41 protein-coding genes (1 of these 41 only partly in view) are annotated in these 46,703 nt (G+C 75.1%); 25 read left to right on the top strand and 16 right to left on the bottom strand.

The genetic code is table 11. The features are described 5' to 3' along the window. From OMK64_RS07675 to OMK64_RS07665, 3 genes are all read left to right on the top strand, one after another. Positions 1 to 1,147, top strand: a 1,147-nt coding sequence (locus OMK64_RS07675) for a SufS family cysteine desulfurase (protein ID WP_272727489.1), incomplete at its 5' end; no start/stop codon positions are given. Further along, positions 1,144 to 1,629, top strand: a complete 486-nt coding sequence (gene sufU / locus OMK64_RS07670; protein ID WP_272727488.1) for a Fe-S cluster assembly sulfur transfer protein SufU — start codon at positions 1,144 to 1,146, stop codon at positions 1,627 to 1,629. The genes OMK64_RS07675 and sufU, both read left to right, overlap by 4 nt. Next, complete coding sequence (locus OMK64_RS07665) at positions 1,626 to 1,952, top strand: metal-sulfur cluster assembly factor (protein WP_272727487.1); 327 nt, start codon at positions 1,626 to 1,628, stop codon at positions 1,950 to 1,952. Before sufU ends, OMK64_RS07665 begins: the two co-directional genes overlap by 4 nt. An 88-nt stretch (positions 1,953 to 2,040) precedes the next feature. Here OMK64_RS07665 and OMK64_RS07660 read toward each other — a convergent pair whose 3' ends face one another. Further along, positions 2,041 to 2,580, bottom strand: coding sequence for a GNAT family N-acetyltransferase (locus OMK64_RS07660; protein WP_272727486.1), 540 nt, complete (start codon positions 2,578 to 2,580; stop codon positions 2,041 to 2,043). A gap of 53 nt (positions 2,581 to 2,633) precedes the next feature. Continuing rightward, positions 2,634 to 3,617 (bottom strand): LacI family DNA-binding transcriptional regulator, encoded by a 984-nt coding sequence (locus tag OMK64_RS07655; protein WP_272727485.1) that lies wholly within the window; start codon positions 3,615 to 3,617, stop codon positions 2,634 to 2,636. Between the two features lie 385 nt (positions 3,618 to 4,002). Between OMK64_RS07655 and OMK64_RS07650 the strand changes: the two genes are divergently transcribed. Both OMK64_RS07650 and OMK64_RS07645 read left to right on the top strand, forming a co-directional pair. After that, complete coding sequence (locus OMK64_RS07650; RefSeq protein WP_272727484.1) at positions 4,003 to 7,317, top strand: glycoside hydrolase family 9 protein; 3,315 nt, start codon at positions 4,003 to 4,005, stop codon at positions 7,315 to 7,317. Between the two features lie 107 nt (positions 7,318 to 7,424). Next, on the top strand, positions 7,425 to 7,937 hold the full coding sequence (locus tag OMK64_RS07645) for a GNAT family N-acetyltransferase (protein ID WP_272727483.1): 513 nt from the start codon (positions 7,425 to 7,427) through the stop codon (positions 7,935 to 7,937). A 52-nt stretch (positions 7,938 to 7,989) separates the two neighbouring features. On the opposite strand, the gene ypfJ is transcribed toward OMK64_RS07645, so the two are convergent. From ypfJ to OMK64_RS07625, 4 genes are all read right to left on the bottom strand, one after another. Then, positions 7,990 to 8,877, bottom strand: a complete 888-nt coding sequence (gene ypfJ / locus OMK64_RS07640; RefSeq protein WP_272727482.1) for a KPN_02809 family neutral zinc metallopeptidase — start codon at positions 8,875 to 8,877, stop codon at positions 7,990 to 7,992. Positions 8,878 to 8,959: 82 nt separating this feature from the next. Beyond that, the gene (locus tag OMK64_RS07635) at positions 8,960 to 9,604 is read right to left on the bottom strand and encodes an energy-coupling factor transporter transmembrane component T family protein (RefSeq protein WP_272727481.1); all 645 of its coding nucleotides are present in this window, start codon (positions 9,602 to 9,604) and stop codon (positions 8,960 to 8,962) included. Then, the gene (locus OMK64_RS07630) at positions 9,601 to 10,320 is read right to left on the bottom strand and encodes an energy-coupling factor ABC transporter ATP-binding protein (RefSeq protein WP_272727480.1); all 720 of its coding nucleotides are present in this window, start codon (positions 10,318 to 10,320) and stop codon (positions 9,601 to 9,603) included. Before OMK64_RS07630 ends, OMK64_RS07635 begins: the two co-directional genes overlap by 4 nt. A gap of 13 nt (positions 10,321 to 10,333) precedes the next feature. Then, positions 10,334 to 10,972: a biotin transporter BioY gene (locus tag OMK64_RS07625; protein WP_272727479.1), complete on the bottom strand. Its 639-nt coding sequence runs from the start codon at positions 10,970 to 10,972 to the stop codon at positions 10,334 to 10,336. Positions 10,973 to 11,105: 133 nt separating this feature from the next. Here OMK64_RS07625 and abc-f point away from each other — a divergent pair, with 133 nt between their 5' ends. Next, positions 11,106 to 12,704: a ribosomal protection-like ABC-F family protein gene (gene abc-f / locus OMK64_RS07620; protein ID WP_272727478.1), complete on the top strand. Its 1,599-nt coding sequence runs from the start codon at positions 11,106 to 11,108 to the stop codon at positions 12,702 to 12,704. On the opposite strand, the gene OMK64_RS07615 is transcribed toward abc-f, so the two are convergent. Genes OMK64_RS07615 through OMK64_RS07605 form a run of 3 tightly spaced genes read right to left on the bottom strand, consistent with a single transcriptional unit; the run spans position 12,688 to position 14,308 of the window. Beyond that, a complete protein-coding gene (locus OMK64_RS07615) occupies positions 12,688 to 13,725 on the bottom strand; it encodes an SURF1 family cytochrome oxidase biogenesis protein (protein ID WP_272727477.1) in 1,038 nt (345 codons plus the stop codon). The two genes, abc-f and OMK64_RS07615, sit on opposite strands and share 17 nt — an antisense overlap. Next, positions 13,722 to 13,964, bottom strand: coding sequence for a hypothetical protein (locus tag OMK64_RS07610; RefSeq protein WP_272727476.1), 243 nt, complete (start codon positions 13,962 to 13,964; stop codon positions 13,722 to 13,724). The genes OMK64_RS07615 and OMK64_RS07610 overlap by 4 nt, the downstream gene beginning before the upstream one ends. After that, positions 13,961 to 14,308 carry a DUF3099 domain-containing protein gene (locus tag OMK64_RS07605; RefSeq protein WP_272727475.1) on the bottom strand — a complete coding sequence of 116 codons (348 nt, stop codon included), beginning with the start codon at positions 14,306 to 14,308 and terminating at the stop codon, positions 13,961 to 13,963. The genes OMK64_RS07610 and OMK64_RS07605 overlap by 4 nt, the downstream gene beginning before the upstream one ends. A 134-nt stretch (positions 14,309 to 14,442) precedes the next feature. On the opposite strand from OMK64_RS07605, the gene OMK64_RS07600 reads away from it, so the two are divergent. The 3 genes from OMK64_RS07600 to OMK64_RS07590 are packed head-to-tail and all read left to right on the top strand — an operon-like array spanning position 14,443 to position 16,547. Beyond that, positions 14,443 to 15,195 (top strand): beta-ketoacyl-ACP reductase, encoded by a 753-nt coding sequence (locus OMK64_RS07600; protein WP_272727474.1) that lies wholly within the window; start codon positions 14,443 to 14,445, stop codon positions 15,193 to 15,195. A 47-nt stretch (positions 15,196 to 15,242) separates the two neighbouring features. Continuing rightward, positions 15,243 to 16,013, top strand: coding sequence for an enoyl-ACP reductase FabI (gene fabI, locus OMK64_RS07595; RefSeq protein ID WP_272727473.1), 771 nt, complete (start codon positions 15,243 to 15,245; stop codon positions 16,011 to 16,013). Between the two features lie 15 nt (positions 16,014 to 16,028). Beyond that, positions 16,029 to 16,547 carry a SixA phosphatase family protein gene (locus OMK64_RS07590; protein ID WP_272727472.1) on the top strand — a complete coding sequence of 173 codons (519 nt, stop codon included), beginning with the start codon at positions 16,029 to 16,031 and terminating at the stop codon, positions 16,545 to 16,547. 40 nt (positions 16,548 to 16,587) lie between these two features. On the opposite strand, the gene OMK64_RS21055 is transcribed toward OMK64_RS07590, so the two are convergent. From OMK64_RS21055 to glgC, 3 genes are all read right to left on the bottom strand, one after another. After that, positions 16,588 to 17,673: a DUF4037 domain-containing protein gene (locus OMK64_RS21055; RefSeq protein ID WP_272727471.1), complete on the bottom strand. Its 1,086-nt coding sequence runs from the start codon at positions 17,671 to 17,673 to the stop codon at positions 16,588 to 16,590. Then, positions 17,670 to 18,380 (bottom strand): phosphoserine phosphatase SerB, encoded by a 711-nt coding sequence (gene serB, locus OMK64_RS07580; RefSeq protein WP_374694071.1) that lies wholly within the window; start codon positions 18,378 to 18,380, stop codon positions 17,670 to 17,672. Before serB ends, OMK64_RS21055 begins: the two co-directional genes overlap by 4 nt. Before the next feature lie 92 nt (positions 18,381 to 18,472). Beyond that, entirely contained in the window at positions 18,473 to 19,714 is a 1,242-nt protein-coding gene (gene glgC / locus OMK64_RS07575; RefSeq protein ID WP_272727470.1) for a glucose-1-phosphate adenylyltransferase, read from the bottom strand. A gap of 111 nt (positions 19,715 to 19,825) precedes the next feature. On the opposite strand from glgC, the gene glgA reads away from it, so the two are divergent. After that, entirely contained in the window at positions 19,826 to 21,049 is a 1,224-nt protein-coding gene (gene glgA / locus OMK64_RS07570) for a glycogen synthase (protein WP_272727469.1), read from the top strand. 3 nt (positions 21,050 to 21,052) lie between these two features. On the opposite strand, the gene OMK64_RS07565 is transcribed toward glgA, so the two are convergent. Further along, positions 21,053 to 21,823, bottom strand: coding sequence for an Rv1486c family protein (locus OMK64_RS07565; protein WP_272727468.1), 771 nt, complete (start codon positions 21,821 to 21,823; stop codon positions 21,053 to 21,055). A 112-nt stretch (positions 21,824 to 21,935) separates the two neighbouring features. Here OMK64_RS07565 and OMK64_RS07560 point away from each other — a divergent pair, with 112 nt between their 5' ends. From OMK64_RS07560 to OMK64_RS07510, 11 genes are all read left to right on the top strand, one after another. After that, the gene (locus OMK64_RS07560; RefSeq protein WP_272727467.1) at positions 21,936 to 22,721 is read left to right on the top strand and encodes an ABC transporter ATP-binding protein; all 786 of its coding nucleotides are present in this window, start codon (positions 21,936 to 21,938) and stop codon (positions 22,719 to 22,721) included. A 120-nt stretch (positions 22,722 to 22,841) separates the two neighbouring features. Next, positions 22,842 to 23,312 carry an NfeD family protein gene (locus tag OMK64_RS07555; protein ID WP_272727466.1) on the top strand — a complete coding sequence of 157 codons (471 nt, stop codon included), beginning with the start codon at positions 22,842 to 22,844 and terminating at the stop codon, positions 23,310 to 23,312. A gap of 49 nt (positions 23,313 to 23,361) precedes the next feature. Further along, positions 23,362 to 24,525, top strand: a complete 1,164-nt coding sequence (locus tag OMK64_RS07550) for an SPFH domain-containing protein (RefSeq protein ID WP_272727465.1) — start codon at positions 23,362 to 23,364, stop codon at positions 24,523 to 24,525. 214 nt (positions 24,526 to 24,739) lie between these two features. Continuing rightward, entirely contained in the window at positions 24,740 to 26,485 is a 1,746-nt protein-coding gene (locus OMK64_RS07545) for an ABC transporter ATP-binding protein (protein ID WP_272727464.1), read from the top strand. Between the two features lie 107 nt (positions 26,486 to 26,592). Next, positions 26,593 to 28,500 (top strand): ABC transporter ATP-binding protein, encoded by a 1,908-nt coding sequence (locus tag OMK64_RS07540; protein WP_272727463.1) that lies wholly within the window; start codon positions 26,593 to 26,595, stop codon positions 28,498 to 28,500. A gap of 89 nt (positions 28,501 to 28,589) precedes the next feature. Beyond that, positions 28,590 to 29,483, top strand: coding sequence for an SDR family oxidoreductase (locus OMK64_RS07535; protein ID WP_272727462.1), 894 nt, complete (start codon positions 28,590 to 28,592; stop codon positions 29,481 to 29,483). Between the two features lie 103 nt (positions 29,484 to 29,586). After that, positions 29,587 to 30,846 (top strand): MFS transporter, encoded by a 1,260-nt coding sequence (locus OMK64_RS07530; RefSeq protein ID WP_272727461.1) that lies wholly within the window; start codon positions 29,587 to 29,589, stop codon positions 30,844 to 30,846. Positions 30,847 to 30,908: 62 nt separating this feature from the next. After that, on the top strand, positions 30,909 to 32,225 hold the full coding sequence (locus OMK64_RS07525) for an endo-1,4-beta-xylanase (RefSeq protein ID WP_272727460.1): 1,317 nt from the start codon (positions 30,909 to 30,911) through the stop codon (positions 32,223 to 32,225). Between the two features lie 48 nt (positions 32,226 to 32,273). Beyond that, positions 32,274 to 33,128, top strand: coding sequence for a TrmH family RNA methyltransferase (locus OMK64_RS07520; protein WP_272727459.1), 855 nt, complete (start codon positions 32,274 to 32,276; stop codon positions 33,126 to 33,128). Positions 33,129 to 33,316: 188 nt separating this feature from the next. Next, the gene (locus OMK64_RS07515; protein ID WP_272727458.1) at positions 33,317 to 33,874 is read left to right on the top strand and encodes a hypothetical protein; all 558 of its coding nucleotides are present in this window, start codon (positions 33,317 to 33,319) and stop codon (positions 33,872 to 33,874) included. Between the two features lie 132 nt (positions 33,875 to 34,006). Then, a complete protein-coding gene (locus OMK64_RS07510; protein WP_272727457.1) occupies positions 34,007 to 35,128 on the top strand; it encodes a class I SAM-dependent methyltransferase in 1,122 nt (373 codons plus the stop codon). Here OMK64_RS07510 and OMK64_RS07505 read toward each other — a convergent pair. The 3 genes from OMK64_RS07505 to OMK64_RS07495 all read right to left on the bottom strand — a co-directional run bounded on the left by OMK64_RS07505 (position 35,125) and on the right by OMK64_RS07495 (position 39,188). After that, a complete protein-coding gene (locus tag OMK64_RS07505; protein ID WP_272727456.1) occupies positions 35,125 to 37,992 on the bottom strand; it encodes an AfsR/SARP family transcriptional regulator in 2,868 nt (955 codons plus the stop codon). The two genes, OMK64_RS07510 and OMK64_RS07505, sit on opposite strands and share 4 nt — an antisense overlap. 78 nt (positions 37,993 to 38,070) lie before the next feature. Continuing rightward, positions 38,071 to 38,652 (bottom strand): YbaK/EbsC family protein, encoded by a 582-nt coding sequence (locus OMK64_RS07500; RefSeq protein ID WP_272727455.1) that lies wholly within the window; start codon positions 38,650 to 38,652, stop codon positions 38,071 to 38,073. Next, positions 38,649 to 39,188 (bottom strand): YbhB/YbcL family Raf kinase inhibitor-like protein, encoded by a 540-nt coding sequence (locus OMK64_RS07495; protein WP_272727454.1) that lies wholly within the window; start codon positions 39,186 to 39,188, stop codon positions 38,649 to 38,651. Before OMK64_RS07495 ends, OMK64_RS07500 begins: the two co-directional genes overlap by 4 nt. A 688-nt stretch (positions 39,189 to 39,876) precedes the next feature. Here OMK64_RS07495 and imuA' point away from each other — a divergent pair. The 4 genes from imuA' to OMK64_RS07475 all read left to right on the top strand — a co-directional run. Then, the gene (imuA', locus tag OMK64_RS07490) at positions 39,877 to 40,710 is read left to right on the top strand and encodes a DnaE2-dependent mutagenesis accessory factor ImuA' (protein WP_272727453.1); all 834 of its coding nucleotides are present in this window, start codon (positions 39,877 to 39,879) and stop codon (positions 40,708 to 40,710) included. Positions 40,711 to 40,720: 10 nt separating this feature from the next. Then, entirely contained in the window at positions 40,721 to 42,631 is a 1,911-nt protein-coding gene (locus OMK64_RS07485) for a DNA polymerase Y family protein (protein WP_272727452.1), read from the top strand. After that, positions 42,624 to 46,454 carry a PHP domain-containing protein gene (locus OMK64_RS07480; protein ID WP_272727451.1) on the top strand — a complete coding sequence of 1,277 codons (3,831 nt, stop codon included), beginning with the start codon at positions 42,624 to 42,626 and terminating at the stop codon, positions 46,452 to 46,454. The genes OMK64_RS07485 and OMK64_RS07480 overlap by 8 nt, the downstream gene beginning before the upstream one ends. Positions 46,455 to 46,655: 201 nt before the next feature. Further along, a protein-coding gene (locus tag OMK64_RS07475; RefSeq protein WP_272727450.1) for a dihydrodipicolinate synthase family protein crosses the window boundary here: on the top strand, positions 46,656 to 46,703 show its 5' end (the start). Its footprint extends 837 nt past the window's final position; only the first 48 of its 885 coding nucleotides appear in the window; its start codon is at positions 46,656 to 46,658; the stop codon falls past the right edge of the window.

Here is a 46,703-nt window from a genome sequence, read left to right as displayed (position 1 = left end):
CTTCTACGTGCAGCGCAACGCGGCCGTGCACCGCGGCGCGCACCAGCTCGCGGAGGAGGCCACCGAGGCGTTCGAGGACGCGCGCGCACGCGTCGCGTCGTTCGTCGGAGTTTCGCCCGGCGAGCTCGTCTGGACGTCGAACGCGACAGCCGCGATCAACCTCGTCGCGTACGCGATGTCCAACGCGTCGCTCGGCCGCGGGGGAGAGGCGTCGGCGCGGTTCGCGCTGCGGCCCGGCGACGAGATCGTCGTGACCGAGGCGGAGCACCACGCGAACCTCGTGCCGTGGCAGGAGCTCGCCGCCCGCACGGGCGCGACGCTGCGCTGGATCGGCGTCGACGACGACGGGCGCCTGCGCCTCGACGACCTCGCGACGGTCGTGGGGGAGCGCACGCGCGTGCTCGCGTTCTCGCACGCGTCGAACGTGACGGGGGCGATCACGCCCGTGCGGGCGTTCGTCGACCGTGCGCGGGCCGTCGGGGCGCTCACCGTCCTCGACGCGTGCCAGTCGGTCCCGCACCTGCCGGTCGACCTGGACGACCTCGGCGTCGACTTCGCGGCGTTCTCCGGCCACAAGATGCTCGGCCCGACCGGTGTCGGCGCGCTCTACGGGCGCCGCGAGCTGCTCGAGGCCATGCCGCCCGTGACGACCGGCGGGTCGATGGTCGAGGTCGTCACCATGGAGCGCACGACCTACGCCCCGCCGCCGCAGCGGTTCGAGGCCGGCACGCAGATGGTGTCCCAGGCCGTCGGCATGGGCGCCGCCGCGTCCTACCTGGCCGAGCTCGGGATGGACGCCGTCGCCGCGCACGAGGCGCATCTCACGCAGCTCCTGCTCGACGCCGTCGCGTCCGTGCCGGGCGTCCGCGTGATCGGGCCGACCGACGCGCGCGACAGGCTCGCGAACGTGTCCTTCGTCGTCGACGGCGTGCACGCGCACGACGTCGGCCAGGTGCTCGACGACGCGGGCGTCGCCGTGCGCGTGGGCCACCACTGCGCGCAGCCGCTGCACCGCCGGTTCGGCGTCGCCGCGACCGCGCGCGCGTCGGCCGCGGTCTACACGACCGACGAGGAGATCGAGGTGTTCCGGGAAGCACTCGCAGGGGTGCGGACGTTCTTCGGTCTGGAGGAGGGGAGCAACGCATGAGCACCTCGATGGAGCAGCTGTACCAGCAGGTCATCCTCGACCACGCGAAGTACCCGCACGGGCGGGGCCTCGGGTCGCCGGTCGTGGGCGACGCCCGCACGGCCGAGTCGCACCAGGTCAACCCGACCTGCGGCGACGAGGTGACCCTGCAGGTCGACGTCGACACCGCCGGCGTCGTCCGGGACGTGCGCTGGGAGGGTCAGGGGTGCTCGATCTCCCAGGCCTCGGTGTCCGTCCTGCACGACCTGGTGGTCGACCAGGACCTCGGCGCGGTCGACGACCTCGCCGGGACCTTCCGCGCGCTCATGCAGTCCAAGGGCGCCGGCCTCGGCGACGAGGCGGAGGACAAGCTCGGCGACGCCGCCGCCTTCACGGGCGTCGGCCGTTACTCGGCCCGCGTCAAGTGCGCCCTGCTCGGCTGGGTCGCCCTGAACGACGCACTCATCAAGACCGGCGCGACGCGCACCAAGGAGGACGCATGAGCACCGAGACCAACCCGACCACGGTCGCCGACGTCGAGGAGGCCATGCGCGACGTCATCGACCCCGAGCTCGGCATCAACGTCGTCGACCTCGGCCTCGTCTACGGGGTCGTCATCGACCAGACGAACACCGCGGTCATCGACATGACCCTCACCTCCGCGGCATGCCCGCTGACCGACGTCATCGAGGACCAGTCCGCGCAGGCGCTCGAAGGCATCGTCGACGGCTTCCGCATCAACTGGGTCTGGATGCCGCCGTGGGGCCCGGAGAAGATCACCGACGACGGCCGCGCCCAGATGCGCGCGCTCGGCTTCAACATCTGAGAAGCCGAGCAGCCCGTCGCGACGACGCCCGCCTCCCGCCGGAGGTCGGGCGTCGTCGTGCGTCCGCCCCCGGCCGCGCGCCGGCTGGTCACACCCGCGGGAGATCGTTGACGGCCCGCAGGGGAGCCGAGAGGGTCACCGGGCCCGTCATCCACGGCGCGTGCGTGGGGAGGAGCGCGACCTGCCAGGCTCCGGCGGGGATGAGGGACGAGGGCGACGGCAGTCCCAGCGGGTCGGCGGCGACGAATCCGCGTCGGCCGTAGTAGCGCGGGTCGCCCTCCAGCAGGACGAGCGGCCAGCCGGCCGCCGTCGCGGCGTCGAGCGCGGCGGTCACGAGCGCGGTGCCGATGCCACGGCCCTGGGCGGCGGGGGTCACGGCGAGCGGCGTGAGCGTCAGGGCGGGCACCGTACCGCGCGGGGAGTCCACGTCGACGCGCGTGAGGAGGACGTGCCCGACGACGTCGCCGTCGTCCCCGGCCGCGACGAGCGACAGGCCGTCGACCCACGCGGGATCGGCACGCAGGGCGTCGAGCATCGACAGGACGTGCTCGGCGTGCTCGCCGAACGCGGCGGTGACGACCTCCCCCACGGAGTCGACGTCGGCGGGGGTCTCGGGGCGGATCAGCACGCGCGCGACCGTAGCCCGCCGCCCGAGCGGTCGCAGCCTCTTTCGCCCCGCGGCTACGCCGGCAGCGGCGCCGTCTCGCGCACCACGAGCCGCGTGGGCAGGAGCAGCGAGCTCGGCGTCTCCCCGTCGACGACGGCGAGGAGGACGCGCGCCATCTCGTGGCCGAGCGAGCGGATCGGCTGCTGGACGGTCGTCAGCGGCGGGTACGCGAGCTCGGCGATGGGGAGGTCGTCGAAGCCGACGACCGCGACGTCCTCGGGCACGCGTCGTCCCTGCTGCGCGAGCGTGTGGAGCGCACCGACGGCCATGTTGTCGGACGCGACGGTGACGGCGTCGAGTTCGGGTGCACGCTCGAGCAGGCGCTCCATGGCGCGGGCGCCGCCCTCGCGCGTGAAGTCGGCACGCTCGACGAGCGTGGTGTCGAGGTCGGCGACGGAGAGCGCGTCGGTGACGCCCTCGAGTCGGGCGACCGCGGCGTGCGAGTCGTGGGGCCCGGCGATCGTCGCGATGCGGCGGCGACCCAGCCGGACGAGGTGCTCAGCCGCTGTCCGGCCGCCGCCCCTGTTGTCCACGTCCACGAACAGGTCCGGCTGCCCGTGCAGCGGCCGGCCGCCGTACACCGCAGGCAGGCCTGACTGCTCGACCATGCGCTGCAAGGGGTCGTCGCCGCGCAGCGCCATGACCATGACGCCGTCGGCGCGCGGGCGCCGCAGCATGCGCTGCACGCGGTCGTGACCGCGCTCGGGGTGGCACAGGAGGAGCTTGAGGTCGAGCTCGGTGTTCTCGAGCGCCGTCGTGACCCCGACGATCACCTGGCCCATGAACGGGTCGCCCAGGAGGTCGGGGTTGTCGTGGGACGCCGCGAGGACGACGGCGCCGACCTTCTGCCGCGCGAGCGCCTGCGCGGTGACGTTGGGGACGTACCCCAGCTCGCGGACCGCGCGCTCGACGGCCCGCCGTGTCGCGGGGCTGACGTGGACGGCGTTGTTGATGGCGCGCGACGCAGCGGACCGTGAGACTCCGGCGCGTTCGGCCACCTCGTCGAGGGTGGGAGGGCGTCCGGTCCGACCTGTCATGGTTCCCCTCACGCGCCTGCCGAATCGGCGCGAGGCTACCACCGTCGCGCCGCCGTGTGCAGCGCTCCCGGCGTGGCGGGCAGGCTCCCGCCATCACCCCTTAGAGCGATGACCAGCCCCGACGCCTTGACATCGCGTCGCGCCCCGCCGACCATCGAGCGCGGAACTGGAAGCGCGTCCAGTCCGTCGGAGGCTCTGACCGCAACGATGCGGAGCGACCCGCGCTCGACATCGACTTTCGTCCGGTCTGTCCGTCTCGGACGGTATGGAAGCGCTACCAGATCTGGATGCCATCGCAGCACCCGCCCCCGCGCCCCGAGCGCCCGCCCTCACCCTCGGAGACACCGTGGTCCCCACACACGCCCCGCGCCCACGCCGGCGCAGTCGGTGGCTGGCCGGCTCGACGTCGGCCGCCCTGCTCGTCGTCGCGGCCGTCGCGTCGACAGCGACCGCCGCCCCCCTGACGGACGAGCACGGCTTCGCCGGCGGCGACGCGCAGGGCTGGTTCACCTACGCCAACGCCGGGACCGTGTCGTCGACCGCGGCGAGCGGTGAGATGTGCGCGGTGGTCGACGGCGGCGTCAACCCGTGGGACATCGCGCTGCAGCACGACGACGTGACGTACGACCGCGACACCACCTACACGGTGTCGTTCGAGGCGCACGCGACCGCGCCCGTGACCGTGCCCGTCCAGGGCGGGCTCGGGTACCCGGCGGCGTTCGGCCACCAGGTCGTGCTCGACGGCACCGCGACGCCGCAGCACGTCGAGTTCACGTTCACGCCGGCCGACTGGCCGACGCGTCCGGGCACGCCCGGCTCGCCGGTCGCCGACGACTGGACGACCGGGACCGGCCAGGTCTCGTTCCAGCTCGGCGGGCAGGCCGCGCCGTACACGTTCTGCGTCGACGACTTCTCCATGACGTCGGGCGCGGGCGTCGACCACTCGTTCGCGGGCGGTGACCTCGGGGCGTTCTCGCTCTACGACGCCGCCGGCGGCGGGACGGCCCGCGCCGGCGCCGACGGGCTGAGCGCGTGCATCGACCTGCGCGGCGGCTACGCCAACCCGTACGAGGCGGGCCTCGAGCTCAAGCACGTCGAGGTCGTCGAGGGACGCAACTACGTGCTCGAGCTCACCGCCTACGCGAGCGAGCCTGCACCCGTCAACGTGCTCGTCGGCCAGTTCGGCGAGCCGTGGCACCGCGTGCTCGACGACGACGCCGCCCTGACGACGACGCCGACGACGTTCACGTACCCGTTCACGGCCGACGCGTCGTTCAGCGCCGACCCGTCGGCGGCGTACGGGCGGATCCAGCTCGAGCTCGGCCGTCGCACGGCGCCGTACACGTTCTGCATCACCGAGCTGTCGTTCGCCGAGACGACCGAGGCGCCGCCGGCGTACGAGCCCGACACGGGCTCGCGCGTGCGCGTCAACCAGGTCGGCTACCTGACCGACGGGCCCAAGCGCGCCACGCTCGTCACGACGCAGACCGACCCCGTCGACTGGGAGCTCGTCTCCGGCAGCACGGTGGTCGCGTCCGGCACGACGACGCCGCGCGGCGTCGACCCGACGGCCGGCGTCAACGTGCACGTCGTCGACTTCGGCGACGTCACCACGCCCGGCACCTACACGATGCGCGCGGACGGCGAGACGAGCCACCCGTTCGTGGTCGGCGACGACCTGTACGGGGACCTGCGGTACGACGCGCTCGACTACTTCTACCCGGTGCGCAGCGGCATCGCGATCGACGGCTCGATCATCGGCGACGCGCGCTACACGCGCCCCGCGGGGCACGTCGGCCGGCCGGGCGACGCGGGCGCCAACCAGGGCGACCACGCCGTGCCGTGCATCACGCCGGCCGAGGCGCAGAACCTCTACGGCGACTGGACCTGCGACTACACGCTCGACGTCGTCGGCGGCTGGTACGACGCGGGCGACCACGGCAAGTACGTCGTCAACGGCGGCATCGCCGTCGCGCAGGTGATGAGCACCTACGAGCGCGCGCTGTACGCGCCGACGGGCGACGTCGCCGCTCTCGGGGACGGCACGCTCGACATCCCGCTCGCCGAGCAGACCAACGGCGTCCCGGACGCGCTGGACGAGGCGCGCTGGGAGCTCGAGTGGATGCTGCGCATGCAGGTCCCGGCCGGGAAGCCGCTGGCCGGCATGGTCCACCACAAGGTGCACGACGTGGACTGGACGGGTCTCCCGCTGCTGCCGTCCGACGACCCGCAGGAGCGCCGGCTGCACCGCCCGTCCACCGCGGCCACGCTGAACCTCGCGGCCGTCGCCGCACAGGGCGCGCGACTGTGGGAGCCGTACGACGCCGACTTCGCCGCCGAGCTGCTCGCCGCCGCCCGCACGGCGTACGCCGCGGCGGTCGCCACGCCGGACCTGTACGCGCCGGCGCCGAACGCCGACCCGAGCCCCGGTGGCGGCCCGTACGACGACACGGACGTGACGGACGAGTTCTACTGGGCCGCGGCGGAGCTGTTCCTCACGACCGGTGAGCCGCAGTTCCGGGACGCGGTGCTCGCGAACGAGCTCCACACCGCGGACATCTTCACCGCGGGCGGCATGTACTGGGGCGAGACCGCGGCGCTCGGGCGCATGGACCTCGCCGTGGTGGAGTCCGACATCCCCGGGCGCACCGCGATCCGCCAGTCGGTGGTGGACGGTGCGGAGACGTACCTCGACCGGCAGGCCGCGGAGCCGTTCGGCACCGCGTACAGCGGGAACGACGACGGCGTCTACGAGTGGGGGTCGAACTCGGCGGTCCTCAACAACCAGGTCGTCCTCGGCACCGCGTTCGACCTCACGGGCGACCAGCGGTTCGCGGACGCCGTGCTCGAGTCGATGGACTACCTGCTGGGTCGCAACGGGCTCAACCTCTCCTACGTCACGGGCTACGGCGACGTGTTCTCCGACGACCAGCACTCCCGGTGGTTCGCGCACTCGCTCACCGACGCGCTGCCGAACCCGCCCGTCGGGTCGGTGTCGGGCGGCCCGAACTCGGACGTCGGCACGTGGGACCCGGTGATCAGCGGCCTCTACGGCCCCGACCACATGTGCGCCCCGCAGCTCTGCTACGTCGACGACATCCAGTCGTGGTCGACCAACGAGATCACGGTGAACTGGAACTCGGCGCTCTCCTGGGTCGCGTCGTTCGTCGCGGACCAGCAGGGCGGCGACGCGTCCGCCGCCGGGACCGTCGCGTGGGTGCGGACGGGCCCGACGGACGTCACGGCCGCCGACGGCGCCCAGGTCCGCTTCACGGTCGCCGCGTCGGGGTCGCCCACGCCGACCGTGCAGTGGCAGCGGCTCGTCGACGGCACGTGGACCGACGTCGCGGGGGAGACGGGGACCACGCTCGCGTTCACCGCGCGCACGGCCGACTCGGGCGCGCGGTTCCGGGCGTACGTCGCGAACTCCTTCGGCGGTGCCTACTCCGACGCGGCGGTCCTGACGGTGTCCGCCGCGGGCGTGACGGGCGCGCCGGGGACGGGTGGCTCGACGCCGGGCGCCGCTCCGGCGTCCGCCGGTGCGCGGCTCCTCGCGGTGACGGGTGCCGACCCGTGGGCGCTGCTCGGGCTGGGTCTCCTGCTCGTCGCCGCCGGCGGCGCGACGGTCGTGCTCACCCGGAGGGCGCGCGCGAACAGCTGACCGCGCACGCCCGCGCGGGGCGACCCGCACACCGCCGCTCCCGTGACCTGCCGGTCGCGGGAGCGGCGGTCGCCGTGGGGGGACCGCGATCCGCCACAATGCTCACCATGCCGCTCTCCCGCGTGGGGCCGTCCGAGGTCTCGCAGCTGCGCGACTTCCTGACCGAGGCCGACCTCACGATGGCCGGCCTCGACGAGCCCACGGTCCACCTGTGGGTCGACCGCGACCCCGACGGCGCCATCGTGGGCAGCACGGGCTTCGAGCTCAGCGCCGACGGCCGGCACGCGCTGATCCGCAGCGTGGCCGTCGCGCCCGGTCGCCGTGGATCGGGGGACGGGTCGCGCCTCGCGAGGCACGCGCTCGCGCGCGCCGCCGCGAGCGGAGCGGATCGCGCGTGGCTGTTCTCGCGTCGGTCGGGGCCGTTCTGGGAGAAGCTCGGCTTCCGCCCGGCCGACCGGGAGGCCCTGGCCGCATCGTTGCCCGACGCGCACCAGGTACGGCTCTTCGTCCGCAGCGGCCGGCTCGACGACGAAGTCGCGTGGTCCCGTCCGTTGCGCGGGGAGGCGGGCGACGTCGACCCTGTCCTCGTCGGTCGGACCGGTCGAGCGGGCCCGGGCTAGCGTCCGTCGGCGGCAACCCGCGCCGGGCGCGCCCCGGAGCCGGCGGGCGTGCTCAGAGGTCGTCGGTGGCGAAGGTGTCGCAGGCGGCGAGGGTGCCCTGCTCGTAGCCGGTGGTGAACCAGCGCTGGCGCTGCTCGGACGAACCGTGGGTCCACGAGTCGGGGTTCACGCCGCCGCCGGACTGCTGCTGGATGTGGTCGTCGCCGACGGCCTCCGCGGCGGACAGCGCCTGCTGGAGCTGGTCGGCGGTGATCGGCTCGAGGAACGTCACGCCGGTGTCGGGGTCGACCTCGGTGGCGGCGCTCCCGACCCACATGCCGGCGTAGCAGTCGGCCTGGAGCTCGACCCGCACGGAGTCGGACTCCGCCCCCGTGCCCTGGCGCTGTGCCCGGTCCATGACGCCGGTGAGGTTCTGGATGTGGTGCCCGTACTCGTGCGCCGTGACGTACATCTCTGCGAGGGGGCCGCCCTCGGCGCCGAACTGGCTCTGCAGGACGTCGTAGAAGCCGAGGTCGAGGTAGATCGTCTGGTCGGGCGGGCAGTAGAACGGCCCGGTCGACGCCGACGCGGCGCCGCAGCCCGTCGTCGTCTGGCCCTGGAACGCCTCCGCCGCGGGCTGCGCGAACTGCGCGCCCTGCGCGGGGAGCTCGTCCGCCCAGTACGCGTCGAGCGCCTGGAGCGTCGCGGACAGCCGGCAGTCGCGCTGCTCGTTGGCCTGCTCGGCGGTGCAGTCGCCCACCACGCCCTGCTCGGCCTGCTGGCCGCTGCCGCCGGCCACGCCCTGCAGCACGTTGGCGAGGTCGCCGTTGCCCGACTGGTTGAGGACGATCGCGAGCACCGCGACGACGAGCGCGCCGATCCCGCCGCCCACGGCGACCTTGCCGCCGCGGCTCGTGCGGACACGACCGCCCTCGAACTGACCACCCTCACCGAACGTCACGGACGGGAACTTAACCCCGCGTGCGGACGTCCGCCCGTCGGGACGGCGGCGCCACCCGTTCGTGCGCGCCGTACGCGCGGTGTCAGTCGTCGGCGAGGCCGCGGGCGGCGATCGCGTCGCCCGTCGCGCGCGCGTGCGCCACCATCCGCACCGCCGCGGGGACGACGAGGGCGCGCGGGTCGCGGTCCAGGCCACGGGCGCGTGCGGCCGCGCGGACCTCGAGCGACGACTGCGCGAGCACCGGGATCGTCCGCAGGAACAGCCCGACGGCGAGCACCGCGGTCTCGGGGTGCAGGCCCACGTGCCGCAGGGGTCGGGTCACGCGCGCGAGGACGTCGAGCAGCGCGTCCGAGCGGGTGGTCGCGGTGACGACCGTGCCGAGGACGACGAGCGCGAGGAGCTCGGCGGCGATCTCGACACCGACCTGCCATCCCCGCGACCACGTCTGGTAGAGCCCGACGACCAGTGCGAGGACGGTGACGGGGAGCAGGCCGCGCGTCGCGCGGTGCAGGGGGACGCGGGCCACGAGCAGGACGCCGACCGCGACGACGAGGGCGCCCACGGCCGGCAGCGGCCCGTCGAGCAGCAGCACCGCGACGCCGGCCATCGCGAGGCCGGCGAGCTTGGCGCCCGCGGGCAGGCGGTGCACGACGGTCGTGCCCGGGTGGTAGAGGCCGAGCGGGCCGGCCCACGGCGGGCGGATCGGGCCGCGTTCCCGCCGGGTCACGGCACGCCCGCCTGCCCCATGAGCGCCTCGTAGTGCGCGACCGACTCGTGCGGGTCGCCGTCGTGCACGACGAGCCCGTCGTCGACGACCAGCACGCGGTCGGCGCGGCGGGCGGCGTCGAGGTCGTGCGTGACGACGACGACCTGCTGGTCGAGGTCGGCGAGCAGGTCGTCGACGACGCGGCGCCAGCGCAGGTCGAGCAGCGTCGTGGGCTCGTCGCACACGAGCACGGCGGGCTCGACGGCGAGGACTGCGGCGATCGCGAGCAGCTGACGCTGGCCGCCCGACAGGGCGTGCACCGACACGTCGGCCCGCTCGCCGAGCCCGAACCGCCGCAGCGCGGCACGCGCGGCCTCCAGACGCTCCGCCTTGTCGGGGAACCGTCGGCGCAACGACAGCGCGACGTCCTCGAGCGGCGTCGGCAGGACGATCTGCGCGTTGGGGTCGGTGAACACGAACCCCACGCGCTGCCGGACGGCGGCACCGTCGGACGCGGTGTCGAGCCCGTCGACGCGTACCGTCCCGCTCGACGGCAGGACGAGCCCGTTGAGCAGCCGCGCGAGCGTCGACTTGCCCGAGCCGTTGGCGCCGATGACCGCGATCCGGCGCTCGGCGAGCCGCAGCGTCACCGGCCCGAGCAGCCGGACGACGCGGTCGGCACCGCCGGCCGGGTCCGGGCTCCAGGCGGTGACGACGACGTCGTCGAGCTCGATCACGCGGTGCCCGCCGTCAGCGGCGCGAGCGCAGCAGGTCGGGGAACGCGCGGAACACCGCGAGCGCGACCGCGGCGGCGAGCAGGTTCTTCACGACGTCGCCCGGCCAGTACACGACGTCGATCGCGAAAGCCTCGCCGAAGGACGCGCCCAGGCGCGCCATGAGCCCGACGATGCCCGCCGGGTGGATCGTGAGGAAGCTCGCACCGAGGCCCGCCCCCACGAGCGCGAGGTAGCGGAGTGCGCCCGTGAGGCGCAGCGCGCGTCCGGCGAGCAGCCCCGCGACGGCCGCGGCGAACGGGAAGGCGAGCAGGTAGCCGACGGACGGCTTGGTCAGCACGACGAGGCCGCCGGTGCCGTCGGCGAAGACGGGCACGCCCGCGAGGCCGACCGCGAGGTACAGGAGGACGGCGAGCGCACCACGCCGCCAGCCGAGCACGAGGCCGGCGAGCACGACGCCGAACGTCTGCAGCGTGATCGGCACGCCGGACGGCGTCGGGATGCCGGGGAGGATCGCGCACACCGCGATGAACGCCGCGAAGGTCGAGACCAGCGCGACGTCGGTCGCGACGCTCGAGCGCACGACGGGTGCGGGATGGACGGCCGCCGCGGCGGCGGAGTCGGTCGACAGGTGCTTCTCGGGCGCGTCGGTCATGGGTCCCCCAGGGGCCTCGTGGCGGCGTGGCGTCGGAAATCAGCGCGGACCGTCACGCTAGCGGCTAGGTAGAATCGGGGTCCTTCGCGTCCGTGGCCAACGCCGGGACGCTTTTCTCGGAGGAAACCACCACGTGATCACCGCCCAGGCCGTCGAGCTGCGCGTCGGCGCCCGTGTGCTGCTCGAGCCGACGACCTTCCGCATCGCCTCGGGCGACCGCATCGGTCTCGTCGGCCGCAACGGCGCCGGCAAGACGACCCTCACCCGCACGCTGTCGGGGGAGACCCAGCCGACGGGCGGCACGATCTCCCGCTCGGGAGACATCGGCTACCTGCCGCAGGACCCGAGCCACGGCGACCTCGCGCAGCTCGCGATGGACCGCGTGCTCTCGGCGCGCGGCCTCGACGAGATCGTCAGCGCGATGCGCGTCACGGAGGGCGCGATGGCGGCCGCGGACGACGACGTGCGCGAGACGGCGATGGCCCGGTACGCGCGGCTCGAGGCGCGCTTCACCGCGGCCGGCGGGTACGCCGCCGAGAGCGAGGCGCACCGCATCACGTCGAACCTCGGCCTCGACGAGCGCGTGCTCGGCCAGCCGATGGGCACGCTGTCCGGTGGTCAGCGCCGCCGCGTCGAGCTCGCGCGGATCCTGTTCTCGGGCGTCGACACCCTCCTGCTCGACGAGCCGACGAACCACCTCGACGCCGACTCGATCACGTGGCTGCGTGACTACCTCAAGCAGTACTCGGGCGGCTTCGTCGTCATCTCGCACGACGTCGAGCTGCTGCGCGCGACCGTCAACAAGGTGTTCCACCTGGACGCGAACCGGTCCCAGCTCGACCAGTACAACCTCGGCTGGGACGCGTACCTGCAGCAGCGCGAGACGGACGAGAAGCGCCGCCGTCGCGAGCGCGCGAACGCCGAGAAGAAGGCGTCGGTCCTGCTCGCGCAGGCGGACAAGATGCGCGCCAAGGCCACCAAGGCCGTCGCCGCGCAGAACATGGCGCGCCGCGCCGAGCGCATGCTGTCGGGGCTCGAGGAGGTGCGCGCCCAGGACAAGGTCGCACGCCTGCGGTTCCCGGACCCGGCGCCGTGCGGCCGCACGCCGATCACCGCCGAGGGGCTGTCGAAGTCGTACGGGTCGCTCGAGGTGTTCACCGACGTCGACCTCGCGATCGACCGCGGCTCGAAGGTCGTGGTCCTGGGCCTCAACGGCGCCGGCAAGACGACGCTGCTGCGCATCCTCGGCGGCATCGAGCAGTCGGACACGGGCGAGGTGAAGCCCGGGCACGGGCTCAAGCTCGGGTACTACGCGCAGGAGCACGAGACGCTCGACCTCGACCGCACGGTCGTCGAGAACCTCCGCACCGCGGCGCCGGACCTCACCGACACGCAGGTCCGCTCGGTGCTCGGCTCGTTCCTCTTCTCGGGCGACGACGCCGACAAGCCGGCGCGCGTCCTGTCGGGTGGGGAGAAGACGCGTCTGGCGCTCGCGACGCTCGTCGTGTCGTCGGCGAACGTGCTGCTGCTCGACGAGCCCACCAACAACCTGGACCCGGCGTCGCGCGAGGAGATCCTCGCGGCGCTGCGCACGTACAAGGGCGCGGTCGTCCTGGTCTCGCACGACGAGGGCGCCGTGGCCGCGCTCGACCCCGAGCGTGTGCTGCTGCTGCCGGACGGTGCCGAGGACCTGTGGGGTCCGGACTACCTGGACCTCATCGCCCTGGCCTGACCGACCCGTCCTGGTCGCTCCGGCCGCGCGCGGCGAGCTGCGCGTCGATCAGCGCGTCCTCCTCGTCCTCCGCGCGACCGCCGCGGCGGCGGGGAGCCGGCCGGGCGGGGGTGCGGTCAGCCGCTGCGGCACCGGTGCGGACGGGTCGTGCCCCGGGCGGGTCGGACGGGCCGCCGGCGACGCCCGACCCGGACCCGTCCGGCGTCGAGGGCGTCGCGGCCGCCCGGTCGTCGGACCGCGGGTGCCCGGTGGTCGCCACCCCGCTCAGCAGCGCCGCCTCGCGGCGGGCGACGAACACCGAGCCGCCGAGGATCAGCAGAGCGAACGCCCACCACTGGAACGCGTACGACAGGTGCGACCCCGGGTCGGTGCTCGGCGGGGGCAGCGTTCCGGGCACCTCGGCGGGTGCGGGGTCCTCGGCCAGGCGCTGCGCGTACGCCGCGTACGGGACCGCGTCGAGGCCGCCCGCGGCGAGGACCTGGGACGACGCGACGGCCTGGACCTGTCCGGGCGGGGCCGTGCGGGTCGTCTCGCGCTCGTCGAGCCGCAGCCGCGCGGTGAGCGTGACCGTCCCGGCCGGGGGAGCGGGCACGTCGACCGCGGCACTCGCGTCCTCGCCGGTCGGGACCCAGCCGCGGTCGACGACGAGGACCCCGCCGGCGCCGGTCGGGTCGTCGGCCGTCCCCGCGGAGGCGTCCTGCACGACGAACGGGACCAGCACGTGGTACGCCGGGTGGCCGTCGACCGGGCGGTTGCGCAGCAGGACGGTCGCGTCGGCGTCGTACCGCCCGACGACGTCGACCGTGCGCCACTCGTCGGCCTCGCCCAGCACCTCGTCCGTCGAGGCGAGCACGCCGTCCAGCGGCACCGGCTCGGCGGCGTAGTTCGTCTCGACGACCGCGATCGCCGCGTCGCGCCACACGTGCCGGTTCCACTGCCACCGGCCCAGGAACACGCACGCGGTCGCGAGCACGATCCCGACGCACACGATCCCGACGGCCCGGCGAGCGGCCGCACTCACGACGGCGCCACCCGGTCCAGGTCGCCGGCGGGGACGACGTCGCGCAGGAAGCCGCGCACGTCGAGGTACTGCGACAGGTGCTCGCGGTGCTCGTCGCACGCGAGCCACACCTTGCGCCGCTCGGGCGTGTGCAGCTTCGGGTTGTTCCACAGCAGGCCCCACGCGGCGTCGGCGCGGCAGCCACGCGCGGAGCACACGAGCTCGTCGACCGCGTCGGGCACGCCGCCCAGCAGGCTCACGAGCCGCCCCCGACCTGGTGGTGCGGACCCGAGCCGGGCCCGATCTCGCGGTACTGCATGAACGACGCGTCGTCGGTGTCGCGGCGCTCGCGGCCCGCGTTCGCGAACAGGACGGCGACGTAGGGGAGCACGACGGCCGCGACCAGGAGAAGGATCGGGACGACGACGGGCAGGTGGCCCCACGTGAAGAACGCGGCGGCGAAGCACACCATGCGGACGCCCATCTGGGCGAGATAGCGACGCTGCCGGCGGGCCATGTCGTCGGCCAGCGGCTCGGGTGCGGACGTGATGCGCTGGACGTCGTCCTCCGGCGCCCGGCGAGCTCTGGGTGTCCTCCTGCTCACCACCTGATGGTAGTCCGGTCGGCGGGCACCGACCGCCGGGGGCCGCCGTTGTCCGGATCCCACAACATGCCGGGGTGTTCCTGTGCCGGGCCGGAACCTCGACGTGCCGTGGACGTCGGATAGCGTCGGGTTCCGTGCCTGAGACTTCCGACAACGCCACGCCGCCCACGCGACCCGAGCACCGCCCGCGCAGCGTCCTCGTGACCGGCGCGAACCGGGGCATCGGCCGCTCCATCGCGGAGCGCTTCGTGGCCGCCGGCGACAAGGTCGCGACGATCTACCGCTCGGGCGACCTGCCCGACGGCGTGCTGGGTGCCGTGGCCGACGTGCGCGACACCGCCGCGGTCGACGTGGCGTTCACGGAGATCGAGGCCGCTCACGGCCCGGTCGAGGTCGTCGTCGCCAACGCGGGCGTGACCCGCGACCAGCTGCTGCTGCGCATGACCGACGAGGAGTTCACGGACGTCCTCGACGTCAACCTCACGGGTGCGTTCCGCGTCGTGCGCCGGGCGTCCAAGGGCATGATCCGGCTGCGTCGCGGGCGCATCGTGCTCATCTCGTCGGTCGTCGGCCTGTACGGCGGACCCGGCCAGGTGAACTACTCGGCCTCGAAGTCCGCGCTCGTCGGCATGGCACGGTCCATCACGCGCGAGCTCGGCGGGCGCGGCATCACCGCGAACGTCGTCGCGCCCGGCTTCATCGACACCGACATGACGCGCGCGCTGCCCGAGGACCGCCAGAAGGCCTACCTCGCGTCGATCCCCGCCGGGCGCTTCGCGCAGCCCGAGGAGGTCGCCGCGGCCGTCGAGTTCGTCGCCTCCGACGCCGCCGGCTACATCTCCGGCGCGGTGATCCCCGTCGACGGCGGCCTCGGCATGGGTCACTGACCCCTCCCACGACCTTTCCCCACGCACTGCAACAGGACGGAACTCCCATGGGTCTGCTCGACGGCAAGAAGCTCCTCGTCACCGGTGTCCTCACCGACGGCTCGATCGCGTTCCACGTCGCGCGCCTCGCGCAGGAGCAGGGCGCGCAGGTCGTGCTCACCTCCTTCGGCCGGCAGTTCCGGCTGACCCAGGCCATCGCCCGCCGCCTGCCCGTCGAGGCGCAGGTGCTGCAGCTCGACGCGACGTCGCAGGAGGACCTCGACGCGCTCGCGGACCGCGTGCGCGAGGCCGGGCTCGACAGCCTCGACGGCGTCGTGCACTCCATCGGCTTCGCGCCGCAGTCCGTCATGGGCGGCAACTTCCTCGCGGGCGAGTGGGACGACGTCGCGACCGCGCTGCACGTCAGCGCCTACTCGCTCAAGTCGCTCGCCGTCGCGGCCCAGCCGCTGCTGACCCGCGGCTCGGCCGTCGTCGGGCTCACGTTCGACGCGCGCTACGCCTGGCCGGTGTACGACTGGATGGGCGTCGCCAAGGCCGCGTTCGAGTCGACCGCCCGCTACCTCGCGCGCGACCTCGGCCCGCACGGCGTGCGCGTCAACCTGGTGTCGGCCGGTCCGATCCGCACCACCGCCGCGAAGTCGATCCCCGGCTTCGAGGCCATGGAGGGCGGCTGGCCCGACCGCGCGCCGCTCGGCTGGGACGTCTCCGACCCCGAGCCCACCGCCCGCGCCGTCGCCGCGCTCCTGTCCGACTGGTTCCCGGCCACGACCGGCGAGATCGTGCACGTCGACGGCGGCGTGCACGCGATGGGCCTGTGATGGGACGCTGAGCCGGTGACGTCCGACTCCACCCACCGACTGCTCCTGCTCCGGCACGCCAAGGCCGAGCACCCCGAGGGTCTCCCGGACCACCAGCGGCCGCTGTCGCTCGTGGGTCGCAAGCAGTCCGGCCAGGTCGGCGCGCAGCTCGCGGCCGCCGGGCTCGTCCCGGACCTCGTGCTCTGCTCGACCGCCCTGCGCACGCGGCAGACGTGGGACCTCGTGCGGGGCACGCTCGGCGCCGACCCCGCGCTCGAGCTGCGCGACGAGGTGTACGACGCGGGTGTCTCGACGCTGCTCGACGTCGTGCGCGCCGTGCGCGACGACGTCGCCACGGTGCTCGTCGTCGGGCACGAGCCGACCATGAGCCGCGCGGCCGCGACCCTCGCGGGCCCCGGCTCGGACACCGCCGCGCTCGCGCGCGTGCAGGTCGGCGTACCCACCGCGAGCTGGTCGGTCCTCGGGTTCACCGGCGCGTGGTCGGACCTCGCGCCGGCGGGCGCGACGCTCGAGCGCCTCGGCCTGCCGGGCTGACGCAGCAGTCGGGGGCCGGCGTCGTCGTGGCCGCCGCTCGTCAGGTGTAGAGGCCGCGGAGGGTCGACGTGAGCGCGACGTCCGTCGCGAGCGCCGCGCTCTGCGTGACCAGGTCGATCCCCCCGACGGGACGTCGTCGGGCGAGCGACCGCACGTCGGGGTCGGTGACGGACGCGAGGAGCAGGCGTGCGACGCCTTCCGCGTCGACGACCTCGAACGGGCGTGCGTGGAACGGCACCGTCTCTTCAGGGACCGGTGGCGTGATCGCGAGCGCGTTGTGCCCGCGCAGGAGGCCGACGAGCACCTGACCCAGCGCGCGCTGGCGGGTCTCCCAGTCGGCGGCCGCCAACGCGCGGTCGATCGGCGTGCGGAGGCCGTCCGACGCGGGCAGCCCGCGGAACGCGGTGCCGAGCCACTTGTCGTAGGGCGCGTACCGCCGCGCCTGGAGGAACGCGAGCAGGATCGCGGTCCTGCAGACGCGCGCCGTCACGAGCCGCGAGCCGAGGTCGTCGCCCGCCATGCCGGCACGCGGCGCGAGGTGCGCGTCCTCGGCGATCGCCCACCACGCCGACGCCTGCTGGTACAGCCAGACGTCACGCGGGTAGCCCGCCAGGTGCGCGCGGACGTCCTCGAGCCCGAGGTCGTCGTGGAGCACGACGCCCGCCGTGAGCGACAGCAGGCGCTGCTGGGGGACGACGAGCCAGTCGGCGACCGCCAGGGGCGGGCGGACGTCGCCGAGCACGCGCGTCAGCAGCGTGTCGAGCGTGAGGATCTCGACGCGGTGCTCGACGGGGGTGCCGGGGTCGCCGACCCCCTGACCGCGCGTGCCGTCGGCGGCTGGCGCCGCCGCACGCGTCGTCCAGCCGCCGACCTCGTCCGGGAGCACGTGCCGGAGCTCGTCGTGCAGTGCCGCGGCGTGCCGTGCGTGGTCGGCCGGCGAGAGCAGCACCTGCAGGCGCGGACCCCAGTCGTGGTCGGTCGACGTCGCGTCGTCGAGGCCCAGCACGTCCGACCCCGGGCCGACGAGCGCGGCCGTGTGCGGCAGACCGCGCGCCGCGAGCACGGGAGCGACGTGCCCGTACAGCAGGCGCGCGAGCTGCGCGCCCGGGACGAACGCGGGTGTCACGCGCCGACGGTGAACGGCGGCAGGTCGAGGACCGCGTCGAGGCGGTCGGTCACGACCGCGTCCGCCGACGCGGCGACGAGCGGCTTGGCGTTGAACGCGATGCCGAAGCCCGCGGCCGCGAGCATGTCGAGGTCGTTGGCGCCGTCGCCGATCGCGATCGTGCGCTCCATCGGGACGCCGACCCGCGCCGCGTACTCGCGCAGCGTCTGCGCCTTCACGGCGCGGTCGACCACGGGTCCCGCGACGCGGCCCGTGAGCCGCCCGTCGGCGACCTCCAGACGGTTGGCGTGGACGAGCCGGATGCCGACCCGCGCGGCGAGGGGCTCGACGATCTCGAGGAACCCGCCGGACACCAGCCCGACGGGCCACCCGCGCGCGTCCATCTCCGCGACGAGCTCGGTCGCGCCCGGCGAGAGCTCGACCTGCGCGAGCACCTCGTCGCACACGGACGCCGGCAGTCCCGCCAGGGTCGCGACGCGCTCGTGGAGGGACTCGGCGAAGTCGATCTCCCCGCGCATCGCGCGCTCGGTGATCTCGGTGACGAGGGCCTCCGCACCGGCGTGCGCGGCGAGCATCTCGACGACCTCGCCCGTGATGAACGTCGAGTCGACGTCCATGACGACGAGCCGGCGCGTGTCGTCGACGGCGGACGCGCCGGGCTCGGTGACGGCGGCGGGCACGGTGGTGCGGGGCGCGGGGGTGCTCACCTGCCGCAGGCTAGTGCGACGGCCGGCAGCGCCGTCGCCGGTGCCCGCCTGGTGTCCGGACGGCGCCGGACCGCGCTCACGTCGGCATGGCGTCAGTCGGAGACGACGGCGCCCTTCGGGACGACGGTGATGCCCGACTCCGTGATCGTGAAGCCGCGGGCCAGGTCGTGCTCGCGGTCGAGGCCGATGCGGGCGCGCTCCGGGACGACGACGTTCTTGTCGATGATCGCGCGGTGCACCTGCGCGTAGCGGTGCACGTGCACGTCGTCCATGAGCACGGAGTCCGTGACCTGCGCCCACGAGTGCAGCCGCACGCCGGGCGAGATGACCGACCCCGACACGGTGGCGCCGGACACGAGGACGCCGGGGGAGACGATCGAGTCGGCCGCGTGGCCGAGGCGACCGGCACCCGCGTGCACGAACTTGGCCGGCGGGAGCCCGGTGTAGCCGGTGTAGAGCGGCCACTCGTTGTTGTAGAGGTTGAACACCGGCTCGATCGAGATGAGGTCGGTGTTGGCCTCGTAGAAGGCGTCGATCGTCCCGACGTCCCGCCAGTAGTCGCGGTCCCGCGGCGTCGAGCCGGGCACGTCGTTGCGGATGAAGTCGTAGACCGCGGCCGTGCCGCGCGCCACGAACGCGGGGACGATGTCGCCGCCCATGTCGTGCCGCGACGTCGGGTTCTCGGCGTCCTCGGTGACCGCGCGGACGAGCGCGTCGGTGTCGGCGACGTAGTTGCCCATCGACGCGAGGATCTCGTTCGGCGAGTCCGGCAGGCCGACGGGGTCGGTCGGCTTCTCGCGGAACGCGGCGATCTTCGTCGGGTCGCTCGGGTGCGTCTCGATGACGCCGAACTGGTCGGCCTCGTGGATCGGCTGGCGGATCGCCGCGACGGTGAGCTCGGCGCCGGACTCCCGGTGCGCGTCGACCATCTGCGAGAAGTCCATCCGGTACACGTGGTCGGCGCCGACCACGACCACGATGTCGGGGCGCTCGTCCTCGATGATGTTGAGGCACTGGTAGATCGCGTCGGCGGACCCCAGGTACCAGTGCTTGCCGACGCGCTGCTGCGCGGGGACCGCGGCCACGTAGTTGCCGAGCAGCGGCGACATCCGCCACGTCTTCGACACGTGCCGGTCGAGGCTGTGCGACTTGTACTGCGTGAGCACGATGACGTGCAGGTACCGCGAGTTGATCACGTTCGACAGCGCGAAGTCGACGAGCCGGTAGATGCCCCCGAACGGGACGGCGGGCTTCGCGCGGTGCGCCGTCAGCGGCATGAGTCGTTTGCCCTCTCCACCTGCGAGGACGATTGCGAGGACGCGCGGCGCTGCCATGCGACGACCCTAGGCCCACGGGGCGTCCTCCGGCGAGGCGAGCGGGCCGTCACGCGCTAGCGTGTCGCGAAGAGAGCCGGTCGCCGACCGGACCCGACAGTGGAGGTCCCGGTGCGTGTCGACCTGCTGACCCGCGAGTACCCGCCGCACGTCTACGGCGGTGCCGGGGTCCACGTCGCGGGGCTCACCCGCGTGCTGCGCGACAAGATCGACGTGCGCGTGCACGCCTTCGACGGACCGCGTGACGAGACGGGTGTCCAGGGGTACACCGTCCCCGGGGGCCTGGAGGACGCGAACGCCGCGCTCCAGACCCTCGGCGTCGACCTCGAGATGGCGGACGCGGTCGGGCGGGTCGGCGACGACGGCGTCGCGAGCTCGCTCGTGCACTCGCACACGTGGTACGCCAACCTCGCGGGGCACCTCGCGTCGCTGCTGCACGGCGTCCCGCACGTCGTCACCGCGCACAGCCTCGAGCCGCTGCGGCCCTGGAAGGCGGAGCAGCTCGGCGGCGGGTACGCGATCTCCTCGTGGGCCGAGCGCACGGCGTACGAGGCCGCGGCCGCGGTGATCGCGGTGTCCGGCGGCATGCGGGAGGACATCCTGCGGTCCTACCCGACCGTCGACCCGTCGCGCGTGCACGTCGTCCACAACGGCATCGACCTCGACGGCTGGCGCCGCCCGACCGGCGAGGACGCCGAGCGTGCCGAGGCCACCGTGCGGGCGCTGGGCATCGACCCGACGCGACCGGCCGTCGTGTTCGTCGGGCGGATCACGCGCCAGAAGGGCCTGCCGTACTTCCTGCGCGCCGCCGAGCGGCTGCCCGCCGACGTGCAGCTCGTGCTGTGCGCGGGCGCGCCCGACACGCCGCAGATCGCCGCCGAGGTCGAGGGGCTCGTCGCGCAGCTGCGGGAGAAGCGCTCGGGCGTCGTCTGGATCGACCGGATGCTCCCGCGTGCCGACGTGGTCGCGATCCTGGCCCACGGCACGGTGTTCGTGTGCCCGTCGGTCTACGAGCCGCTCGGCATCGTCAACCTCGAGGCGATGGCCGTCGGCCTGCCGGTCGTCGGCACCGCCACCGGCGGCATCCCCGAGGTCATCGTCGACGGCGTCACCGGCACGCTCGTGCCGATCGACCAGGTCCAGGACGGCACCGGCACGCCCGTGGACCCCGACCGGTTCGTCGGCGACCTCGCGGACGCGCTCACCGCGCTCGTCCAGGACCCCGACCGCGCCGCCGCCTGGGGCCGCGCCGCCCGCACGCGCGTCGAGGACCACTTCTCGTGGGAGGCGATCGGCGAGCGCACGCTCGCCGTCTACCGCGACGTCCTCGGCTGAGCGTCAGGGCGCGATCGACGTCGCGGCGGCCGCCATCGCGCGGCGTGCGACGCGGTCGACCTCGCGCAGCGCCGTCGAGCGCTGGTCGGCCTGCCACAGGTTGACCGCGCCGCCGTCGTCCTGGGTCGCGAGCGCGACGATCCCGCGCAGGCGCGCCGCCGACGCGAGCACACGGACGCGGCGGCCGTCGATGCCCGACGGAAGCCGCCACGCCGGCAGGTCGAGGTCGCGCAGGCCCGCGATCTGCTCGGCCGCGTCGGGCCGCCACCGGGCGACGTCGAGGCGGACGAGCGCCTCCGTCGCGTCGATCAGGCCCTGCCGCAGCGCGCGCTCGGCGTCGGCGAGCGAGCCCGCGGCGCCGAGGACCGCGGTGCGCCAGTCCGCGACCCCGTGCACGTCCCACGTGACGAGGTGGCCGGGCTCCAGGGCCGACCCGAACCGCTCGACGCCCGGTACGGCGGCGACGCACGCGAGCTCGCTGCGGACCAGGAGCGCCTCGCCGGCGGTCGTCGCGGCGGCGCTGACGGCGGGCGGTGCGCCCGACGCGTCGCCCGGCGCGGGGAGGAGGGCCGCGACGTCGCGCGGTCCCGGCCCGCACACGTCGAGCAGGAGCGACAGCGGGCCGTCGACGTGCTCCGAGCCGTCGACCGTCGCCCGCACGGTGTGCGGCTCGTCGTCGACCTGCACGGCGCGCGCCATCGCGGCGCGGTCGACCCCGTCCTGCGCGAGCCACAGCGCGAGGACCACGGAGCGGGGCAGGTCGAGCGTCGTCACGCCACCACCGTAGGGGCCGCGCGGGCCCGTCCCGCGCACGTGACCGAGGCCACGCCGGGCGACCCGCCGGTGCGTGCCGAGGACGTTCGTCCCGTTGGTTAGGGTCGTCACCATGACCGACGTGCTCGACCTGCAGGCCGTGACGATCCGCCGGGGGACGACGACGATCCTCGACGAGGTGTCGTGGACGGTCCGCGAGGGCGAGCGATGGGTGGTGCTGGGCCGCAACGGCGCCGGCAAGACGACGATGCTGCAGGTCGCGTCGGGCCGCATGCACCCCTCGCACGGCACGGCCGACGTCCTCGGCTCGCGGCTCGGCCGGGTCGACGTGTTCGAGCTCCGGCCCCGCGTCGGGCTGTCGAGCGCGGCGCTCGCGGACCGCATCCCGTCGGGCGAGACCGTGCGGGACGTCGTGCTGACCGCCGCGTACGGCGTGACGGGTCGCTGGCGCGAGTCGTACGAGGAGCTCGACGAGCAGCGCGCCACGGACCTGCTGCGTGCGTTCGGCGTCGAGCGGCTCGCGGACCGGTTCTTCGGCACGCTGAGCGAGGGCGAGCGCAAGCGCGTGCAGATCGCGCGCTCGCTCATGACCGACCCGGAGCTCCTGCTGCTCGACGAGCCCGCGGCGGGCCTCGACCTGGGCGGGCGCGAGGAGCTCGTCGCGGCGCTGTCGGAGCTCGCGGCGGACCCCCGCTCGCCCGTCCTGGTGCTGGTCACGCACCACGTCGAGGAGATCCCGCCGGGCTTCACGCACCTGCTGCTGCTGCGCGACGGCCGCGTGCACGCCGCCGGGCCGCTCGACGACGTGCTGACGGCGGAGAACCTGTCGGGCGCGTTCGGCCTCGCGCTCGAGGTGGACCACGTCGGGGGGCGCTGGGCGGCGCGCGCGGCGCGCTGACCTCGCCGCTCGTCCGGGTGACCGGACACGGGTCCGCCCCACGCGCGGGCAAAGCGATCGTCTAGGATCGGTGTACAGCGCGGTCATCGGACGACCGCGCCGGGACCGGGAGGTTCGGCCATGCCGGACTGGCTGTGGTGGCTCAGCGGGGCGCTCGCGCTCGGCATCCTCGAGATGCTCACCCTCGACCTCGTGTTCGTCATGCTGGCGGGCGGCGCGCTCGCCGGGGCCCTGTCCGCGGCCCTCGGCGCCTCCGTGCCGGTGCAGTTCGTCGTCGCCTGCGCGACGGCCGCCCTCCTGCTGCTCGCCCTGCGCCCGTGGCTGCTGCGTCACCTCCGCGGCCGGATGCCGCTCGTCGAGACCAACGCCGCGGCGCTCGTCGGCCGCGAGGCCGTCGTCATGTCGACCGTCACGGTCGAGGGCGGCCGCGTGAAGCTCGCGGGCGAGGTCTGGAGCGCCCGCGCCGACGCGGGCACCGCGATCGCCCCCGGCACCCCCGTCCGTGTCGCCCGCATCGACGGCGCGACGGCCGTCGTCGCCCCCGTCGGTTCCGGGCAGCCGCCCGTCCCCGGCGCGGCACCCGCGCACTGACCACCGCCGACCGCCCGGCGGAGTCCGGGCACCACCCGAGGAGGTCCTCTTGGACGACACGACGAACGTGGGCACGATCGCCCTCTACCTGGTGCTCGGCCTCGTCCTGCTGTTCGTCGTCGTCGCGCTCGTCCGCTCGGTGCGGATCGTGCCGCAGACGGTCGCGATCATCGTCGAGCGCCTCGGCCGGTACTCGCGCACCCTCGACGCGGGCCTGCACCTGCTGATCCCGTTCGTCGACCGCGTCCGCGCAGGCGTCGACCTGCGCGAGCAGGTCGTGTCGTTCCCGCCGCAGCCGGTGATCACGTCGGACAACCTCGTGGTGAGCATCGACACGGTCATCTACTTCCAGGTCACGGACCCCAAGTCCGCGGTCTACGAGATCGCCAACTACATCACCGGCATCGAGCAGCTCACCGTCACGACGCTCCGCAACGTCATCGGGTCGATGGACCTCGAGCAGACGCTCACGAGCCGCGACCAGATCAACGGCCAGCTGCGCGGCGTGCTCGACGAGGCGACCGGTCGCTGGGGCATCCGCGTCAACCGCGTCGAGCTCAAGGCCATCGACCCGCCCGCCTCGGTCCAGGGCTCGATGGAGCAGCAGATGCGTGCCGAGCGCGACCGTCGCGCCGCGATCCTCACCGCGGAGGGTGTCAAGCAGTCGCAGATCCTCACGGCCGAGGGTGAGAAGCAGGCCGCGATCCTGCGGGCCGAGGGCGAGGCGCAGTCGGCGATCCTGCGGGCCGAGGGTGAGGCGCGCGCGATCCTCCAGGTGTTCGACGCCGTCCACCGTGGCGACGCCGACCCGAAGCTGCTCGCGTACCAGTACCTGCAGATCCTGCCGAAGATCGCGCAGAGCCCGTCGAGCAAGATGTGGTTCCTGCCGTCGGAGCTCACCGGCGCGCTCGGGCAGCTCGCGCGCGGGTTCGGCGGGGGCGGCGTCGACGACGGCGGCCCGACGCGACCCGCGGGGGAGTCGCCGCTCGGGGGCGACCTGCCGCCGGTCGCGCTGACCGACCCGGCGGAGGCCCTCGCCGAGGCGCGGCGCGAGTCGGCCGCGGCGACGGCGGACGCCACGAGCGCGGGAACGCTGAGCGGCCGTCCGTTCGACCCCTCGGTCGAGCTCGGCCAGCGCCCGGGCGGGGGTGCGGTGCCGCCGCCGCTGCAGAAGCCGGCCACGCCGCCCGCTCCCGAGGAGCCGACGGCCTGACGGGCGGCCACCCTCGCCGGCCGGCCGGCGGGTTGCGCTCGACACGATCGCCGAAGAGCCCTGTGGCAGCCGCCGCGGGGCTCTTCGCCTGCGGCGAACGCGGGCACGACACGGCCCGTTCCCCGTTGTCCGGGGCAAGCCGGGAGTCCTAGCGTCGCCAGAGCGGACGACGGTGCACGAGAGCCCGACCTCCGCCCGACAGGGAGAAGGTCTCGTGCTCGTCACGCTCCTGCGCCACCACCTGCGGCCGTACCGGTCCGCCGTCGTCGCGGTCGTCGTCCTGCAGCTGGTCCAGACGCTCGCCACGCTCTACCTGCCCAGCCTCAACGCACGCATCATCGACGACGGCGTCGCGACGGGGGACACGACGCAGATCCTGCGGCTCGGCGGCGTGATGCTCGCCGTGAGCCTCGTCCAGGTCGTCTGTGCCGTGGTCGCGGTGTACTTCGGCGCGAAGGCCGCGATGGCGTTCGGTCGCGACGTGCGCCGGCGGCTGTTCGGCCACGTCCAGACGTTCTCCGCGCAGGAGATCGGCCACTTCGGTGCGCCCACGCTCATCACGCGGACGACGAACGACGTGCAGCAGGTCCAGATGGTCGTGCTGTTCACGTTCACCCTGATGATCGTCGCGCCGATCATGCTCGTCGGCGGCGTCGTCATGGCGCTGCAGGAGGATGTCGGCCTGTCCGGGATCCTGCTCGTCGCCGTCCCGGTGCTCGCGGCGCTCATCGCGGCGATCGTCGTGCGGATGGTGCCGTACTTCCGGTCGATGCAGAAGCGGATCGACGCGATCAACCGTGTGCTGCGCGAGCAGATCGCGGGCGTCCGGGTCGTGCGGGCGTTCGTCCGCGAGGAGCGCGAGTCGCAGCGGTTCGCCGCCGCCAACGCCGACCTGTTCGACACCTCGCTCAAGGTCGGCCGCCTGATGGCGCTCATGTTCCCGGCCGTCATGCTCGTGCTCAACCTGACGAGCATCGCCGTGCTGTGGTTCGGCGGGCAGCGCGTCGACGCGGGCGAGATGCAGGTCGGCGCCCTCACCGCGTTCCTGTCCTACATCGCCTACATCCTCATGGCCGTGATGATGTCGACGATGATGTTCGTGATGTTCCCGCGGGCGGTGGTGTCCGCGGAGCGCATCGGCGAGGTGCTGTCGACGACGACGAGCGTCGAGCCGCCCGCCGCGCCGGTCGGCCTGCCGGTCGGGGCGGCGTCGCGGCCCGGGCTCGTCGAGCTGCGGGGCGTCGAGTTCCGCTATCCCGGCGCGGAGCAGGCCGTGCTGCACGGCGTCGACCTGGTCGCCGAGCCGGGCCGCACCACCGCGATCATCGGCTCCACGGGCTCGGGCAAGACGACGCTCGTCAACCTCGTCCCGCGCCTGTTCGACGTGACGGGCGGCGCGGTGCTGCTGGACGGCGTCGACGTGCGCGACCTCGACCCCGACGTGCTGTGGACCCAGATCGGGCTCGTGCCGCAGAAGCCGTACCTGTTCTCGGGCACGGTCCGCAGCAACCTGGAGTTCGGGCGGCCCGGGGCGACCGACGACGAGCTGTGGCACGCGCTCGAGGTCGCGCAGGCGCGCACGTTCGTCGAGGAGCTGCCCGAGGGTCTCGACGCGCCGATCGCGCAGGGCGGCACCAACGTCTCCGGCGGTCAGCGGCAGCGGCTCGCGATCGCGCGCGCCCTCGTCAGACGGCCGCACGTGTACCTGTTCGACGACTCGTTCTCGGCGCTCGACTACGCGACCGACGCGGCCCTGCGGGCGGCGCTCGTGCCCGAGACCCGGGACGCGACCGTCATCGTGGTCGCGCAGCGGGTCGCGACCATCCGGCACGCCGACCGGATCGTCGTGCTCGAGGAGGGTGCCGTCGTGGGCGTGGGCACCCACCACGAGCTGCTGGAGACGTCGGAGACCTACCGCGAGATCGTCTACTCCCAGGTCAGCGCCGAGGAGGCGGCGTGAGCGGCCAGGAACGTCCCGCGCCGGCCGCCGACCCTGCCGTCCCGACGGCCCGGCCGGGACAGACGGTGGCGGTCCCGCGCCGACCCCCGCGCGGCGGACCCGGTCCGATGGGCAGCATGGGCATGCCGGGCGAGAAGTCGATGGACTTCCGCGGGTCCGGGCGCCGGTTCCTGCGCGAGCTGCGGCCCGAGCGGGTCCCGCTGGTCGCGGTGCTCGTCCTCGGCGTCGCGTCGGTCGTCCTCGCCGTGGTCGGGCCGAAGCTGCTCGGCAACGCGACCAACCTCATCTTCGACGGCTGGATCGGCGGCCAGCTGCCCGCAGGCCTCACCAAGCAGCAGGCCATCGACGGGCTGCGGGCGCAGGGCCAGGGCCAGGTCGCCGACATGCTCCAGGGCACCGACGTCGTGCCCGGGCAGGGCGTCGACTTCGTGCAGCTGCGCGACCTGCTGCTCGTCGTCGCGCTCGTCTACCTCGGGTCGTTCCTGTTCGGCTGGCTGCAGGGCCGCATCACCGCGGGCGTCGTGCAGCGGACCGTGTACCGCCTGCGCGAGCGCGTCGAGCGCAAGCTGTCGAGCCTGCCGCTGTCGTACGTCGACTCCCAGCCGCGCGGCGAGCTGCTGAGCCGCGTCACCAACGACATCGACAACGTCGCCCAGTCCCTGCAGCAGACGCTCTCGCAGCTCATCACGTCCGTGCTCACCGTCGTCGGCGTGCTCGCGATGATGTTCTGGATCTCACCCCTGCTCGCGGTCGTCGCGCTCGTCACCGTCCCGGCGTCGGTCATGGTCGCAGGAGCGATCGCGAAGCGGTCCCGCCCGCAGTTCATCGACCAGTGGGCGTGGACCGGCAAGCTCAACGCGCACATCGAGGAGATGTTCACCGGGCACGCCCTCGTCACCGTCTTCGGCCGCCAGCACGAGGCCGCCCAGACGTTCGACGAGCGCAACGAGGCCCTGTACGAGGCGTCGTTCAAGGCGCAGTACATCTCGGGGATCATCCAGCCCGCGCTCGGCTTCCTCGCGAACCTCAACTACCTCGTCGTCGCGGTCGTCGGCGGCCTGCGGGTCGCGTCGGGGACCATGAGCATCGGCGACGTGCAGGCGTTCATCCAGTACAGCCGGCAGTTCACGCAGCCGATCACGCAGATCGCGTCCATGGCGAACCTCCTGCAGTCGGGAGTCGCGTCGGCCGAGCGCGTGTTCGAGCTGCTCGACGCGCCCGAGCAGACGCCCGACCCGTCGCCCGCCACTCCGCTGGACCGGCCCGTGCGCGGGCGCGTGACGTTCGAGCACGTCGCGTTCCGCTACGACCCGGGCACGCCCCTCATCGACGACCTGTCGCTCGTCGCCGAGCCGGGCGCGACCATCGCGATCGTCGGGCCGACCGGCGCCGGCAAGACCACGCTCGTGAACCTGCTCATGCGGTTCTACGACGTCGACTCCGGCCGCATCACGCTCGACGGCGTCGACACGCGGGACCTCACGCGCGACGAGCTGCGCTCGCAGATGGGCATGGTGCTGCAGGACACGTGGTTGTTCGGCGGCACGCTCGCGGAGAACATCGCCTACGGCGTCGACGCGGCGACGCACGAGGAGATCGTCGCCGCGGCGCAGGCCACGCACGTCGACCGGTTCGTTCGGACGCTGCCCGACGGCTACGACACGAAGGTCGACGACGAGGGCGCCACCGTGTCGGCGGGGGAGAAGCAGCTGCTCACCATCGCGCGCGCGTTCCTCGCGGACCCGGCGATCCTCATCCTCGACGAGGCCACGTCGTCCGTGGACACGCGCACCGAGGTGCTCGTCCAGCAGGCGATGAACGCGCTGCGCGCCGGGCGGACGTCGTTCGTCATCGCGCACCGCCTGTCGACGATCCGTGACGCCGACACCATCCTCGTGATGGAGCACGGGTCGATCGTCGAGCAGGGCTCGCACGAGGAGCTGCTCGCGGCCGACGGCGCGTACGCGCGGCTGTACGCGAGCCAGTTCGCGGCGGCGGTGACGGCCGACGAGTGACGTTCGGTGCGGCGCCGCGGGCTCGGGGCGCCGCACCTGGACACGCGTTCCGGTGGCGCTCCGCGGAACCGCGTGACGACGATGGACCGATGACGGACCAGACGACCCCCCAGGACCCCCGCTCGCAGCAGCCCGGTGAGGACGCGCAGTCGCCCGAGCAGATCCCCCACCCGGGCCTCACCCGCGAGATGGACCACAAGCCCGACCACGGCGAGGAGTCGTACAAGGGCGCCGACCGGCTCGCGGGCAAGCGCGCTCTCATCACCGGCGCCGACTCCGGCATCGGCCGTGCCGTCGCGCTCGCGTTCGCCCGCGAGGGCGCCGACGTCGTCCTGTCCTACCTCCCGGAGGAGGAGGCCGACGCGAAGGAGACCGCGCGGCTCGTCGAGGAGGCCGGTCGTCGTGCCGTGCACGCCCCCGGGGACATCCGGGACGAGCAGACGTGCGTCGAGCTCGTCGAGACGACCGTGCGCGAGCTCGGCGGCATCGACGTCCTCGTCAACAACGCGGCGTACCAGATGGCGCAGGAGGACGGCCTGCTCGGCATCACCACCGAGCAGCTCGACCGCGTCTTCAAGACCAACCTGTACGCGCTGTTCTGGATCACCAAGGCCGCCGTGCCGCACATGCAGCCCGGGTCGTCGATCATCAACACGAGCTCGATCCAGGCGCAGCAGCCGAGCCCGCCCCTGCTCGACTACGCGACGACGAAGGCCGGCATCCTCAACTTCACGCGCGGCCTCGCGCAGCAGCTCGGCGAGAAGGGCATCCGCGTCAACGCCGTCTGCCCCGGCCCGATCTGGACGCCGCTGATCCCCGCGACGATGGACCCCGAGAAGGTCGACTCGTTCGGCTCGGACACGCCGCTCGGCCGCGCCGGGCAGCCCGCCGAGCTGGCCCCGGCCTACGTCTTCCTGGCGTCGCAGGAGGCGAGCTACGTGAGCGGCGACTACATCGCGGTGACGGGCGGCAAGCCGCTCTGACCAGGCCGTCCGCAGGGCTCCCGCTGCGGCCGATCGGGTGCACCGGCCGCGGCGGGACCTCCGGCCCGACGGACGTGCGTCCGCTGCGACGTACTGTGCCCGCATGACCCCCTCGCACCCGCGGCTCCGACGCGACCGCTTCACCGTCGCGCTGTACGGCTGCTTCGTCGTGTGGGGGTGGCTGCTCTACTCCTTCAACCCGAGCGTGCCGCTGCTCGCCGACGACCTCGACCTGACGGGAGCACAGGCGGGCCTCCACGGCACCGCGATGGCAGCCGGCGCGATCCTCACGGCGTTCCTCACGCCGCGGTCGGTGCGAGCCCGCGGCCGGCGTTGGACGCTGCTCGCGTCGTGCGCCGTGGTGGTCGTCGGCATCACGGTCCTGCTCACCGCGGGGACGCTCGCGGTCAGCCTGCTCGGCATGTTCGTGCTGGCGATCGGCGGCAACCTCGCGATCAGCTCGGCCCAGCCGGGCCTCGCCCAGCACCACGGTCCTGCGGCGTCGGCGGCCGTCACCGAGGCGAACGGCGTCGGGTCCGGGGTGGGTCTGGTCGGGCCGCTCGCGGTGGGCGCGTGCGTCGCGGCGGGGTTCGGCTGGCGGCCGGCCGTCGCGGTGACCGCGGCGCTCGCGGTCGTCACCGCGGTGCTCGTGTCACGGGAGCCCGTCGGGGGCGCGATGACGCCGGCCGAGCGGGCCGCGCTCGCTGACGGCACGCCCGTGCCCGACGTGCCGACCGTCGACGTGCCCGCGCACCCGCGCCGCGCCGGTGCACCGACGTGGTGGTTCCTCGCCGCCATCGTCGCGGCCATCGCGCTCGAGAACGCGACGACGTACTGGGCGACCGACCTCGTGCGCGAGCAGACGGGCGCCGGCGCGGGCATCGCGGCCGCGACCACCGCGGGGCTCGTCGCGGGCATGACGGCCGTGCGGTTCGTCGTCGCGCCCCTGTCGCTGCGCGTGCGGCCCGCGCTGCTGCTCGTCGTCGCGTTCGGCGTGGCGATCGTCGGGTGGGCGATCCTGTGGACCGCCACGGTGCCGGGCGTCGCGCTCGCCGGCCTCGTCGTGGCCGGGTTCGGGTACGGCGCGCAGTACCCGCTGTCGATCTCGCTGCTGCTCGCTGCGGCGCCGGGCCAGGGGGATCGGGCGCAGGCGCGCGCGACGCTCGCGGGCGGCATCGCGATCGGCGTCGCGCCGTTCGCGCTGGGTGCGCTCGCGGACGTCGTCGGGGCGCACACGGCGTTCGTCGTCGTGCCGGTGATCGCGGTCGTCGGGGCCGTCGCGAGCTGGGTCGGCGGCGCGGCGCTGCAGCGTGAGGCGTCCGGAGGGGTGTTGGTGGACGCGACGACCGGCGGAGTTCGATAACGTTATCGAACCCGGGTGAGCCCGACCCGGTCGACGACGACCACGAGGACACGCGCAACCCCATGACCCAGCTCTCGCACGCTCCCCGCACGACGACCACCGCGACCGCCGCACGGGGCGCCGATCCCACGCTCGCGCACCGCACCGCCGACGTCCGCCTCCTGCTGCGCGGAACCGACGGGGAGCCGCTGCGCGGCGCCGACGTCGTCGTCGAGCAGACCCGGCACGCCTTCGCCTTCGGCTGCATCGGCTTCGACCTCATCGGCCTCGCGAACGGCGAGACCGCCGACGCGCCGTCCCTGTTCGGCGGTGCCAGCGTCGAGTCCGCGCCCGCGCTCGCCGACCTGTGGTTCGACGTCTTCAACACCGTGACGCTCCCGTTCTACTGGGGGCAGTTCGAGCGTGAGCGCGGCCGACCCGACACCGACCGCATGCTGCGTGCCGCACGCTGGTTCGCCGAGCGTGGCGCGCACGTCAAGGGACACCCGCTCGCCTGGCACACCGTCGCACCCGCGTGGCTGCGCGACCTGCCCGTCGACGAGGTGGAGGCCGCGGTGCGGGACCGCATCACGCGCGACGTCACCGCGTTCGCGGGCGTCGTCGACACGTGGGACGCCATCAACGAGGTCGTCATCATGCCGGTCTTCGACAAGGAGCCGAACGGGCTCACGCGCCTCGCGTGGGACCGCGGACGCATCCCGACGATCCGCCTCGCGTTCGAGACGGCCCGCGCCGCCAACCCGGGCGCGACGCTGCTGCTCAACGACTTCGACATGTCGACCGCGTACGAGTGCCTGATCGAGGGCGTGCTCGAGGCCGGCATCCAGGTCGACGCGCTCGGCCTGCAGTCCCACATGCACCAGGGCTACTGGGGCGAGGAGAAGACGCTGCGCATCCTCGACCGCTTCGCGCGGTTCGGCCTGCCGCTGCACCTCACCGAGACGACGCTCGTGTCGGGCGACCTCATGCCCGCACACATCGACGACCTCAACGACCACCGGGTCGACTCGTGGCCGTCGACGCCCGAGGGCGAGGCGCGCCAGGCCGACGAGCTCGAGCGGCACTACCGCACGCTGCTGTCGCACCCCGCGGTCGCCTCCACGACGTACTGGGGGATCGCCGACGAGGGCGCGTGGCTCGGGGCCCCTGCCGGGCTCGTGCGCCGCGACGGCACGCCCAAGCCCGCGTACGACACGCTGCGGCGGCTCGTGCGCGACGAGTGGTGGCTCGCGCCGACGACGCTGCGCACCGACGACGACGGGACCGTGCCGGTCCGCGGGTTCCTCGGCGACTACACCGTGACGGTCGGTGACCACGCGGTGCCGTTCGCGCTCGACCGCGACGCCGCCGGGCCGGTCGAGGTGCGTCTGCCGGCCTGACCGTCGCCCCGTGCCGGGAGCGTGGCGCGCGGCTGGGAGGATGGGCGCGTGCCACGCCCGGACCTGCAGCCCGTCACCGACCCGTCCGACCCGCGGCTCGCCGACTACGTCTCGCTGACCGACGTCGCGCTGCGCTCCCGGCACGAGCCCGAGAAGGGCCTCTACATCGCGGAGTCGTCGACCGTGCTCGGCCGCGCACTGCGGGCCGGGCACCGGCCGCGGTCCGTGCTGCTCGCGCCGCGGTGGGTGCCCGACCTCGAGCGCATGCTCGACGAGCTGCCGGACGAGCTGCCCGACGACGGCACGACCGTGCCGGTCTACGTCGCCGAGGAGGCCGTGCTCGAGGCCATCACCGGCTTCCACGTGCACCGCGGCGCCCTCGCGGCGATGCACCGCCCGCCGCTCGCGCCGGTCGCGGACGTGCTCGCGGGTGCGCGCGACGGGGCCGGTGCGCGGCGCGTCGCGGTGCTCGAGGACGTCGTCGACCACACCAACGTCGGCGCGGCCTTCCGCTCCGCGGCGGCGCTCGGCGTCGACGCCGTGCTCGTCACGCCGCGCTGCGCCGACCCGCTGTACCGGCGGTCGGTCCGGGTGTCGATGGGGACCGTCTTCCAGGTGCCGTGGACGCGTATCGACCCGTGGCCCGGCGGCATCGACGAGCTGCGCGCGCACGGGTTCGTGACCGCGTCGCTCGCGCTGGCCGACGACGCGCTCACCCTCGACGAGCTCGTCGCCGACCCGCCCGAGCGGCTCGCGCTCGTCCTCGGCGCCGAGGGGCACGGCCTCAAGCCCGCCACCGTCGCCGCGTCGGACCTCGTCGTGCGCATCCCGATGGCCGGGGGTGTGGACTCGCTCAACGTCGCCGCCGCGGCCGCCGTGGCGTTCTGGGCGACGCGCGCCTGACCCGGTGTCGATCGAGGGACCGTCCGTGCGTCACGTGTGACGAGACGCACACGGGTCCGCTCGGGCGAATCGGGGTGCGCGATGTCGGTGGCGTGCGGCAGTCTCGGAGGCTGACGCCGGCGTCTGCGGTCCTCGCTGTGCTCGCGTGCGCCGCAGGAGCACGAGTACCACGAGGACGGAGGTAGGACGTGGCCGCATGGGGCCCCGGGGCGTTCGACGCCCACCCCGCCCTCGACTTCCTCGAGCGCCTCACCTTCCAGCACGCGGAGATCGACGCGACCCTCGACGTCGTCCCCGGGTCCGTCGACGTCGACGCGGTCGCCGAGCGCCTCCGTCACGAGCTGCGCTCCGCAGCCGACGGCTTCCGGTTCGCGTGCTACGCCTTCCCGCAGTCCACCTACGCCACGGCAGGCCTGGTCGCCGCCGTGCTCACGGGCACCCACCGCAAGCCCGCGTCGCGACGACGCCGAGGTGGCCGCGACCGGCTCGGGCTCGGCGCGCACGGCGGGCACACCGTGCTGCTGACCGAGCAGCACGCGCTCGACCTCCAGCCCGACGCCCGGGCAGCCGCCCGTGTCCTCGCGTCGCCCGAGGCATGGGCCGACGAGCCCGACGCGACCGTGCACCTGCTCGCGGCGACCCGCCAGCTCGAGTCGCTGCTCGCGCGGACGTACGCCCCGGCGCCGTCGGCGCCGCGCGTGCCGGGGCAGACCGTCTGGGGACGCGCGCTGCCGCACCGTCGCTGACACCGTCCGGGCGCCTCGCGCGCCCCCGCCGCGACCCGTAGCGACCGTCCTGCGACCCGGCTGCGACCGGTCGGTGGTGACCTGCTCCTGTCCCGTTCGTCCCGGTCCGCCGGGCAGCACCAGGAGCACACCATGACCGACCTCCTCGACGAGCGCGTCTCGTCGTCCGACCTCTTCCAGCCCGTCGGCACCGGGACCGACGACGTCGCGAACCGCGTCCTCGCCGCGTTGCTCGGCGCGCAGGAGGTCCTCGCCGTCTACGCGGGGGACCGCCTCGGCTGGTACCGCACGCTCGCGCACGAGGGTCCCACCACCTCCGTCGAGCTGGCGCGCGCGACCGGGACGCACGAGCGGTACGCGCGCGAGTGGCTCGAGCACCAGGCCGTCGCCGGCTTCGTGACGACCGACGACCGAGTCGACGCCGCCGACCGGCGGTACGCCCTCACGCCCGGCGCCGCCGAGGTCCTCACCGACCACGACTCCGGGTCCTACCTGGGACCGCTCGCGCGCCTGCAGGTGGCGAGCGGCCGCGCCGTCGACGACCTGCTCGACGCGTACCGCACGGGCGGTGGCGTGCCGTGGTCGCGGCTCGGCGCCGACGCGCGCGAGTCGCAGGCGGCCGTCAACCGGCCCTTCTTCCTCGGGCCGTTCGTCGACGAGGTCGTGCCCGCCGTCCCCGAGCTGCACGCCCTGCTCCGCGCCGGTGCACGCGTCGCGGACGTCGGCTGCGGCGAGGGCTGGTCGAGCATCGCGATGGCACGCGCGTTCGCCGACGTCGCCGTCGTCGGGCTCGACGTGGACGAGCCGTCGGTCGCCGCCGGGCGTCGGCACGCCGCCGCGCACGGGCTCGAGCACCGCGTCACGTTCCGGGCGGGCGACGCGGCGCACGCGGCCGACGGCGCCGGTGCCTTCGACGTCGTGACGGCGTTCGAGTGCGTGCACGACATGCCCGACCCGGTCGGCGTGCTCGCGTCCGCCCGGCGCCTGGTCCGCGAGGGGGGCTTCGTGCTCGTCATGGACGAGCGCACGCAGGAGCGCTTCACGGCGCCCGCGGGGCCGGTCGAGCGGCTGTTCTACGGCTACTCGCTCGGCGTGTGCCTGCCCGACGGCATGTCGCAGCCCGGGAGCGTCGGCACGGGCACGGTGCTCCGGCCGGACGTGCTCGACGGGTACGCGCGGGCTGCCGGGTTCGCGCGGGCCGAGGTGCTCGACGTGGAGAACGACTTCTTCCGGTTCTACCGGCTCGTGCTCTAGGGCGCCCGCACCCGGGACGGGCCGCCGGCGACCACGTCGTCGGCGGCCTGCTCCGGCGTCCGCGCCGCGCCGCGCGCCACGAGCACCGCGAACCGGTCGGCGCCCAGGCGGCCGACGAGCGTGCTCCGCAGCCCGTCCAGCCGGTCACGCTCCGTCCCGTAGGCCGCCGGGACGCCGTGCGCCGCGACGACCGTCCCCCAGAGGGTCGCGGCGCCTGCGTCGTCGCCCGCCCGCGCGAGCAGCACCAGCAGGTTCCGCAGGGTCGTGACGAGGTGTGTGCGGTCACCGGCCTCGCGCCACCAGCGCAGCACCTCCGCGACGTCGTCGTGGACCGCCGCCGGGTCGCCGTGCCGCGCGAGCAGCGCGGTCGCCGCCGACCTGGCCACCCCGCCGAGGTACCGGTTGCCTCCCGCCGCGGCCAGGTCGCGCGCGGTCCGCAGCGCCGTGAGCGCCGCGTCGGGGTCGGCGTCCGCCTCGACCTCGCCCTCGAGGAACGCGAGCCAGCCCGCGGTCGTCGGCCCGGGCGGCGACGCGGCTGCCGCCGCTGCGTCGACCGCGTCGCGGCAGCGGGCCAGCGCGTCGCGCGCCGCCGCCGTCCCGCCGGTGTACGCCAGCCGCAGCACCCGGTAGCTGTGCCCCACGCCGACGAGGTGCGGTGCCCCCGTCCTCGTCGCGAGCCCGGCGAGCGCGTCGCCGAGCGCGGCCGCGTCGTCCAGCTCGCCCTCGAACAGCGCCGCGTCGGCGAGGGCCTCGAGGGCGTGCATGCGGTCGACGGGGTCGTCCGCGGTCGCGAGCGCCCGTCGCGCGTGGCCGGCCCCCTCGACGTGCCGCCCGCCGAGGACGAGCCGCGACGCGAGCGACACGTGCGCGGCCGGGTGGGCGGACCCGCCGCCGTCGGCGACGAGCTGGGCCGCCCATCCGAGCGCCTCGTCGTGCAGCCCGTCGACGGCGTGGTCGTGCAGCGCGCGGGTGATCCGGACCGCGCAGGCCACGTCGTGCCGTCGCGACCACGCGTGCGCGGCGCGCGCCTCGGCGAGGAGCCCGTCCAGCCGGGACCGGGCGGCGGCCTCGCCCGGCCCTCGCAGCCGTGCGTCGGCGGCGCCGAGCAGGTCGGCGACGGTCGCCGCGTGGCGTGCGCGCACGGGGTCGTCGTCGGGCGGCTCGCCGACGACCGCCCGGACGGTGCGCAGCATCCGGAGCCGCGTACGCCCGTCGGCGTCGTCGCGCACGAGGAGCGAGCGCGCGGCGAGCGCCTCGACCGCGTGCCGCGGGACCGCCAGCACGGTCGCGGCGTCACCCGGCGGGACCGCCGAGGCGAGCACTGGCCAGCCGTCGAGCGCCCGGCGCTGCACGGGGTCGAGCAGGTCGCGGGACCAGGCGACGAGCGCGGTGAGCGACGCGTGCCGTGCGTCGACGCCACGACCCGCGTGCGCGAGGTCGCCCAGCCGGTGCGCGAGCTCGTCGGCGAGGTCGGCGGTCGACAGCGCCGCGGCGCGCGCCCCCGCCATCTCCAGCGCCAGCGGCAGCCCGTCGAGCAGGTCGACGACGCGGCCGACCGCCGGGTCGTCGACGCTCGTGGCCGCCCCGGCCGCCCGCGCGCGGTCGACGAACAGCACGGTGGCGTCGGTCGCGGCGAGCGGCATGACGGCGTGGACGTGCTCGCCCGGGACACGGAGCGGCTCCCGGCTGGTGGCGAGCACCCGCAGCGGTCCGGGGTGCTCCAGGAGGCTCTCGACGACGTCCGCGACCGCGTCGACGACGTGCTCGCAGTTGTCGAGCACGAGCACCAGGTCGCGCGCCGCGAGCGCGGTGAGCGCCTCCGCCGGCGGGCCCGCCGCGGGGCTCAGGCCCGCCGCCGCGACGACCGCCGCGGGGACCGCGTCCGGTTCCCGCACGGCACCCAGCTCGACGAAGCGCGCGCCGCCCGCCGGGAGGACGCGCACGACCTCGAGCGCCGCCCGTGTCTTGCCGACCCCGCCCGGACCGACGAGCGTGACGAGCCGCCCGTCGTCGAGCAGCGCGCGGACGGCGTCGAGCGTGCCGGGACCCGGCACGTAGGACGTCCGCGGGGCCGGGGGCTGCCGTCCGGCCGTCGGCGTTGCGGCGGCGTCGTGGGGCGCGGGTGAGCCCGCGTCGGCGGTCGTGCCGGCAGCGAGCGCCTGCGTCTGCGCGGACCGCAGCTCCGCGCCGGGCAGCAGGCCGAGCTCGTCGAGCGTCGCTGCCGCGCGTGCGTACGTCGCGAGCGCGTCGGCGGGTCGTCCGGCCGCGGTGCGGGCGCGCACGGCGACGGCCCACGCCGGCTCGCGGTAGGGGTCGGCGGCCGTGAGCGCGTCCGCCACCGCGACCGCGTCCTGCGGGCGTCCCGCAGCGACGAGGACCTCCGCGAGCCGCTGGCGTGCGTCGAGGCGCAGCGCGTCGAGGCGCCGTGCCTCCGGCGCCACGGACGGCAGCTCGGCCGCGCGTCCGAACGCGGGGCCGTGCCACGACGCGAGCGCGGACTCGAGCGCGGCGGCGGCGTCGGGAGGCTCCTCGTCCACCGCGGTGCGGAGCGCCGCCTCGAACGCGCCCGCGTCGGTGGTGTCCGCGGGTGCGTCGAGCGCGTAGCCACCGTCGAGGGTCTTGACGTCGTCACCCACGAGCGCCCGCAGGCGTGACACGTGCGTGCGCAGGGTGTGCCGGGCGGACGGCGGCGGGCCGTCCGGCCACAGCGCGTCCGCGAGCGTGTCGTCGCCCACCGGCTGCCCGCGGTGCGCCAGCAGGACGGCCAGCAGCGCGCGTTGCTGCGGCCCGACGACCCGCACGACGGTCCCACCGCGGCGCACCTCGAGCGGGCCGAGGACGCGGTACCGGGGACGGTCCGTCACAGCGCCGATGCTAGGGGTGGCACCCGGGTCGTGGCGTCGTCCTGGGCGAGGCTCGCGCGGCGGGCCGGCGTCCCGCCGTCAGGCCAGGGCGAGCCCGTCGACCACCTCGACGCCCGGCGCCGACGCGAGCAGCGTGCCCGGCAGCGCGACCTTCGAGCGGCGCAGGCCGCTGCCGATCACGACGACCGGACCCGCAGCCGGGTCGTCGGCCGCGACGCGCGCGTCGACGAGCACCCGGTAGCCCGCGGGCAGGCCGAGCGGCGTGATGCCGCCGTACTCCATGCCGGACTCCGCGACGGCCCGGTCCGTCGGCAGGAACGACGCCTTGCGCACGTCGAGCAGCCGCTTGACCGCGTTGTTGACGTCGGCGCGCGTCGTCGCGCGCACCACGGCCGCGGCGACGCGCTCCTCGCCCTCGCGGCGCCCCGCGACCAGCACGCAGTTCGCCGAGGCCGCGGGCGGCAGGTCGTAGGCGGCCGTGAGCGCCGCGGTGTCCGCCAGGTCGGGATCGATCTCGGTGACGACCACGGCGTCCGCGACGCGGTCGTCGGCGGCGGCCCACGCCTCGACCGCCGCGCGCACCGGGTCCGCCAGCAGGTCGGGGCGGTCGAGCGCGCGGACCCAGGTCAGAGAGCCGAGCGTCGTCAGGCCCGCCGTCATCGCTGGTACGTCCCGACGAGCACGGCACGCGCGAGCGTGTGGAAGACGACGGCGGTGTTGACCGCGCCGGGCATGGCGTCGGGGCCGACGCCGAGCGAGTCGGTGTCGAGCGCGTGCACGACGAAGAAGTACCGGTGCACCTGGTCGCCGGGCGGGGGAGCGGCGCCGATGTAGGCGGCCTCGCCGTCGTCGCCGCGGAGCGCGAAGGCCCCGCGCGGCAGGGCGGTGGAGCCGGCCGACCCCGCGCCCGTCGCGAGCTCGGTCGTCGTCGCGGGCACGTCCACGAGCGTCCAGTGCCACCAGCCGGCCGGGCCGGGGGCGTCCGGGTCGAAGCAGCTCACGACGAACGAGCGCGTCTCGGGCGGGAAGCCCGACCACGCCAGGTGCGGCGACACGTTGGCGCCCGCCGGGGTGTTGGTGTGCACGTCGGGGAGGCGGTCGCCGTGCGCGACGTCGTCGCTGCGCAGCTCGAACGACGGCACCGCGGGCAGCAGCGAGTACGGGTCGGGGGCGACGGGACGGGTCAGCGAGGTCATCGCGACATCATCGCCCGGTGCGGCCCGCGATGCGCGCGGTTCGGCGGTGCCCCGGACGTCGACGCGTGCGTCGCGCGCGGGAGTGGCGACTTCGCCCCGAGAGCGACACATCGATGTGTCGCACTCGGGCCGTTGTCGCTCTCGGGCGGCGGCGGGGGCGTCGTGATCGCCCGGGAGGGTGGCTCCGATTGACACGCCTCCGGGTGTCAGCGTCTACTGAGATACTTCGAACAGATGTTCGATCAGATGAGCGATTCCGGGTGTTGCCGCAGTTCACAGCGGTGTACACCTGTGCTGGAGGTGGGTGCGGATGGCAGCGAGCGTGCTGTCCGAGCAGGCGCGGGTCGAGCTGGCCCGGGCTGTGCTGGCGCACGCCGAGCTGCGGACCGGGGCGCGCAGCGTCCGGGTCGGGACGCGTCCGGCCGAGTCGTCCGCGAGCCTTGTCGAGGGCACCCAGCACGGGGCGGACACCCGGCCCGCGCCCGCCGGCGGGGCACCCGTGCCGTTCGCGGCCGACCCCGTGCGCGGGGCGCCACGTCCGTCGTCCGGCGGGGGGCCGACGCACCGCGCAGAGCCGTCCGCGGCTGGGCACGACGGCTCGTCCACGCACGACGTGTCCTCGTCTGCGCACGACAGGTCCTGGTCCGCGCGGCGTGCGGTGGTGCGCGAAGCGTCCCCGGACGGGACAGTGGCAGCGTCCGAGCGCGACGGTGCGCCGGCTGCGGCGTTGTTCGCGGCGCCCGGCGCCGTGCCCACCGACCGCACCGCGCAGCCGCACGCCGCTGCCACCGACCGCACCGTGCCGTCGCGGGCCGCGGACGAGGCGTGGACGCGGTCGCACCCGGGGTCGGCCGCGACCCGTCCCGCCGGGGTCCTCGCCGCCGAGCGGCCGCCGCTGCCCGTCCCGGACCGGCTCGCGCCGTTGCTGCCCGACGGGCTGCGCCGCGGTGCCACGACGGCCGTCGTGGGGTCGACCTCGCTCGTGCTGACGATGCTCGCGCACGCCTGCGCGGGCGGTGCGTGGGCGGCGGTCGTGGGGCAGCCGACCGTGGGGCTGCTCGCGGCCGCGGAGGCCGGTGTGGCGCTCGAGCGGCTCGCGCTCGTGCCGCGCCCGGGGCAGGACGCCGCGACCGTCGTCGCGGCGCTCGTCGACGGCATCGACGTGGTGCTCGTCGGGCCGGACGCCGTGCTCACCGACACCGACCGCCGCCGGCTGTCCGCCCGTGCGCGGGACCGCGGTGCGGTCCTGCTGTCGAGCGTCGCGTGGCCGGGCGCGTCGACGGTGCTGACCGTCGAGGCGGGGCGCTGGTGGGGCGTCGGCGCGGGCGACGGGCGGCTGCGGACGCACGAGCTGCGCGTCACGCGGTCGGGGCGTGGCGGGTCGGCCGTCCCGCTGTCCGTGGACCTCACGCTGCCGCTGTCGGCGGACACCTCGACCGGCACCCCGGTCGCACCCGCGGTGCCGACCGCACCGGCCGAGGTCGAGGAGCAGGCCGCCGTCGGTCTGCGGCTCGTGGGGTGAGGAGCGCGTCGTGAGTACCCGCACCACCGTCCTCTGGGTCCCCGACTGGCCCGTCGTCGCCGCGACCACCGCCGACGAGGTTCCCGCGCACCTGCCCGCCGCCGTGCACGACGGGCGGCGCGTCACGGCCGTCTCGGCGCTCGCGCGCGTCGAGGGGGTGCGTCGCGGCATGCGTCGACGGCAGGCGCAGGGGTGCTGCCCCGAGCTCGTGCTGCTGCCCGCCGACGACGTGCGCGACGTGCGCCTGTTCGAGCCGGTCGCGAGCGCGGCGGAGACCGTCGTCGCCGGGATCGAGGTCGTGCGCGCCGGCCTCCTGCTGCTGCCCGCCGGGGGTGCCAGCCGGTACCACGGGTCGGAGGACGTGCTCGCGGAACGGCTCGTCGACGCCGTCGCCGCGCACGCGGGGCACGAGTGCGCGGTCGGCACCGCCGACGGCCTGCTCGCGGCGGTCGTCGCCGCGCGCACCGGGGCCGTCGTCCCGCCCGGCTCGTCGCCCGCGTTCCTCGCTCAGCGTGGGGTCACCGAGCTCGTGCATGCCGCCGTCACCGAGGACGCCGCCCAGCAGGTCGCCGATCTCGTCGACCTGCTGCACCGGCTCGGCCTGCGCACGCTGGGTCAGCTCGCCGCGCTGCCGACGGGCGACGTGCACGCGCGCTTCGGGCGGCTCGGCGTGTGGGCGCAGACGCTCGCGCGCGGCGACGACGAGCGCCCACCGGCGCGTCGCCGTCCCGAGGCCGACCTCGAGGTCGTCGCCGAGCTCGACCCGCCGGTCGACCGCGTCGACACCGCGACGTTCGCCGGCCGCCGCCTCGCCGAGGACCTGCACGCGCAGCTCGTGCACCGGTCCGTGACGTGCGGTCGCATGCAGATCGCCGCGCGCACCGACGACGGCACCGACCTGGTCCGCACGTGGCGCACCGACCTCGGCGGGTTCGGCGGGCTGACGCCGCAGCGCATCACCGACCGCATCCGCTGGCAGCTCGAGAGCTGGCTGTCGTCCACCGCCGTCGCGACCGCGCGCAGCCGTGCGCAGGACGCCCCCGAGCGCGTCCGCGCCGCCCGGGCACGCGCCGCGCGTGCCCGGGCCGCCCGCGACGGGGCGCAGGACCCGTGGGCGTTCGACGACCTCGTCGACGAGCCGTGGGTCGACGACGACGTCCGCCCCGTGACGCTGGTGCGGCTCGCCGTCACCGCGCTCGACGTCGCGCCCGCCGGGGCTGAGCAGGGGCGGCTGTGGGGCGGGCCGTCCGGCGGCGACCTGCGGGCGCACCGCGCGCTCGACCGCGTGCAGGGGATCGTCGGCGGGCAGGGCGTGCTCACGGCGACGCTGCAGGGCGGCCGCGGGGTGCGCGACCAGGTCCACCTGCAGCCGTGGGGCGAGCAGACGCAGGCCGCGCGCGCGGCCGACCTGCCCTGGCCCGGTCGGCTGCCGGACCCGGCGCCCGCGACCGTCCTCGCGCGTCCGCTCCCCGTCGACGTGCGTGACGCCGCCGGGCGGCCGGTGGTCCTCGACGTGCGCGTCGGCCTGCGCGGGGAGCCCGCGACGGTCCGCTGGCCGGTCGCGTCGGACACCGACGCGTCGTCGGTGGCACGGGCGTCGGCGCGCACGACAGGGACGGGCGGGTTCCCCTCGCCGCGCGGGCGCTCGCCGGCCGAGGGGTTCCTCGCGTCCGACGGGTGGCCGTCCGGCGGTGCATGGTCGGCCGGGCGCGTGACGTCGGACGGGCGCGACGAGCCGGTGCGTGTGCGCGAACGGGCGGTCGCCGGGTGGGCGGGGCCGTGGCTGTCGAGCGAGCGCTGGTGGGGGACCGGGGGACGGGTCGGCGTGCGCGGGCACCTGCAGGTCGCGTTCGACGACGGCGACGCGGTCCTGCTCGCCGGCGACGCGGACGGCTGGACGTGCGAGGCGACGTATGACTGACAGCCCACCGACGCGTACCCGTGCGCCCTTCCCGCCGCGGTACGCCGAGCTGCACGCGCACTCGGCGTTCAGCTTCCTCGACGGCGCGAGCCAGCCCGAGGAGCTCGCCGCGGAGGCCGCCCGGCTGGGCCTCGACGCGCTCGCGCTGACGGACCACGACGGGCTGTACGGCGTCGTCCGGTTCTCGCAGGCCGCGAAGGCCGTCGGGCTGCCCACCGCGTTCGGCGCGGAGCTGCACCTGCCCGCCCCCGACGGTCGCAAGCACGCGCGGGAGCGCACGCGCGCCACGCCGGGGCTGCCGGTGCTGGACCCGCCGACGGGCGTGCCCGACCCCCGCGCGTCGCACCTGCTCGTGCTCGCGCGCGGACCCGCGGGATACCGGGCGTTGTCCCGGTCGATCGCCGAGGCGCACCTGCGCACGGGCGAGAAGGGTGCCGCGGACTACCGCCTGGAGGAGCTCGCCGCGAACGCCGCGGGCCAGTGGCTCGTGCTCACGGGCTGCCGCAAGGGGTCCGTGCGGCGCGCGCTCGCGGGCGGCGACCCGTCGGGCGTCGGCGGGGTCGCGCCGGGCGGACTGGACGCGGCGCGCGCCGAGCTCGACCGACTCGTCGCGCTGTTCGGCCGGGACAACGTCGCCGTCGAGGTCACCGCGTCGGCCGACCCGTACGACTCGGAACGGGCCGACGCGCTCGCCTCGCTCGCCGCCGACGCGCGCCTCCCGCTCGTCGCGACGGGCAACGTGCACTACGCGACGCCGCGCGACGCGGACCTCGCGGCGGCGCTCGCGGCCGTGCGCGCCCGCTCGTCGGTCGAGGACCTCGACGGCTGGCTGCCCGCGGCCCCCGTCGCGCACTTGCGGTCCGCGGAGGAGATGCTCGCGCTGCACCGGCGGCACCCGTCGGCGGTCGGCACGGCGGCGGCGCTCGCCGCCGAGTGCGCGTTCGACCTGTCGCTCGTCGCGCCGCAGCTGCCGCCGTACCCGGTCCCGGACGGGCACACCGAGGCGACATGGCTGCGCGAGCTCGTCCGGCAGGGCGCGCTCGAGCTCTACGGGCCGCCCGATGACGAGCGCGTGCCCGGCGCGTACGCGCAGCTCGCGCACGAGCTGCGCGTCATCGAGGACCTCGGGTTCCCCGGGTACTTCCTCGTCGTCTACGACCTCGTGAAGTTCTGCCGCGACCACGGGATCCTCGCGCAGGGCCGCGGCTCGGCCGCGAACTCGGCGGTCTGCTACGCGCTGCGCGTCACGGCCGTCGACGCGGTGCGGCACGGGCTGCTGTTCGAGCGGTTCCTCGCGCCCGAGCGCGACGGGCCGCCGGACATCGACGTCGACATCGAGTCCGCGCGCCGCGAGGAGGTCATCCAGTACGTCTTCGAGAAGCACGGCCGCTCGCACGCCGCGCAGGTCGCGAACGTCATCTCGTACCGCCCGCGCTCGGCGATCCGCGACGCCGCCCGGGCCCTCGGGTACGACGCCGGGCAGCAGGACGCGTGGGCGAAGTCCATCGAGCGCTGGGGCAGCCTGCGTCCGCCGCAGCCCGCACCGGCACCCCCGCCGCCGGCGCGCCCGTCACCACACCCGCCCGGCCCGCCGGGACCGTCCGCCCGGCGGCGCCCCACCGAGACCCCCGCCGCCGGACCGCAGGGGGTTCCGGCGGCGGGCCGCCCGGACCGCCCGCACGACGGGCACGTCGGGTCGCCCGGTCGACCGGACCGCCCGCACGACGGCCGCGCCGGGTCACCCGGTCGTCCCGACCGCCCGCACGACGGGCACGTCGGGCTGTGGCCGCCGGAGGGTCGTGGTGCGGGAGGCGAGCCGCACGACCGGGCCACGGCCGTCAGCACCGCGCGCGACGAGCGGCGCCGCGCCAAGGCGTCGATGTGGGGCAACACCTACGAGCCGCCGCCGGTGCTGACGCGGTCGCCCCGCGGCACCGAGGTGCCGGGCCTGGCGACGTCCGACGGGCACGACGTCGTCCCCGCGGTGCTGCCGCCCGCGGCGAGCGACCTCGACGAGATCCCGGAGCACGTCGTCGACCTGGCCGACCGGTTCCTGCGGCTGCCGCGGCACCTCGGCATCCACTCGGGCGGCATGGTGATGTGCGACCGGCCCGTGATCGAGGTGTGCCCGGTGGAGTGGGCGCGCATGCCGGGCCGGACGGTCCTGCAGTGGGACAAGGAGGACTGCGCCGACGCGGGGCTCGTGAAGTTCGACCTGCTGGGGCTCGGGATGCTCACGGCGCTGCGGCTCGCGTTCACGGACGTCGAGAAGCACGAGGGGGAGAAGCTCGACCTGCACGCGCTGCCCGCGGAGGACGCGCGGGTGTACGACCTGCTGAGCGCCGCGGACACCGTCGGGGTGTTCCAGGTCGAGTCGCGCGCGCAGATGGGCACGCTGCCGCGCCTGCGGCCGCGCACGTTCTACGACATCGTCATCGAGGTCGCGCTCATCCGCCCCGGGCCCATCCAGGGCAACTCGGTGCACCCGTACATCGAGCGTGCGCACGGCCGGCAGGCCGTCACGTACCTGCACCCGCTGCTGGAGAAGTCGCTTGCGAAGACCAAGGGCGTGCCGCTGTTCCAGGAGCAGCTCATGCAGATGGCGATCGACGTCGCCGACTTCACGCCCGCGGAGGCCGACCAGCTGCGCCGCGCGATGGGGTCGAAGCGCTCGACGGAACGCATGGAGGCGCTCAAGGGGCGGCTCATGTCGGGCATGGCGTCGCACGGCATCGGGCCGGACGTGGGGGAGCAGATCTACGAGAAGCTGCGCGCGTTCGCCGACTTCGGCTTCCCCGAGTCGCACGCGTACTCGTTCGCGTTCCTCGTGTACGCGAGCGCGTGGCTGAAGGTGTACCACCCGGCCGCGTTCTACGCGGGGCTGCTCGCGGCGCAGCCGATGGGCTTCTACTCACCGCAGAGCCTCGCCGCCGACGCCCGCCGGCACGGCATCGAGGTGCTGCGGCCCGACGTGCAGGCGTCCGACGTGCAGGCGTGCGTCGAGCGCACCGGCCCGACGCCGCCGGGCGGGGAGCCGCTGCTGGTCCCCGCGCCGAGCGGCACCGGTCCGGCCGTCGCCGCGGGGGTGCGCACGGGCGCCGACGCGGACGTGCCGCGGTCGCTCGCGGTGCGCCTGGGGCTCGCGTCGGTGCGGTCGGTGGGGGAGGACGTCGCGCAGAAGGTCGTCGACGAGCGCGTCGCGCACGGCCCGTTCGCCGACCTGCGGGACCTGGTCCGACGGGTCCGGCTGACCACCGTGCAGGTCGAGGCGCTCGCGACCGCCGGAGCGCTCGACAGCCTGGGCGCGACCCGCCGCGAGGCGCTGTGGGCGGCGGGGGCGCTCGCGCAGGAGGGGCCGGACACGCTGCCGGGGGTGAGCGTCGGGGTCGCGGCGCCGACGCTGCCGGGGCTGAGCGACGTCGAGGTCGCGACGGCCGACGTGTGGGCGACGGGCGTGTCCGTCGACTCCTACCCGACGCAGTTCGTCCGCGACGGCCTGGACGAGGCGGGGGTGCTGCGCGTCGTCGACGCGTTCCGCCACGAGCCCGGGCGACGCGTCGCCGTCGCGGGGGTCGTGACGCACCGGCAGCGTCCCGGCACCGCGGGCGGGGTGACGTTCCTGTCGCTCGAGGACGAGACGGGGCTGCTCAACATCGTGTGCTCCGCGGGCCTGTGGCAACGGTTCCGACGGGTCGCGCGCACGTCCCGGGCGCTCGTCGTCCGGGGCCGGCTCGAACGCTCTGACGGCGCCACGAACCTCGTCGCCGAGCACCTGGGCGTCCTGTCCCTCAAGGTCCGCACGACGTCCCGCGACTTCCGCTGACGGCCGACGCCCGACGCCCGCGTGAGCCCGTCCGCACCACCGCGCCGACCGGCGCCCTTGCCCTGGCGCACCGCGCGTCCGCACCACCGCGCACGCCGACTGCCGCCGTCCGTGACCCGCTCTCCGCCCTGGACGCCGATGCGTCGACCGGCCAGCGAGCGGTCTGCGGGGCCGGTGGCAGCCTTCGCTAGCCTCCCGCCCATGCTCGGACCCCTCGCCGCGTACCTGCCCACCCCGCGCACCGCCGAC

Source organism: Cellulomonas fimi (assembly GCF_028527925.1).
Classification (GTDB): domain Bacteria; phylum Actinomycetota; class Actinomycetes; order Actinomycetales; family Cellulomonadaceae; genus Cellulomonas; species Cellulomonas fimi_C.
This window is presented reverse-complemented; position numbering and strand designations above follow the sequence as displayed.

What these genes read in the sequence shown, in the direction of transcription:
- sufU (WP_272727488.1), top strand. Translation starts at nt 1,144, where the DNA reads ATGAGCACCTCGATGGAGCAGCTGTACCAGCAGGTCATCCTCGACCAC.
- OMK64_RS07665 (WP_272727487.1), top strand. Translation starts at nt 1,626, where the DNA reads ATGAGCACCGAGACCAACCCGACCACGGTCGCCGACGTCGAGGAGGCC.
- OMK64_RS07645 (WP_272727483.1), top strand. Translation starts at nt 7,425, where the DNA reads ATGCCGCTCTCCCGCGTGGGGCCGTCCGAGGTCTCGCAGCTGCGCGAC.
- OMK64_RS07625 (WP_272727479.1), bottom strand. Translation starts at nt 10,972, where the DNA reads ATGACCGACGCGCCCGAGAAGCACCTGTCGACCGACTCCGCCGCCGCG.
- fabI (WP_272727473.1), top strand. Translation starts at nt 15,243, where the DNA reads ATGGGTCTGCTCGACGGCAAGAAGCTCCTCGTCACCGGTGTCCTCACC.
- glgC (WP_272727470.1), bottom strand. Translation starts at nt 19,714, where the DNA reads ATGGCAGCGCCGCGCGTCCTCGCAATCGTCCTCGCAGGTGGAGAGGGC.
- OMK64_RS07560 (WP_272727467.1), top strand. Translation starts at nt 21,936, where the DNA reads ATGACCGACGTGCTCGACCTGCAGGCCGTGACGATCCGCCGGGGGACG.
- OMK64_RS07555 (WP_272727466.1), top strand. Translation starts at nt 22,842, where the DNA reads ATGCCGGACTGGCTGTGGTGGCTCAGCGGGGCGCTCGCGCTCGGCATC.
- OMK64_RS07540 (WP_272727463.1), top strand. Translation starts at nt 26,593, where the DNA reads ATGGGCAGCATGGGCATGCCGGGCGAGAAGTCGATGGACTTCCGCGGG.
- OMK64_RS07535 (WP_272727462.1), top strand. Translation starts at nt 28,590, where the DNA reads ATGACGGACCAGACGACCCCCCAGGACCCCCGCTCGCAGCAGCCCGGT.
- OMK64_RS07530 (WP_272727461.1), top strand. Translation starts at nt 29,587, where the DNA reads ATGACCCCCTCGCACCCGCGGCTCCGACGCGACCGCTTCACCGTCGCG.
- OMK64_RS07525 (WP_272727460.1), top strand. Translation starts at nt 30,909, where the DNA reads ATGACCCAGCTCTCGCACGCTCCCCGCACGACGACCACCGCGACCGCC.
- OMK64_RS07510 (WP_272727457.1), top strand. Translation starts at nt 34,007, where the DNA reads ATGACCGACCTCCTCGACGAGCGCGTCTCGTCGTCCGACCTCTTCCAG.
- OMK64_RS07500 (WP_272727455.1), bottom strand. Translation starts at nt 38,652, where the DNA reads ATGACGGCGGGCCTGACGACGCTCGGCTCTCTGACCTGGGTCCGCGCG.
- OMK64_RS07495 (WP_272727454.1), bottom strand. Translation starts at nt 39,188, where the DNA reads ATGACCTCGCTGACCCGTCCCGTCGCCCCCGACCCGTACTCGCTGCTG.
- OMK64_RS07480 (WP_272727451.1), top strand. Translation starts at nt 42,624, where the DNA reads ATGACTGACAGCCCACCGACGCGTACCCGTGCGCCCTTCCCGCCGCGG.